The sequence below is a fragment of the Blastomonas sp. CCH1-A6 genome, assembly GCF_001556365.1.
Lineage (GTDB): Bacteria > Pseudomonadota > Alphaproteobacteria > Sphingomonadales > Sphingomonadaceae > Blastomonas > Blastomonas ursincola.
Genome location: NZ_LSIS01000532.1, coordinates 1 through 43,213, shown reverse-complemented (window position 1 = coordinate 43,213; position 43,213 = coordinate 1). Strand labels below are relative to the sequence as shown.

The 43,213-nt window shown below is 62.6% G+C and carries 30 protein-coding genes and 1 tRNA gene; 16 read left to right on the top strand and 15 right to left on the bottom strand.

What is annotated here, in order from left to right:
• Positions 1 to 323: 323 nt before the first annotated feature.
• Positions 324 to 950, top strand: a complete 627-nt coding sequence (locus AX735_RS22980; RefSeq protein ID WP_066284924.1) for a hypothetical protein — start codon at positions 324 to 326, stop codon at positions 948 to 950.
• Between the two features lie 33 nt (positions 951 to 983).
• On the opposite strand, the gene AX735_RS22975 is transcribed toward AX735_RS22980, so the two are convergent.
• Positions 984 to 2,987, bottom strand: a complete 2,004-nt coding sequence (locus AX735_RS22975; protein WP_066284914.1) for a UvrD-helicase domain-containing protein — start codon at positions 2,985 to 2,987, stop codon at positions 984 to 986.
• The gene (locus AX735_RS22970; RefSeq protein WP_066284910.1) at positions 2,984 to 4,957 is read right to left on the bottom strand and encodes an AAA family ATPase; all 1,974 of its coding nucleotides are present in this window, start codon (positions 4,955 to 4,957) and stop codon (positions 2,984 to 2,986) included. Before AX735_RS22970 ends, AX735_RS22975 begins: the two co-directional genes overlap by 4 nt.
• Before the next feature lie 257 nt (positions 4,958 to 5,214).
• Between AX735_RS22970 and AX735_RS22965 the strand changes: the two genes are divergently transcribed.
• Together AX735_RS22965 and AX735_RS22960 are read left to right on the top strand one after the other, a co-directional pair.
• A complete protein-coding gene (locus tag AX735_RS22965; protein ID WP_066284909.1) occupies positions 5,215 to 6,084 on the top strand; it encodes a hypothetical protein in 870 nt (289 codons plus the stop codon).
• Between the two features lie 293 nt (positions 6,085 to 6,377).
• Entirely contained in the window at positions 6,378 to 6,890 is a 513-nt protein-coding gene (locus AX735_RS22960; protein WP_066284908.1) for a DUF6933 domain-containing protein, read from the top strand.
• Between the two features lie 65 nt (positions 6,891 to 6,955).
• Here the strand turns inward: AX735_RS22960 and AX735_RS22955 are convergent, their stop codons facing one another.
• From AX735_RS22955 to AX735_RS22945, 3 genes are read right to left on the bottom strand one after another with little or no spacing between them, the layout of a single operon-like run.
• Positions 6,956 to 7,690, bottom strand: coding sequence for an RES family NAD+ phosphorylase (locus AX735_RS22955; RefSeq protein WP_066284907.1), 735 nt, complete (start codon positions 7,688 to 7,690; stop codon positions 6,956 to 6,958).
• A complete protein-coding gene (locus AX735_RS22950) occupies positions 7,687 to 8,100 on the bottom strand; it encodes an MbcA/ParS/Xre antitoxin family protein (RefSeq protein ID WP_066284906.1) in 414 nt (137 codons plus the stop codon). Before AX735_RS22950 ends, AX735_RS22955 begins: the two co-directional genes overlap by 4 nt.
• 53 nt (positions 8,101 to 8,153) lie before the next feature.
• The gene (locus AX735_RS22945) at positions 8,154 to 11,303 is read right to left on the bottom strand and encodes a strawberry notch C-terminal domain-containing protein (RefSeq protein ID WP_446471855.1); all 3,150 of its coding nucleotides are present in this window, start codon (positions 11,301 to 11,303) and stop codon (positions 8,154 to 8,156) included.
• A 124-nt stretch (positions 11,304 to 11,427) separates the two neighbouring features.
• Here AX735_RS22945 and AX735_RS22935 point away from each other — a divergent pair, with 124 nt between their 5' ends.
• A complete protein-coding gene (locus tag AX735_RS22935; protein WP_066284904.1) occupies positions 11,428 to 12,090 on the top strand; it encodes a lytic transglycosylase domain-containing protein in 663 nt (220 codons plus the stop codon).
• An 89-nt stretch (positions 12,091 to 12,179) separates the two neighbouring features.
• Here AX735_RS22935 and AX735_RS22930 read toward each other — a convergent pair whose 3' ends face one another.
• Complete coding sequence (locus AX735_RS22930; protein WP_066284903.1) at positions 12,180 to 13,451, bottom strand: tyrosine-type recombinase/integrase; 1,272 nt, start codon at positions 13,449 to 13,451, stop codon at positions 12,180 to 12,182.
• 94 nt (positions 13,452 to 13,545) lie between these two features.
• Between AX735_RS22930 and AX735_RS25450 the strand changes: the two genes are divergently transcribed.
• From AX735_RS25450 to AX735_RS26565, 4 genes are all read left to right on the top strand, one after another.
• A tRNA-Lys gene (locus tag AX735_RS25450) sits at positions 13,546 to 13,627 on the top strand.
• A gap of 610 nt (positions 13,628 to 14,237) precedes the next feature.
• Positions 14,238 to 16,850: a glycoside hydrolase family 2 TIM barrel-domain containing protein gene (locus AX735_RS22925; protein ID WP_171007750.1), complete on the top strand. Its 2,613-nt coding sequence runs from the start codon at positions 14,238 to 14,240 to the stop codon at positions 16,848 to 16,850.
• Between the two features lie 65 nt (positions 16,851 to 16,915).
• The gene (locus AX735_RS22920) at positions 16,916 to 17,782 is read left to right on the top strand and encodes an MFS transporter (RefSeq protein WP_231750235.1); all 867 of its coding nucleotides are present in this window, start codon (positions 16,916 to 16,918) and stop codon (positions 17,780 to 17,782) included.
• A complete protein-coding gene (locus AX735_RS26565) occupies positions 17,671 to 18,180 on the top strand; it encodes an MFS transporter (protein WP_446471856.1) in 510 nt (169 codons plus the stop codon). The genes AX735_RS22920 and AX735_RS26565 overlap by 112 nt, the downstream gene beginning before the upstream one ends.
• Before the next feature lie 10 nt (positions 18,181 to 18,190).
• Here AX735_RS26565 and manD read toward each other — a convergent pair whose 3' ends face one another.
• Positions 18,191 to 19,399, bottom strand: a complete 1,209-nt coding sequence (gene manD, locus AX735_RS22915) for a D-mannonate dehydratase ManD (protein ID WP_066284902.1) — start codon at positions 19,397 to 19,399, stop codon at positions 18,191 to 18,193.
• Between the two features lie 273 nt (positions 19,400 to 19,672).
• Here manD and AX735_RS22910 point away from each other — a divergent pair, with 273 nt between their 5' ends.
• The 3 genes from AX735_RS22910 to AX735_RS22900 are packed head-to-tail and all read left to right on the top strand — an operon-like array spanning position 19,673 to position 23,278.
• On the top strand, positions 19,673 to 20,458 hold the full coding sequence (locus AX735_RS22910) for a FadR/GntR family transcriptional regulator (RefSeq protein WP_066284901.1): 786 nt from the start codon (positions 19,673 to 19,675) through the stop codon (positions 20,456 to 20,458).
• Position 20,459: 1 nt separating this feature from the next.
• A complete protein-coding gene (gene uxaC / locus AX735_RS22905) occupies positions 20,460 to 21,881 on the top strand; it encodes a glucuronate isomerase (RefSeq protein WP_066284900.1) in 1,422 nt (473 codons plus the stop codon).
• On the top strand, positions 21,878 to 23,278 hold the full coding sequence (locus AX735_RS22900; RefSeq protein ID WP_066284899.1) for a mannitol dehydrogenase family protein: 1,401 nt from the start codon (positions 21,878 to 21,880) through the stop codon (positions 23,276 to 23,278). Before uxaC ends, AX735_RS22900 begins: the two co-directional genes overlap by 4 nt.
• A gap of 53 nt (positions 23,279 to 23,331) precedes the next feature.
• Here AX735_RS22900 and AX735_RS22895 read toward each other — a convergent pair whose 3' ends face one another.
• The 4 genes from AX735_RS22895 to AX735_RS22880 all read right to left on the bottom strand — a co-directional run bounded on the left by AX735_RS22895 (position 23,332) and on the right by AX735_RS22880 (position 33,215).
• On the bottom strand, positions 23,332 to 25,596 hold the full coding sequence (locus tag AX735_RS22895) for a TonB-dependent receptor (RefSeq protein ID WP_231750233.1): 2,265 nt from the start codon (positions 25,594 to 25,596) through the stop codon (positions 23,332 to 23,334).
• A 445-nt stretch (positions 25,597 to 26,041) separates the two neighbouring features.
• Positions 26,042 to 27,877 carry a methyl-accepting chemotaxis protein gene (locus AX735_RS22890; RefSeq protein WP_066284897.1) on the bottom strand — a complete coding sequence of 612 codons (1,836 nt, stop codon included), beginning with the start codon at positions 27,875 to 27,877 and terminating at the stop codon, positions 26,042 to 26,044.
• A 97-nt stretch (positions 27,878 to 27,974) separates the two neighbouring features.
• Positions 27,975 to 30,461, bottom strand: coding sequence for a TonB-dependent receptor domain-containing protein (locus AX735_RS22885; RefSeq protein ID WP_446471854.1), 2,487 nt, complete (start codon positions 30,459 to 30,461; stop codon positions 27,975 to 27,977).
• 267 nt (positions 30,462 to 30,728) lie between these two features.
• Entirely contained in the window at positions 30,729 to 33,215 is a 2,487-nt protein-coding gene (locus AX735_RS22880) for a TonB-dependent receptor domain-containing protein (RefSeq protein WP_231750232.1), read from the bottom strand.
• Positions 33,216 to 33,719: 504 nt separating this feature from the next.
• Between AX735_RS22880 and AX735_RS22875 the strand changes: the two genes are divergently transcribed.
• From AX735_RS22875 to sorB, 4 genes are all read left to right on the top strand, one after another.
• On the top strand, positions 33,720 to 34,835 hold the full coding sequence (locus tag AX735_RS22875) for a DUF2332 domain-containing protein (protein WP_082751277.1): 1,116 nt from the start codon (positions 33,720 to 33,722) through the stop codon (positions 34,833 to 34,835).
• Between the two features lie 48 nt (positions 34,836 to 34,883).
• On the top strand, positions 34,884 to 35,438 hold the full coding sequence (locus AX735_RS22870) for a YkgJ family cysteine cluster protein (protein ID WP_066284895.1): 555 nt from the start codon (positions 34,884 to 34,886) through the stop codon (positions 35,436 to 35,438).
• Positions 35,439 to 35,501: 63 nt separating this feature from the next.
• Positions 35,502 to 36,719: a SorA family sulfite dehydrogenase catalytic subunit gene (gene sorA, locus AX735_RS22865; RefSeq protein ID WP_066284894.1), complete on the top strand. Its 1,218-nt coding sequence runs from the start codon at positions 35,502 to 35,504 to the stop codon at positions 36,717 to 36,719.
• Positions 36,719 to 37,078, top strand: a complete 360-nt coding sequence (sorB, locus tag AX735_RS22860; RefSeq protein WP_066284893.1) for a SorB family sulfite dehydrogenase c-type cytochrome subunit — start codon at positions 36,719 to 36,721, stop codon at positions 37,076 to 37,078. Before sorA ends, sorB begins: the two co-directional genes overlap by 1 nt.
• Here the strand turns inward: sorB and AX735_RS22855 are convergent.
• The gene (locus AX735_RS22855; protein ID WP_066284892.1) at positions 37,075 to 38,166 is read right to left on the bottom strand and encodes a YeiH family protein; all 1,092 of its coding nucleotides are present in this window, start codon (positions 38,164 to 38,166) and stop codon (positions 37,075 to 37,077) included. The genes sorB and AX735_RS22855 overlap by 4 nt on opposite strands.
• Before the next feature lie 123 nt (positions 38,167 to 38,289).
• On the opposite strand from AX735_RS22855, the gene AX735_RS22850 reads away from it, so the two are divergent.
• Positions 38,290 to 39,540: an MFS transporter gene (locus AX735_RS22850; protein WP_066284891.1), complete on the top strand. Its 1,251-nt coding sequence runs from the start codon at positions 38,290 to 38,292 to the stop codon at positions 39,538 to 39,540.
• A gap of 3 nt (positions 39,541 to 39,543) precedes the next feature.
• On the opposite strand, the gene AX735_RS22845 is transcribed toward AX735_RS22850, so the two are convergent.
• The 3 genes from AX735_RS22845 to AX735_RS22835 form a co-directional block, all read right to left on the bottom strand.
• A complete protein-coding gene (locus tag AX735_RS22845) occupies positions 39,544 to 40,017 on the bottom strand; it encodes a DUF3237 domain-containing protein (protein WP_066284890.1) in 474 nt (157 codons plus the stop codon).
• A 334-nt stretch (positions 40,018 to 40,351) separates the two neighbouring features.
• Positions 40,352 to 40,765 carry a hypothetical protein gene (locus AX735_RS22840; protein ID WP_137775553.1) on the bottom strand — a complete coding sequence of 138 codons (414 nt, stop codon included), beginning with the start codon at positions 40,763 to 40,765 and terminating at the stop codon, positions 40,352 to 40,354.
• 188 nt (positions 40,766 to 40,953) lie between these two features.
• The coding region (locus AX735_RS22835) for a TonB-dependent receptor domain-containing protein (RefSeq protein ID WP_066284888.1) at positions 40,954 to 43,213 on the bottom strand (2,260 nt) is incomplete at its 5' end.

Sequence of the window (43,213 nt, the reverse complement as noted above, 5' to 3'; positions counted from 1 at the left end):
GCTCGCGTCAAGCTAACCCGCTGGCACCACTCAACTTAATTTCGGATCAGGCTCTAAGGAATGCAATTAGGTCACGTTTTGTTCTATCACGATCCGGAGGCGCTGTGAAGGCCCAGATTTTGCCGTTCGCCAGTCGCGTCGGTCAAGTTGAGCAGACAGACCGCTAGCGGGTAATCGCAGCCCGTGCCGGTATATCCGATGTTGGGGCGCCTTCCAGACGAAGTGATTCCTTCACAGCTTCTGTCAGGAGCAGACATTCATATATTCTGTGGCCTTGTCGATTTGCAGTTGTCTTCCCGCACAGGCTGGAGATGATGCCGAGCATGGATAACTTCCCGAGACGCGTAGCCGAGAATATCCTCCCATTGTCGGTCGCAGGGACTTTGCCTGCTGCCTTCCGGGAATGGCAGTTCACCGGCCAAACAGTTGATCACGAGATTCCGGAGGAGACCTGCCGCCTTTGCGACAAGGAGGGTCTTCGATACCATTTCGAGATCCGGAACGATCAAACGGGTCACCGCCTCGACGTCGGTTCCGAGTGCATCCTCAAATTCCAGGTCGCTGTCTTCGACGAGGGCCGCGAGCTGGGGCCGGACGAGGCGCGTAAAGCCCTGGCCGAACGAATGCGGCAGATGAGGCTCGAAAGCTGCCTGCGCGCACTGGAACGGCTTGCAGCGACCGAAGCGAACGACATCCTTTCGAATGCGCTCGCTTACTATCGGATCCACAAATCGCTGACGCCGAAATTCGCGAATGTGGTGTTCTGGCGATTGCAGGCCAACGCAATCGATCACGACCCGACGTTCTTCAAGGTGCGGCTAGATAAGGCGAGCTATGTCGCAGATCTTGGGGCAATGCCCCGGCGCAACGTCCATCGCATCTGGAAAGCGCTGACTTCAGCCCAGCGAAAAAAGGCGATCGAGCTCGGCCATTCCGCACCGCAGGAGTGAGGGTGCGGACAGGCAAAAGTCCGCGACGCAATTTCAGGGCCGCCAGACGATCTGATGGTTGGCGATGTCGCCAATGTTCCAGTTACGCGCGCGCAGCAGCACGAGTTCGGCATCCGTGAAGGCATCGCTCCGCATGGCCAGGCAAACCAAATGGGAAGGGCGAGTCACCGCAACATAATGCTGCTTCAGGCTCTTGCGTAGCTCGGGCTTGTTGGCGGTCAGTCCTGATCTCGCGCCCGTAAGCCAGTCCTTTATCCGAGTGAGGTGCGACCCTTTGTAGTGGGTATCAAAGACGAGCGTGGCGAGATGAGTCTCACCTTTGACAGAATGGATCGAGCCGACCTTGATCCGGACCGCAGGCTCCACGCTCGGGTAGGAGAAGATGTTGCCCGGCGTAGCCAGAGCACCGACCGCTCCCAGCTCGTCGTCCCACGCCATAAATTCATCCGCACTTCCCGCTGCGGCGCCCGCCAGCAAAGCGGTGGCAATATCTGTGATCGGCTTCTTCCAACTCTGCCACACCCGGGCGTTCGTAGGCAGTTCTCCGGCCGCAACCTTCAAGCACAAAAGATGAAACCGTCGGAGTGTCGCAGCATCGTGTTCGAGAAGCCGACCCAGCTGGCGGAAGCGGTTGGCCAGCTTCGGATGTCGAACGGACGGGTTGAGCATCGTCGCCAGCCGCAACACGGCGTCGGCGGCCTTCTCGGTTATGGGACGAACATCTCCTGTTCCGGCCGCGTCCCGGACACCGCGCCTGAGATAGCCGATCAGGGTGGCAGGTCGCCCTTCGATGTGGGCAAGCTCATGATCGTAACCCTCCCAATAATGGGCCACGCAATTTGGCGGGTCCGGTCGATTAGTATCGCGATGGATCGCACCGACAGCAGCGAAGATGCCAGTCGCGCGCTCTGCGGGACTGAACCGCGTCGTCAGGAGATGTGCAAACGCCGGTAGCACGGCCGTGGCATGCTGGGTGTCGAAGAGCAGAATTGCAGCGTGTCTGCCCTGTTCGGCTTCAGGATGCTCGCGCAGACCGATGAGGCCGGGAGGGGACAATGCGAGCCCGTCAGCCAGGGTCGCGATCTGGTTGCCGAAACGATGGCTGTTGGCCACCGGGATGGAAATTTCTGCGTTGGGAAATGCATCGCCGTTCGCGCCATCCACATCGGCTGCGGATGCACTCCCGTAAATCGCTTGGTTCATGTCGCCGAAACGCTGACGCACGACCGGTTGATCGTCGTCCATAAACAGACGGTGGAGGATTGAGGACTGGACGTCATCATTGTCCTGAACCTCGTCCAAGAACAGCATCGGGAATCGCCGACGGACCGCTTTTCGCAAGTCGGGATTGCGATCGAGGGCCTGTGCCGCCCAAATCATCATGTCATCGTGGCAGAAATATCCCTCCGTCGTCGTCGCCTGACATGCGGCAACGAGCGCCTGATAGGTCGCAGTGTGCTTGCCAAGCAGCCCGCCACCCCAAGGGATATCGCCAAGATCGTGGTCGGCGTCGATGATGCGAAGGAGATCTTCGCGGCGCTTGGTCTGCAAAACCCGAGAGCGCTGGGGCGGGGTCAGTTTGTGCAATCGCCTGCGGAGGCAAATGTCGTCGTCGATCGCGACCACATCGATCCCCTGCGACCTGAGCCAAGGAAGCGCGATGAACTGATTCACGAACCCGTGAATCGTACCGATGAAGTGCGGGTAAGCAAGAATCGAACGGCCGGCAGGGTCCGCGCCAAGCCTCTTCTCGATCTCCAGCCGGGCGACATTGGTGTGTGAGAGCACGCAAACGCCAGCGGCTGACGGGGTCCAGCGTTTCGCGAGGATCGCGAGCTTCGCGACAAGCAACGTCGTCTTTCCGCTACCGGGGCAAGCTGCGACGTCGATCGATTCGTTTGACCGCAAAACGGCAAGACGCGCATCGTCGCCGTCCGCTCCGTGAAACGCCAAGGGCGGCAAGCCCAGGCTGGCGCACGCAGCGGCAACGTCCTCGTCACTGACGGGCCGCGCCAGAAGTTCCAATACGCCGATCACGCCGGCGCATCGCCGACATTGCCCGTGGCATAGTCGATCGCCGCCCGTATATAGGCTGGCAGGCGCTCGCGAAGTGCGGCCGGAGTGAGACGGCCCTTCTCCGCTGCGCGATCGAGCAACGCCGCCAGATATTGGGCCGCAATCGCCTTGGAAGCGCCGCCTCGATACTTCGCATATACCTGCGTGCTGCGGCTCTCAGGGTCTAGTTCGGGCAGGTTGCGGAAGCTGCGCATCGAGGTACGCAGGACTTGGGCCACCGTCGCTCGACCCGCATGAATACGTTCGTCCGCGATCGCGAGATCCGCGGCAATCCAAACCTCTCGCGCAATGCCGAAATGCGCTAGATCATATTCGAGAGTCCATTCGTCGGCGACAAAAGTACGGACCGATTGGCCGTTGGCGCGGGAAGCAATCGAAGCGCGGTGGTTCTCAAGGCCGTCACCCTCGAAGTCGCCCTTCTTGCGCCACCGCCTGCTACTCTTCGCGGGCTCCGAACCGTCCGGTGCTGTGAGATCAAGTATAGCGACCGCACAATCAGGCATCACATCCATGTCGGTCATGCAGGCCACCGGGACGTCGAGGAGCCCCTGTTCGTTCACCGCGCGGCGCTGAAAAATTCGCCCATATCGGCCCAGGCCCGTACCTCCGACGTTGACGACCGACACGCCGTGGCGCGCCAAATCCCTTCCGATCAGCCGGGCGAGCGTCGGCAGGAGGATGTTCTCGGCATCGCCTTCTACGATGATGACACCCCGAGCGAAGAAGAGGTTCGCCTTCGTGGCATCGAGAAACCGCTCGAGAAACGCATAGTCGTCCGGCGCGAGCAGAGTGTGCTCGGGCCCCATCGGGAACGCTCGCCCGTGACGAACTAGAACGAGGTTTTCCAGTTTCAGCGACGAGGCAAGCGATGGACTGTGGGTCGTCATCAAGACTTGAAGCCCATGTTCGGCACCTCGATCCACGATCGCCTTCTGCTTCAGGAAGTCGATCAGCAGATGCTGGCGCTGAGGATGAAGATGGGCCTCGGGCTCCTCGATCAGCAATGCGGGATAGCCGTCCGTTTCTTGGCTGAGGAGAAGTAGTTCGGATGCCATGAACAACAGATTGTTGGAGCCAAGGCCGCGCCCCGGGGGCGGGTCGGCGACCCCGTCGTCACGCAGATCGAGCTCCAGCTTCTCCAACAGTTGCCGCAGCCGTGCGGATTTGTCGCCGCGAGCACCACTGACCGAGATCGCGCCTCTCAGCGTATCGCCCTCGAACGAAAGCTTGGCGAGATAATCGTCGTTCAAGCGTGCCCGCGCGTTGCCGATCCCGGCCTGACGTTCCAGCAACTCGTTGGCAAAGTCGCCGATGCCGAGTACGCTCAACGTCGCTGGATTTTCGGGGAACGCCGCGGGATTGAAGTCCTCGCCGACGCTCGCGATCTCTTCGGTCTGTTGGAGGATCTGTGCAAGCCTAGAGCCGCGGCCGGCTGAAAGGGCCTGATCGGCGTTGCGGAGTGGCCGCAGATAGGTCGCGCAAAGGAGAGCACGTGCCGAGGCCTCCAACGCAGGCCCACCGCCGGTGGCACCCGAACGGCACTCTACGGTCGTGAAGCGTCGAGTCGGGCCGCGGGAGCCCGCCACCGCTTGCCAGTGCAGAAACAGATGGGCCTTGCCGTCGAGGTGGGTGAGATGCTCCAGAAAGGCGCCGCAATCTTTCGCGCTGAGCGCGTCGAACCGCAGGAGAATGCGAATCTCGTTCCTGGCCACGCCGCCGCCCGGTGGCTGATGGAAATCCGCCTCGCCGACCCGGAAGTAATCCTGGCCTCGTGTACCCAGAACAAGCCGGATGGCATCAACGATGGCGGTTTTGCCGGAATCGTTCTCTCCCACCAGTGCCGCGATGCCGGTCGGCAAGGTCAGTTGAAACGCGGCGTCCCCTTCGCCAAAAGTTCTGAAGTTCTCGATCCGTATTTCGGCTAGCCGCACATGTCCTCCCCGGAAGGCTCGCTAAGATCCATTCCTCCCACGCAACCATAGCGTTCTTGCAGCTACAAAGCACCGATATTGGCGCGGCCAACCCTCATCCATTTTGGCGCAGATCACCGGCACCGCTCACCACCTATTATCCTAGCCGCCGCAATCTGTCTGCTGCATTGGAGGCGTTCATCAGTCTCGCGCATGATCATGTCGGCACTGTTTCTTAGAACCAGCTTACGTCGAAGGGGCCGCCCGTGATTCTTAACATGCCGACCAAATGGCGTTTTGGATCGCCAGGAAAACTGGATCGACCGGCGGTAAATGCTTTCAACTCGCTCATCCACGCTATCGCGGCGCAGGCCGAGTCCAGTTGGGAAATACTCGAACTCTTCAAGGCGAAGTTCAATGGCGGCACCAGTTGGAGCTCCAACGAAAGCTGGGCGATAGGCGATCTTCAGAATGCGATGAATACCTCCGCTGACAATGCGGCGACCTTCATCGCAGCTTTCTGGGACGGCTGCCAACAGGTCCATCGCGAACATCCCACCATCGGCCTGCCTGACGTCGACATCATCAACCAAATATTGTTCGACCACGGCGCCCCCTTTGAGGTGCGGCCGCCCGACCTCTTGCCCCGCAATCCTCAGACTCCGATCCCGGTCCAAACGCCGCAGCGATCGATCGGCGAGCAGGCCGTGGAATTGATCCACGCATCTCTCGATCAAGCCGACCGGCTGCTTCTCGAGCAGCGGCCGCGACCCGCGGTCCAAGAAATCCTCTGGCTGCTGGAGACGGTCGCCACCGCCTTCCAAGGACTGGATACCGGGACTGGCACGATCGAGGGCAAATATTTCAACGAGATCGTCCGAAATCTGCGCAATCATCACCGTGGCGGCGCGCTCGCCGAGGCTCTGGGCTGGATGACCAAGATGCACGGATTTCTCTCATCACCAACGGGCGGGGGTGTGCGTCATGGCACGCAGTTGGCTGCCGACGTGTCTCCGACGCTCAAAGAAGCGCATCTCTACTGCAACCTCACGCGAAGCTACATCAACTACCTGCTCGCCGAAGCAGCGGATGCCACACCAGTTGCGCTCGCGAGAAATCCGCCCTTCGGCACACCGACCCGTCAATGAAGTACGAATGTGCGCCGCTTGGGTTCTTGACAATGGCTCGATTGCAATTCCAATCGAGGTTTGCGCGCTGGCCGTCCTGCAATATGCTTGGGCCCGCACCATCAAAGGATCGATCTGTCCGCCTTTGCCCTCTCCGATGACTCCCTTATGTCCGCTTTGGGGGCTGAAGCTGCCATTTTCGTGAATACCCGGAACGGCGTGACTTGGTCGGTCCCTTCAATTCCAACTATTCCAGCGGCGTGGCCGGTAGCGTCAGTGGACGCGCTTGACAGCGAGCACTATCCTAAGCCGCCATGTTTCACCTCCACTGCACCAAGAAGCTGCTTGATCGGATCAAACCCGAGATCGCTGAGCCCGGACAAAGCGACACCGCCCTGGGCAACTGGTATGCCACAGTGCTGTTCTGGAAGCCGCAAGTCGCTTTGCTGGTTTCTGAGCGCACGCTGCTTCCCGTGCTTATGCCCCTGGCCCCAGCGGCTACGCTTGCTCTAAGATTCCCGGCACAATTGGCGCTGATTCTGAAGGAGCACGGCGTCTCATCTGAATTCATTGCCCAGGAAATCTGGCGGATGAACCAGGTCCGGTACGCAAAGACTGCGAACCGGAGCGTCGTCGGCATCCTCAATGAGTTCGTTAAGCAGGCCGAATTCAGGCTGGCCGCCTATGCCTATGAAAAGGGTGATGATGACGACCTCCTGGCGATTTCGGCCAAGCTAGCGGAGACGCCATGTAGCCCGCTGTACAAGGGCCCGGTTTCGCCGGACAAAGCCCTTCATGAACTCGTGAAGGCTGGTACGCAGACTTGAGTCTGCTGGCCGGACACTATGCTCCCAGATCCTACAGCACTCGGCCGGAAGGCCAACTCATGCGGTCAGACAGGATCGGGCGGCAAATCGACGATACGGAAAACAGCTCCCGAACCGGCATCGCGGACAAGGTCAACGCGCTGGCCATCCCAGTGATAATCGAAGTGGCGCCCCTGCAAAGGATTTGACGCGCAGTCCGGATAGAAGAGCGCGACGCATTCCCCGCCTGGATTTCGAATGCTCGGATAGACAAGGCCGTCCGATCCCGCGCCCCTGAGATTCGCAGCAAGAGCTTGAGATGCCGCGTAGCTGTCAGGGTCCAGCATCGGGGTCGGTTCTGCATCTGCAGCTCTAAGATCATGGAGGTCAGCATCGACTGACATGACGATCTCCCGGAATTGCGAGGTCCATCCAGGCGCTTCCCCGGTTCGCGCCATGAAGCGGGCATGGTGGTGAATTGTCTCGAACAGCGCGGTTTCAAACCGGTCGCCGACATAGAGCACACCATAGCTGCCATCGGTAAAGCGACTTGGCCTGTCGGTGCTGACATGGGTGAACGGTGCCATGAGGTAGGAAGCGCCATTGCCGCCAACGCGGCGATCGATCGGCACCAGCTCGAGATTGCCAATCGTCGCCATGATGCGCGGATTGGTCTTCTGCTCTGCCGAGATCAGCAGCGGCCAGTCGGCTGGATCAGCGATGTCTTCGAAAAGGTCGATCGGCGGAAATGCACTCCGGATGATCCTGACAGCGCCCTTCCACTCAACTCGAGAAACGGGGATGGCCGCCGTTCCGCTCACCAGCCACCACGCTCGGCGTCGAGGTAGCGACGCACCCGCATGATGTCGGTGAGTTCGCCTCCGAGCATCACTTCGAGCGCACTGGCTCCACCGAACGCGTTATTGGCTGCCCTGATCCAGGCATATCCCCGCGTCGCCTCCGAGAAGATGATGCGGAGCGCCTTGTGGATACCCATGAGGTTGGAGAGACGCGCACGCCCATCACGCGAAACGCGCCCAGGGCCTTCGGCCTTCCAGCGGCGATAGGAGCGCACCGGCATGTCGAGCAGGGTTGCAGCCTGGTCGTCTGTCAGCTCCCATTTGACGAACAGATTGAGGACTGCCCGGAACATGGCAGCTGCCTCGTCCTGGCTAATCGGATCGGGACGGAAAGCGGTAACGGCAGTATCAACGGGTTGCAGAGCCAGCATGGCATTTCTCCATATGGCAGCATATACGCTCAATAATGCCATTTGGCAACGGTCTATGCGGATGATGCCAATCTGGCAATCACGCTCGCCGCGCCCTCGATCGGCACGAACAGCCGGGTCTGGTAGCGGATGATTTCCGTGAAGCAGCCTTGGGCCTTGTACCAGTCGAGCCGCGGAGCGCCCCACCCGGTAAGCTCAATTCGCTGTGAGCCATTGACCAGACTGCGCTTGACCATGATCTGCTCACGGCCGGCAAATTCCATGGCTCGGCCGGTCGCCAGGACGGTCTGGACGATGTCATCGGCGGAGAGCGTCTGCTCGCGTTCCAGACCCAGCGCCTGGCACAGTTCCGGAACACAATGGAGAGGAACCTCCCGGCCAAGGAGCGACCGGCCGTCCGCCGCCGAGATGCGGCTCACCCTCACGAAATCCGAAGGGAGCTTATCCCAGACCGGCAGCAGGAGGCCCGTCGCAAGATAGAGGCGCTCGCGCTTGAGGCTGGACCGCGCTTCTTCAACCTCGGCCGCCCAGGCTTCGCGGAAAGCGTCAACGGAGATACCCTCCCAACTGCTTTCAGCCAGCTGATCATCAGTGATGTGACTGCGCTTCAGCGGGCGCAGCAGCTCGAAGCGGGACACGCGCGTGCCGTCATCGGCAAGAATGCTGCGGGCGGGCACAAGCAAGGCAACTCGTCCTGATCGGGCGTTCCGAACGTGCCGCTGGCTTTGCCCAGTGAGGCCATAAAGCTCCTCAAGGCGCTTCAACGTGATCGGCTTCACGGCCCGGGCGATTTCCAGTTCCAACAGATGGGTGGTAGCGCCCGAGGCCGGATCGGTTCGCAGCAATGTGTCCGAGATGACCGTGAAGTCCTCGACTGCGATGGTCTCAAGGCCCAGATCGAGTGTGCCGGCCTGACGGGCGGCATCGATACGCGCCTCGACGAGCCCCATGAACTCGTCAAAGATCGCGTTCTGCAAAGCGATGGGAAGTGCGAGGATGCGGTTGAGCCAGCGCTGGATCGACGGCAGGTCATCGACCATAGACCCGTCAGGAGCTTCGATTCTGAGGCCCGTCAGCTTCTGGAAGCGCCCGAGGCTGACTGCTTCGAGCTTGCCGGTGAACAAGAGGCCGAACCAGCGGTGGAGCGCTTCCTTGGCGTAGATGCTTTCGAGGTTATCAGACGGATCGAACAGGTTCTGTCCGCCGGTCTGGCGCTGCCCGCGTGTCAGAGCTCCGAGGCTGTCGAGCCGCCGAGCAATCGTCGAGATGAACCGGCGCTCACCGCGCACATCGGTCGTCACTGGCATGAACAGCGGGGCTGATGCCTGATTGGTACGATTGGTCCGCCCTAACCCCTGGATGGCGGCGTCAGCCCGCCAACCCGGTTCGAGCAGGAAGTGAACGCGGCGAGCCTGGTTCTTCGCAGCTAGATCTGCATGGTAGCTGCGTCCGGTCCCTCCGGCGTCGGAGAAGACCAGGATGTGTTTGGTCCCGTCCATGAAGGCCTCGGTTTCAGCGACGTTGGCGCGCGGCGACCGGGATTGCAGCTTCTGACGACCATCACGGCCGACGATGAGCCGTCGCGTGCGACCAGTGACTTCCGCCACTTGGTCGACCTCGAAGCGTTCGATAATGGCATCAAGTGGAGTGGCGATTGGGGGCAAGGCGCAGAGCTGTTCGATCATCCGGTCGCGCGCGGCGAGTGCCGATCGGCACAATATCGGCGCGCCGTGCTCGTCGCTCATCGGCTCGGAGCGAGGATTGCCATTTTCATCGGTGAAGACGGCCATCAGCCGGACAGGAAAGCTCTTGGCGAGATAGTCGATCACATATTCCCGCGGGGACAGATCGATCTCCAGAGCTTCGCGTTCCTCGTCCGACAGGTCGGCAAGCCGACGATTGAGCATGGCTTCTGCGGTCGAGACGAGCTGGACGACAACGGCGTTCCCCTCGGCAATCGCGGCGTCGATGGCTGGCAACAGGCTGGGCAGCTTCAACGAAAGAAGCAGCTGCGCGAAGAAGCGCTGTTTGGTTCCTTCGAAGATCGACATTGCTGCGGACTTGGCCCCCGAGTTTAGCGTCCCCCCGGTTTCGCTATCGACGATCCGCGTGGCCTCCAGCGCTTCGCGCAGGTTGGCGTGAATGATCGCCCAGGCCTCAGCGTAGGCATCATAGACCGCGATCTGATCCTCGCTAAGGCGGTGCTCGAGGATCTCGTATTCGACGCCGGCGAAGGACAATGCGCGCGCGGTGTAGAGGCCGAGCGACTTGAGGTCCCGGGCGACCAGCTCCATCGCTGCGATTCCACCGTCACGAATGTCGGCGACGAAGGCCTCGCGATTGGCGAAGGCGGTCTCCGGCCCCCACAGCCCAAGGCGGATCGCATAGGCCAAATTGTTGACGTCGGACGCGCCGGTTGCCGAAGCGTAAAGCACCCGCGCGCGGGGCAGGAGGTTCTGGAGGCGAACGCCAGCGATACCCTGCTCCGAGCCCTTGACCTTGCCCCGCGAGCCTTCTCCGCCAGCAGCATTGGCCATCCCGAAGAGCTGCATTGCTGACAGGGCGCTCTCGATACCTTCGGCAAGACCCAGACGCCCCTGCACTGCCGGCGCAAGTCTGACGGCACCACAGCCAAGGGTGCCAAGCGCACGCTTGGGCCGCTCGAAACCGGCCAGCTTGCCTCTCGCCACGTCGAGAAATGTCCTGTGTACTGCGATAATGCCCATGTCAGTCGTGACTGCCGCCAACATCGCAGGGATAAATTGAACTGCCCCGCGTGGTCCGAGCGGCGTACGTTCCAGGTAACGGAACTGGTCAGATGCGCGCTGGAGACCGCGCTGTGAGAGATATCGTTCGACGGGACTGTCGGAGATCGCCGAAGCCGATTGCCACAAGCGTCGCGCATTGGGGCTGAAGTCACCATGATTGTGCCGATCGGCGGTAAAGGCGCCAGAACCGTCAAAGAGCTCGCGGCTGCGAACGCCCTGGCGATCCAATGCTGCAATGACGTCCTCATTCGAACATCCGGCGAAGCAATGGAACAGGATGGCCTTTCGCCCCAAGGTCACGCTGAGCGACGGTGTGCGGTCGTCGTGGGCGGGACAGCAGCACATGCCCTTGCCCTGGCGCCATGTTCCGTTGAGGCGTTCGACAATCGTGCGGGCGCGGCGTTCGAGTTGATGACTGTTCTTTAGCTGGGGCATCGACCTTCTCCGGTTGAGGTGCCCTCCCCGTGCAGCCTCCGCTCTGCACCAGCGCCAAAACATTTTCCTACGCCCTATGTTCTTTATATGTTCTCTCTCGATTCGGCTATAGAAGGATCGAGAAATGCCACTGAAAACCCTGATGATCGGCAGCATTGGCATCGCCATCGCGTTTGCCACTCCTGCCAGCGCGCAAGACCTGCCGGCTCCCCACATGCCCGAAGAAAGTGACAGCCGCTCCGATGGCATCCGGATTGCAGAGGCATCGAACGGGTTCCAGTTGGTCGAGCATGGGCTCTGGCAATCGGCGCAAGCCGCCCCAGCACCAAGTTCGAGCGTTGCAGAACATGGACGGGTCAACCTGCCGTACAGATACGAGCCCAAGGCCAAAACTGCCCCATCCGGGTTTCGGCGGGCGAGCTACCTGCCCCACGTCTATGCGGCGGAAGCGAAGTATTCATTGCCTACCGGCCTGCTCGACGCGCTCGTCTGGACGGAATCCCGCTATAACCCCCTTGCTGTCAGCCCGGCAGGAGCTGCGGGCCTTGGCCAGCTGATGCCAGCAACGGCAAAGGAACTCGGCGTCTTCAATCGCTTTGACCCCATGGCCAATATCTTCGGCGCGGCGCGGTATCTGAGGCAGATGCTCGACAGGTTCGGCGTGGTTCACCTCGCTGTCGCGGCCTACAATGCCGGTCCAGGTGCAGTCGAACGCGCGGGCGGTATACCGCGGAATGGCGAGACGCCCGGATATGTCCGCGACGTCCTTCGCCATTGGCGCTTTTAGCGGTCTATCCGCAAGTTAGCCGAAACAGAGGCAATCGACGGATTGTTGCCGGGCTGGACCATTTTGCAAGCAAGCGACTGCACGGGAGTTTAGCCGCTTTTGGCCTCGGCTGGGTACTTGGCTACAATCTGCATTACCTCCTTACCCCACAACGCCAACGCCTCGCGCTTCTCGTTGGTATACTGGTGTCGGTGATAGACCCCCGCCACACCGGCCATAGCTGATCCTGACTGGTGATTGAGGACCGCTTCAGAAACCACCAGAGGTATGCCGAGACGCTGGAGGCCAGTTGCCACCGTCCGCCGAATGTCATGCATTGTGAAGTGACCGGCTTCGTAGCCGAGCTTCTCGTCCACGCTTGCTCTGATCCGCTTCCATGCTTTCGAGAGGCCGCTAACGCTGTTCGTGCTGGTGACCTTCGATGCCAACAGAATCTGGGATTGCTTGTGAGCGTCGTCAGGGTCGATCCCTGCGGCCATGAATACCTCTGTGACGACTGCAAGAGCCTGCGCGGACAGCGGCACCACATTCGCTTTGCCATTTTTCGCTCGGTCGCCTGGGACGGTCCAGACCTTCGCCTTGAAATCGAACTCGTCACAAGCTGCATCGAGCACTTCTCCCCGGCGTTGAGCCGTAAGGACAAGCATCTGCACAAGGTGACCGAACGGATAGCCATCCTCGACCGCAGATTGCCATAGCGCCGCGAGTTCTCGGTCGCTGAGTACGCGATCACGAGGTTCATTCCGCTTCGGACGCCACGCGTCCCGGCAGGGATTAGCAGGCATATGCTCGAGTCTGGTGAGTGCCCACGTGTAGAAGGTCGAAAGATGGCGATAGACGATCCGCGCCATCGTCAGGGTTTCCTTGCCCCGCTCGAATGCGATCTTCTCAACAAAGCGGCTCACGTCACCTCGGGTAATGGAGTCCGCGAGGCGGTCTCCCAGCTCGGGCTCAATGTACTTTCGGAAGACCCGATCGAACTCCCTCGCGCTGCGCTTTTTGCCCTCGATCTGCTGGGACAGATACGTCTCGTAGAGCTCGGCGACCGTACCGACGCCCTTTGACCCCTTCCTCTTAGCACCCGGCTTCCTGGCAATGCTCTTGCCCTGCTCGACATCGACAAGCAGATCGCGCGCCTTCTTACGCGCATGGGCGAGGGTAAAACTCGGACCATGGCGTCCGATGGTCACATTCAACCACTTGCCCTGAACCCGCTTGCGCAGAATGTATGTCTTGATACCACTGGCACCCATGCGGAGCCTCAGGCCGGGGACGATACCATCGGCCAGCTCAATCTGACCAGCCGCCGGCGCCTTGAGCCCTGCGATCTTGGCGTCCGTCAAACCTACTTTGTTCGCCATATGTACCTGCTACCTTAGGTAGCTTTTTGTAGTGGATACTGGCGAACATTTCAAGAACAATGCGGACTATAAATCGCAGATTTCCGACATTCTTGGACACATGCGGACGCGCTAGGACCCTCTGATCATGGCTCTTAATCAGCGGGTCCTAGGTTCGAGCCCTAGTGCGTCCACCAAACCTTCCCAAGCTTCAGAAGCAGATTCCCCCGGCTACGGGCTCGTGAGCCGCGCTGCTATCCTATCGCTCCACAATTAGCGGGTCCCCGCCTTCCCGGTCGTGCGCCTTTGGCGGCATGGCGCGCCGCGATGCTGGTCTCCGCAAGGCCCAGCCCGATCTTCTGAACTTTCTGCACCGGACCGGACAAAGTCACCATCAGGAGGAACAGGAATTCCGTGCCTGGTGACTGATGTGACCTGACCAATTCCGAAGCGAGCAAGGGCTTGCCACTCCCGACATTATCGCCGGCTTGCTTCACGCAACGATTATAAGCTCATCCCGCAAAATCGGCTAATTCGGCGCTTCGCTTCGATAATCCTGTGTATCGAACGGGTTCGTGGCTGCCAGTATGATCGCACGGCTGCGATCGCCTGCGCATCCGCTTTTCAGGTTGACACCCTCGTAGCGATCGTATTTGGTCTAACCAATAATCAGGGAGTGGTGCTATGACTAGGGAACACCGCATGGGGCCGTGCGCGATGCATCGCTTGGCTGGCGCAGCACTGGGTGTGGCGGCAATGTGCATGTCCGCCCCTTCTCTCGCACAAGGCTCAGCCCCTACTGGCGCCATGCCCCATCCTGTTCGCGCGGCTGCGAGTACCGCCCGATCGGTGACGCCGCTCAGTGATGGCTGGCGCTTCCTGTTCGGCGAGGCACCAGATGGCGTGACCGGCGCGGACTTCGATGACCGTGAGTGGCAGCCCGTGAGCCTTCCGCACAGCTGGAACCGCATGGGCAATTACACTGCCCACCGCGCCGAGAGCACGGACGTGCGTCAAGGCACCGGCTGGTATCGGCTACAGCTCGACAAGCCTGTGCCTGCCAAGGGCAAGCGCGCGATCCTGCAGTTTGACGGCGTCGGGGCAATCGCGGATCTCTGGGTCAATGGCCAGCATGTCGGCCAGCACAAGGGCGCGTTCTCGCGCTTCCGGTTCGATATCACGGATTTCCTCAAGCCGGGCCAGTCGAGCATCATCGTCGTGCGTGCGGACAACAGCAAGCCCGAGCCAGGCAGCACTACCGAGCATGTCATCCCGCTGGGCGGCGACTTCTTCATCCATGGCGGGCTGTACCGCGGCGTGTCGCTGATCGAGACCGATGCCGCTTCGATCGACCTGATGGATCATGGCGGACCCGGCATCTATGTCTCGACGCCCTCGGTCACTGCCGAACGAGCCGAAGTTTCCGTGCTGACCCGACTGCGCAATTCCGGGGCCAAGCCGCGCAAGCTCGCCGTGATCGCGCACATCGCCGATGCCGATGGCCGGACTGTCGCCAACGCGACCGTGCCCGCCCGGCAGCTTGGCGCAGGCGAGACGCACGAATTGACCACGTCGCTCGTCCTCACCAATCCAAGGCTGTGGCAGGGCCGCGCCGACCCCTATCTCTATTCGGTCACGGTCGAGCTTCGCGAGGGTGCCCGCGTGATCGACAGCGTCACCGAACCGCTTGGTGTGCGCAGCTTCGCCTGGGATGCCGACAAGGGCTTCATCCTCAACGACAAGCCGATGCGGCTGCACGGCGCTTCGCGGCATCAGGACTGGCAAGGCAAAGGCTGGGCACTGAGCCCGGAGGATCATGCCACCGACATGGCGATCATGGCCGAAATGGGCGTCAACACAGTGCGCCACGCGCATTACCAGCACGCCCAGGAATGGAGCGACCTTGCCGATCAGAGCGGCATGGTGGTGAAGGCCGAACTGCCTTTCGTCCACCAGTCTGCGTTCGACGAATCGCTGCCCGCCCCCGAGCTCGTCGCCAATGCGCGCGCGCAGCTCACCGAGCTGATCCGGCAGAATTACAACCATCCCTCGATCATGCTGTGGTCGGTGGGCAACGAGATCGATATCGGCGCGGCGATCATGGCGCTGATGAAGGGCGGCAAGGGCGCCCCCGCCAAGTCGCGCGACATGCTGGTCGAACTCAATGCGCTGGCGAAGCGCGAAGATCCGAGCCGCCCGACGCTCTATGCCGATTGCTGCGAAGGCATACCATCGCCCCTGTCGCGTCCGGGCGCGCAGGTGCTGAACGATGTCACCGATGTGGTCGGGCTCAACCGCTATTTCGGTTGGTATTACGGCCAGCCGCAAGATCTATCGCGCGCGCTCGACGCCTTGCACGCGCGCTATCCGGGCCGGGCAATGACCGTCACCGAATATGGCGCAGGCGGGGCCTTCACCCAGCATACCGACAATCCATTGGGCGGACCGGTCAATGCCAATGGCCGTCCGCATCCCGAGGAGTTTCAGGCCTGGGTGCACGAGGAAAACTGGAAGGCCCTGCAAAAGGCCCCGTTCCTCTCGGCAAGCTGGATCTGGAACATGTTCGACTTCGCCTCGACCGCGCGGGAGGAAGGCGAGGCCTATGACCTCAACGACAAGGGCCTGGTCAGCCATGACCGCAAGACGCGCAAGGACGCCTTCTATTTCTACAAGGCGCAATGGTCCGACGAGCCGGTGCTGTATCTGACCGGCAGGCGTTATATCGACCGCGCCTATCCGGTGGTCGATGTGCGCGCCTATAGCAACGCGCCGCGCGCCAGCCTGACGGTGAACGGCCAGGCCATCGGCACGGTGGACTGCCCCGATCGCATCTGCGTCTGGCCCGGCGTGCGGTTGCGCGCAGGGAATAATCAGGTCGCCGCCTCGGCCGAGCGCGACGGCAAGGTGCTGGCCGACAGCGTCAGCTGGACCGCGCCCGATGCCACGAAGGGGCTGCATGTGCGTGCCGGGCATCTCACCGGCCTGACGACGTCGGCTGGGCTCCGCTTCGGGTCGGACAATTTCTTCACCGGCGGCCAGGCATCCGAATTGCGCATGGCAGGCCGCACCAGGGTCGCACCCAGCAACGTCACCGGGACCGGCGACCCCGAGCTTTACGCCTCCTATCGCCAGGGCGCGTTCAGTTACGACCTGCCACTGCCCGACGGCCGCTGGACGGTGACCTTGCACATGTTCGAACCCGAAGCCGATACCGCCAAGGCGGCTGCGCGCAGCATCACCGTGCTCGCCAATGGCAAGCCCGTGCTGACCGGCTTCAACCCTGCCAAGGCTGCTGGCGGATCGCTCAAGGCGGTAACGCGCAGCTTCGACCTGGCATCGCGCGGCGGGCTGAAGCTCGATTTCAACGGTGGCGACAGCGGTGCGGTGGTCTCGGCCATCTCGGTAATCCCGGCGCGCTGAGAGGCAGTTTCTACTCCCCTTGGCCGGGCCATGCGCCCGGTCCCTTTTTCCGTGAAGGCAGACCGATGAACGCAATTCGGACCGGGCGCTTGCGCTGGTGGATCATCGGTCTGGTGACCCTGGGGACGATCCTGAACTATCTCGCGCGCTCGACGCTCTCGGTCGCCGCCCCCACGCTGAAGACCGAATTCGCGATGACGACCGAGCAATATAGCTGGGTCGTGCTCGCGTTTCAGGCGAGCTATACGGTGATGCAGACCGTCGCAGGCACGGTGCTCGATGCGCTGGGCACGCGGCTCGGCTTCTTCCTGTTCGCGATCGGCTGGGCACTTTCGAACATGGCGCACGCCTTTGCCACCGGATGGGCCAGCCTGGCCTTTTTCCGCACATTGCTCGGCGCGACTGAGGCGGCGGCGATCCCAGCCGGGGCCAAGACCGTCGCGACCTGGTTCCCGCCGCGCGAACGCTCGCTCGCCACCAGCCTGTTCCAGATGGGCACCAGCGTGGGCAACATGATCGCGCCGCCTTTGGTCGCCTTCTGCATTCTCGCCTGGAACTGGGAGGCGGCGTTCGTCGTCACCGGGGTGCTCAGCCTGGTCTGGGCAGGGCTGTGGTGGTTCGGCTATCGCGATCCAGCCGAGCATCCCCGGCTCTCGCAACGGGAGCGCGACCTGATCGAGGCGGGGCGCGCCGAGGTGTCACCGCCAAGCCGGCGACCAAGCGCGACGTGCTGCGCAGCCGTTCGTTCTGGGCGATCGCGACACCGCGTTTCCTGTCCGAACCGGCGTGGCAGACGTTCAATTTTTTCATCCCGCTCTATCTGGTCTCGGCGTGGAATCTCGATCTCAAGGCGATCGCGCTCTGGGCCTGGCTGCCCTTTCTCGCGGCCGATTTCGGCAGTCTGGCCGCAGGGGTGCTGCCCGGCTGGCTGATGAAACGCGGGACGGGGCTGATCGCCAGCCGCAAGATCACGATGACGATCGGCGCGCTGTGCATGGCCGGCCCAGCCTGCATCGGGCTTGCGACCTCGCCCGGCATGGCCATTGCGCTGTTCTGCATCGGCGGCTTTGCGCACCAGATGCTCAATGGCGCGCTGATCACCTTGTGCGCCGATGTGTTCGACAAGAAGACCGTCGGCACCGCGAGCGGCATGGCGGGGACATCGGCCTGGATCGGCGGCATGCTGTTCACGCTGCTGATCGGGCAGAGCGCGGACACGTTCGGCTATGATCCGCTGTTCGCCGCGCTCGCCGGGCTCGATCTGGTCGCGGCCGTGGTGCTGTGGACGCTGCTGAAGGACTCCGGTCAGAAAGTGCCTTCAGCAGCGTGAGTAGCAGCGCTCACCAGTTCCACATCGTCCCGTCCTCGAGCCGCGCAACGGGCAGATAGGCGGGCTTGTAGGGATATTTCGTCGCCAGCGCCTCATCGATGTCGACGCCATGGCCAGGCGTCTCGCCGCAATACATCAATCCCGCCTCGAACCGGTAATCGTGCGGGAAGACGGCGTCAGTGGCTTCGGTGTGCCGCATATATTCCTGGATGCCGAAATTGGGCACCCAGCTGTCGAAATGCAGTGCGCAGCCCATGGTGACCGGCGACAGGTCGGTCGCCCCGTGGCAACCGGTGCGCACCTGGTACAGGCTGGCGAGATCTGCAATCCGGCGCAGATGCGTGAGCCCCCCTGCCCCCACGACGGTGGCGCGGATATAGTCGATCAACTGGTTCTGGATCAGGTCCTTGCAATCCCAGATGGTGTTGAAGATCTCGCCCACCGCCAGCGGGGTGACCGTGTGCTGGCGCACCAGCCGGAACGCCTCTTGGTTCTCCGCGGGAGTGCAATCCTCGAGCCAAAACAGCTGATAGGGCTCGAGCATCTTACCGAGATTCGCCGCTTCCTGCGGGGTGTAACGATGATGCCCATCGTGCAGCAGATGTTGGTCGAAACCATAGGTCTTGCGCAGCTCCTCGAACAGCTTCGGCACATAGTTCAGCGCCTTGCGCGTGTCCCAGCCGGTGACAGAGGGCAGGCTGGCATCCGCCGGCTCGTAATAGAGCTTGCCGCGGCCTACCCCATAGGCGTCCTTGATACCGGGAACGCCGGTCTGCGCGCGGATCGCCTTGTAGCCCATGTCGATATAATGGCCGACCGCCTCGACCGTCTCGGCAATGTCGCTGCCATTGGCATGGCCATAGACCAGCACGCCGTCGCGGCTGCGTCCGCCGAGCAGCTGGTAAAGCGGCATGCCCGCCATCTTCGCCTTGATGTCCCACAGCGCCATGTCGACCGCCGCGATCGCGCGCATCGTCACCGGGCCGCGCCGCCAATAGGCACCGCGATAGAGATACTGCCAGATATCCTCGATCCGCTGCGGGTCCATGCCGATCAGGCAGGGGATGACATGATCCTCGAGATAGGAGACGACGGACAGCTCTCGCCCGTTCAGCGTCGCATCGCCAATGCCGTACACGCCCTGATCGGTCTCGATCTTGAGCGTCACGAAATTGCGTCCGGGACACGTCACGATCACTTTGGCCGATTGTATCTTCATGAGATACGCCTCTCCCCTGCTGAAACTCGTCTGCCGCCATTGGTAACGCCCGACGCATCAAATGCAACAAAATTGGTAATACCTATTTTCCAGAATGTGTCTGAAACCGGCCCGACCCCGGCGCATATCGCGCCGAAACGCTGCCTATCGGGGGAGATGATGCGAGCGCCGGACCATGCTTTAGGCCTTGTCGTGGGCTTGGCGGCTGTGGCATGGGAATTCCGTGGCCGATTGCATCCAATTGGTCAGGCCTTTCATCAGGAGCTGCTACACATGGCGCGACCCAGGAAGAACGCCCCCGCGATCGAGGCGGTGCCGCCGCCCGAGCGGCTCTACCAGAAGCTGGCCAAGGATCTCTTTTCCGATCTGGTCGCGGGCCGCTATGCCGTGGGTGACCGACTGCCCGCCGAGCGCGAGCTTTCGGTCCAGTACAATGTCTCGCGTCCCGCTGTTCGGGAAGCAATGATCGCGCTCGAAGTCCAGGGGCTGATCGAAGTGCGCATCGGTTCGGGCGCCTATGTGCGCAAGCTGCCGGGCGAAACCGACGCACCGGGCTTTACCGTGACCGCATTCGAGCTGATGGAGGCGCGGCTGCTGATCGAGGGCGAAGCGGCGGCGCTTGCCGCGGTGCACATTCGCGAAGACGAACTGGACGAGCTCGAACGCCTGGTCGCCGAGATCGAGCGCGAGAACCTTATGCCCGGCGGCAGCACGTATGCCGACCAGGCCTTTCACATGCTGATCGCCACCGCGACGCGCAATGCGGTGATCCGCAACCAGATCGAGGAAATGTGGCGGTTGCGTTCGACCTCGCCCAATTGCGCGCTGCTGCTCGAAAAGGCACGCACCGCCAATGTCCAGCCGGTGGTCGAAGAGCACAAGGCGGTGTTGGATGCCCTGCGCGCGCGCGATCCTGCAGCGGCGCGGGCGGCAATGCGCGGCCATATGTCCGCCGTTATCAATCACCTGCTGTTCGCGACCGAGGAAGAGGCTATTGAGGCCGCGCGGCGCAATGTCGCCTCGACCCGCGAACGCTATGCAAGGGCAGCGCAACTCTGACATGACACAACGACCGTTACAGCTTCACCCCGACCGCCTCTTTCCCGTCGATCCTGATGTCCGCAGCATCACCCGGCGGCTTTACGAAAGCGTGCGCGATCTGCCGATCATCAGCCCGCACGGCCATACCGACCCGGCCTGGTTCGCCAGCGACGCGCCGTTCGAGAACGCGACCGCGCTGCTGCTGCAGCCCGACCATTATGTCTTCCGCATGCTTTACAGCCAGGGGATCGCTTTGGAGTCTCTTGGGCTGACACCGGTGTCTAAACCCGATGCCCCTGCAGTCGATCCGCGCGAGGCATGGCGCATCCTTGCCAGCCACTATCACCTGTTCCGCGGCACGCCTTCACGCATGTGGCTCGACTGGGTGTTTGCCGAGGCCTTCGGCCTGGATGTCCAGCTCGATGCCGAAACGGCGGATCACTATTACGACCATATTACCGGGCAGCTCGCCACCCCGGCCTTTCGCCCGCGCGCGCTGTTCGAGCGGTACCGGATCGAGGTGATCACGACGACCGAATCGCCGATCGACACGCTCGAGCATCACCAGGCCATTGCAGCGAGCGGTTGGCAGGGCCGAGTACTCACTGCCTATCGTCCCGACCCGGTGGTCGATCCCGAGTTCGAGGGCTTTGCGGACAATCTGGCACGCTTCGGCGAACTGACCGGCGAGGACGTGTTCAGCTGGTCGGGCTATCTCGCCGCGCACCGCAAGCGCCGCGCGTTCTTCGCGCAGCATGGCGCGACCTCGACCGACCACGGCCACCCGACCGCACAGACGGCGGACCTGCCGCGCGACGAGGCCGAGGCGCTGTTCGCACGCGTGATCCGCCCGGATGTGACCCCCGGCGAAGCCGAGCTGTTCCGCGCGCAGATGCTCACCGAAATGGCGACGATGAGCGCTGAGGATGGCCTCGTGATGCAGATCCATCCCGGCGCCTTCCGCAACCACAATCCGGCGGTGTTCGCGCGCTTCGGGCGCGACAAGGGGGCGGACATGCCCAGCCGCACCGATTACGTGAACGCGCTGCGCCCGTTGCTGGCGCGGCACGGCAACAATCCGGACCTGACCATCATTCTCTTCACGCTCGACGAATCGGTCTATGCACGCGAGCTGGCACCGCTGGCGGGCCATTATCCGGCGCTCAAGCTGGGCCCGGCCTGGTGGTTCCACGACAGCCCCGAGGGCATGCGCCGTTTCCGCCATGCGATGACCGAGACCGCCGGCTTCTACAACACTGTCGGTTTCAACGACGATACCCGCGCGTTCCTCTCGATCCCGGCGCGGCACGATGTCGCGCGGCGGATCGATTGCGGCTTCCTGGCACAGCTGGTCGCGGAGCACCGCATCGAGGAATGGGAGGCGGCGGAGCTGGCCCAGGAGCTCAGCTACAATCTCGCCAAAAAGGCCTACAAGCTGTGAGGCTGGGCCGCGAGACGGCGGCGCAGCTGGCCGCGAGTGTCGAGCGCCCCGGCTATGACCCGGCAGCGCAGAAATGCGGCATCGTCCATTTCGGAATCGGCGCATTCCACCGGGCGCATCAGGCCGCCTATACCGACGCGGCGATGGCGGCAGGCGATCGCGACTGGCGCATTATCGGCGTGTCGCTGCGCTCGGGCGATGTGGCAGCACAGCTCAACCCGCAGGACGGGCTTTACACGCTGGTCGAGCGGTCATCCGATGCGGTGACGATGCGGCTGATCGGCTCGGTCGCCCGGGTCATCGTCGCACCCGAAGCGCCGAATGACGTCATCGCCGCGATCGCGAGCCGGGACACGCATATCGTCAGCTTCACCGTGACCGAGAAAGGCTATGTCCGCCGCGCCGACGGGTCGCTCGATACCGACAATTCCGCTCTGGCATCCGATCTGTCCGGCGCCGTGCCACGCACGATCTACGGCTTTCTCGCCGCAGGTCTTGCCCGGCGCAGGGCAGCGGGCCTTCCGGGGCTGACGCTGCTCAGCTGCGACAATCTCGCCGACAATGGCCGCCAGCTCAGGCTGTTGATGCGCGCCTATCTCGAGGCGACCGATCCAACGCTGGCCGACTGGTTCAACGCACATTGCCGCTGCCCCGCGACGATGATCGACCGGATCGTGCCCGCGATGACGATGGAGGACCGCGCCTGGGTCGCCGCGCAGATCGGTCTCGAGGACGAGGGCGCGATCATCACCGAGCCGTTCACCCAATGGGTGATCGAGGACGATTTCGCCGGCCCGCGCCCGCGCTGGGAGGCTGTCGGCGCGCAGCTGGTCGATGACGTTCGTCCCTATGAGGCGGCGAAGCTGCGCATGCTCAACGGCGCGCATTCGGCGCTCGCCTATCTGGGGCTCGATGCGGGGCATGAATTCGTCCACCAGGCCGTCGCCGATCCGGCGATCCGCCCGGTGATCGAGACGATCATGCGCGAAGAAGCAGCCGCGACGCTCGAACCGGCGAGCGGCATCGACACGGTCGCCTATGCGGGCAGCCTGCTAGACCGTTTCGCCAACAGCGCACTCCAGCACAGGCTGATGCAGATCGCGATGGATGGCTCGCAGAAGATTCCGCAGCGCTGGCTCGAACCGCTGGCGACCAGCCAGGCGGCGGGACGTTCGAGCCCGGCCACGTTGCAGGCGCTCGCAGCCTGGATATGCCATGTGCGCGGCGATCGACGCGCGGTGGACGATCCGCAGGCACAGGCTCTGGCGGCGCTGTGGCAGACGCATGGCAGGGAAGGCATTGCCGAGGCGCTGTTCGGCGCGAATGGGATGTTCACTGCGACCTGGCAAGCGGCGGCTACGGATCTGGAATATCTCAGCCAGCAACTGCGCCAATAGACAGAGAGGGCCGCCAGCCGTTCAACGGTTGGCGGCCCTTTTCCTCTGGCCGATCAGAAGCCGAAGCGGGCGCGGATGCCGAAGAAACGGCTGGCGTTGCGCGGAATCTGCTGCAGCAGGATGAATGGATCGACGCGCGTCGAGGTATCGTCGATGATCTGCGTCACGTAATCCTGATCGAACAGATTGTTGACGAACAGGCTGACCTGCCAGTTCTTGTCATCGCCCTGCAGACCGATCGAGGCATTGGCGAGACCATAAGCCGGCTGCTTCGTCCGCGGATTGTTGCCGATGTCGAAATTGACACCGCTCTGCCAGGTGTAATTGCCGTTGAGCACCAGCTCGACATCCCCGAAAATCGGCTTTTCGTAGATCAGGCCGACATTGAACTTGAAGTCGGGCGAATTGTTGAGCTGCTTGCCCGCCAGGTCCTGCGAGAACAGGCCGCTTGCCGGATTGCGGACGCATCCTTGTGCCACGGTCTGGCCAAAATAGCAGTTCGCGCCGGAAAATTCCTTGATCTGCGCATCGACATAGGCGCCCGAGGCAAAGACGGTGAGGCCATCGGTCGGCCGAATCGAGCTTTCCAGCTCGATACCCCGGGTGCGCAGCTTGCCGACATTGACCAGCTCGAACTGCGGAACGATCAGCTCGTTGTTGATGCCCTGCGCCTGAAAATCATCGTAATCGACCCAGAAGCCAACCAGCTGAAACTGCGCCTTGCCGTCAAGCGCATCGCCCTTGAGGCCGATTTCATAGGCGACGCTGCTTTCCGACCGGATCGGATTGTCGGCACGGCGCTGGTTGAAGCCCGAAGAAATGTCATAGGCCTGCCCCTTGTATCCGGTCGCGACCGAAGTGAAGGCCATGATCCCGCTGTCGAAAAAGTGCTGGAGCGACAGCTTTCCGGTAAAGGCCGTGTCCGAATCCGATCCCCGGAAGATGCCTGGTATCGCCGTCCGATTGTCCTGGAAGAAGACGTCGATCTTCTCGTAGTTCAGGCGCGCGCCCAGCGACACCAAAGTCTTGGGCGAGATGTCATAGCCCAGCTGGGCAAAGGCAGCATAGTTGCGGACCGACGCGTTGGAATCCCAATTCTGACGCAGCGGCGGGGTATTCGGGGCAAGGCGGACAAAGCTCCTGTCGGTATCACCATCCGCAATATAGACCCCCAGAATATAGTCGAAATCGCCATCGGTCGGCGAGGTCAGCCGCAGCTCCTGCGTGACGGTGCGGGTATCGTAGACGGAATCCTGGAAACTGTCCCGGATCGGCTGAAGATCCTGGTCATTCTGCGCCCGATATTTCCAGGACTGATAGCTGGTTATCGAGGTGAGCGTGGCAAAGTCGAGATCGAGGCTGAACCGGCTCGACAGAAGCAACTGCTTGGAATCGTTGACCGCCTCGTCGTTGATGCGAAGCCTGCGATTGGTCGGACCAGGCGTGATGCCGGTAAGGTCCAGCTGGCGGTTCGCCGGTGTTCCATCGGCGCGCGTCCGGGTAACCTGACGAAAGGTATTGTCGCCACCATTGTCGAAGAATTCACTGTAATCCGCAGTGAGCTGAATCTGGGCCCGGCCGACCTCGTAATCGAACCGACCGCGCAGCCCCCAGGATTCCTCCTGCCCGATCATGTTGCCGGTGAAGGTGTTGCGCAGAAAGCCTTCGAAATTGTTATAGAAGCTGGAAATACGGAAGCCGCCATTTTCATCAACCGGCCCCGAGATGACGCCTTGGACACGGAACTCCTCATCATCGGTGAGCGAGGCCTCGACAAAGCCGGTCAGTTCATTCGCAGGCGCCTGCGAGACGATGCTGATCACGCCGGCCGATGCACTCTTGCCGAACAGGGTGCCCTGCGGACCGCGCAGCACCTCGATCCGCGCAACATCGGCAAAGTTGCTGAGCGCCTGTCCGGGCAGCAGCAGCGGAACATCGTCGATCATGACCAGCACGGCAGGTTCGGCAGCGGTCGAAAAGCTGAACGTGCCGATGCCGCGCAGGAAGATCGGGTTCTGGTTGCGATTGCCGCTGGTGGTGATGGTCAATGACGGAGAGATCGCGGTCAATTCGGTAAACCGGTCGACCTGGGCCGCCTGAAGAACGTCCTGCCCGACAGCGGAAATGGCCGCCGGCACATCAAGGATATTCTGATCGCGTTTCTGCGCGCTGACGATGATGACATTGTCATCGCTACTCGCTTCTTCGGTCGCGTCGGCGTCCTGCGCGTAGCTGCTCGAGGAAAAGGCAATCGCCACGGACATGAGAGCGATGGCGGCGCGCGATGCGTGGATGCCAAACGGCCTTGCTGCAGACATCAGAAATCCTCCCTGTTTTTCATTGGTATTGCCAATTTGCATAGCTGGCCAGGCCATGCAAATCCAAATGTTGCATCGAATTCCATCAATCCACTTGATGGATTTCTGCACCACACCGGTTGAGTGAAGAGCCGGGACAGGACTTTTTTGCCCGCATTTGTGCCATGCTCGCTATCGGGACCGCCTGAACCGCGCCACCCCATCCTGGCTTGATCGATCAGGATCGATCAGGCGTTTCCTCCGGAATCAGGTCGCTGTGATAGGACCGATCTCGGCGCGGTTTCACCCGCTCGTAGCCACCCGATGTTGCAGACCAGGCACTGCGGTCATGATCATTGGTCAAGCCACTTACCGGCGTCACGGATTGATATGCCTACGCAAAAAAGGGGCCGGACTTTTGCAAGCCCGGCCCCTCCTCGCGTTTCATGCGCATATCAGCGGTTCGTCAGAACTCGCTCCAGTCGTCGTCATCGACCGCAGGGCTGAGCGCCAGATTGCCGCTCGTGCGCGGAATCGGGCGCGGCTTGGCGACCGGGCGGCTGAAGCCACCCGAGCTTGCCGGCGCCGCCGCACGGCCGTGCGTGGTCTTCAGGCGGAAGCGGCCGACCAGCGAGGCGAGCTCGTCGGCTTCCGATGCCAGCGTACGCGCAGCTGCGGTGGTTTCCTCCACCATCGCGGCGTTCTGCTGCGTCATCTTGTCCATGTCGCCGACCGACGTGTTGACGCTGCGCAGGTTCGACGACTGGGTTTCCGCGCCTTCGGCAATTTCTGCGACCATGCGGCTTACATCGCCGATGCGGCCCATGATGCGGTCGAACATCTTGCCGGTCTCCGCGACCAGGCTGACGCCTTCCTGCACCTGCTCGCTCGACGCGGTGATCAGCGCCTTGATGTCTTTGGCGGCATCGGCGGAGCGCTGGGCGAGGCTGCGAACCTCGTTGGCGACGACCGCAAAGCCCTTGCCCGATTCACCCGCACGCGCAGCCTCGACCCCGGCATTGAGCGCCAGCAGATTGGTCTGGAAAGCGATGCTGTCGATGACGTTGATGATCTGGCCGATCTCCTGCGAGCTGCGCTCGATCGCGTCCATCGCGCTCACCGCCTTGTCGACGACCTGGCCGCCTTCATTGGCATCCTTGTGCACGGTGTCGATCTCGATCCGTGCCGTCTTGGCGCTGCTGGCGGACTCGCTGACCATGCCGGTCACCTTGTCCATCGCGCTGGCCGCACCTTCGAGGCTGGCCGCCTGCTGCTCGGTGCGCTGCGACAGATCCTCGGACGCCGCACGGATTTCGCCGGCGCCGTTGTGCACGCTCTGCGCCGAGCTGGCGACGCTCGACAGGCTGGTTTCCAGCCCCTCGACCGTGCGGTTGAAGGTCATGCGCAGACCGTCATAATTGGCCGCAAAAGGCTCGGTGATCTGATAGGTCATGTCGCCCGAAGCGAGCGCCTCCAGGCCCTTGCCGAGCGCGGTGACGACATTGGCCTGATCCTGGTCGGCGCGCGCCTTGGCGACGGCGGCATCGCGGAACACCACGACGGCACGGGCCATGTCGCCCAGCTCGTCCGAACGGTTCACGTCGACATCGATGGCGTTCTTGCCCGCCGCCAGGCTCGCCATGGCGTCGGTAAGACGGGTGATCGGCAGCGCGATGGCGCGGCTCAGCGCAACCGCAAGACCAATAGCGATACCGATCAGCGCGATACCCCCGATGACCAGCGCGACGGTTGCTGAGGTCAGCGCCGAATCCTGCCGCGCGGAGTTCCGCTCGATCGAAGCCCGCTCGGCGTCGCGAATGTCGCGCAGCGGCAGCACCGCCTTGCTCACCAGCACGGCCTTGCCGGCGTTGCGCACCGCTTCGACCGCAGCCTCGCCGCGGCCCTGCTGGGTCCACTTGATGAGCTTGTCGCCCCAGTTCTTGCGCCAGGCCAGCGTTTCGCTGCGCGCCTCTTCCAGCAGCTTCAGATGCGCCGGGTTGACGATCAGCGTTTCCAGTTCCTTGGCGGCGGCGTCATACTCGTCGCGGCCCTCGTAATAGGATTTCAGATAGCTCTCGTCACCCGTCACCAGATAGCCGCGAAACTGGCTGTTCTGCCGGAGCAGCGAGGTCTCAAGCACCTGGACCTTGCCGTAGATGAGCTGCGAATGATTGTTCTGCTCCGTCGATGACTGGATCATCCACAGATTGACGGCGAAGACGATCATCATCAGCGCAGCCGAGCTGCAGATCATCAGGAAGGACAGGCTGAGCTTCCGTGGAATGTTCAGTTTGTTCAGCATGATCAAGCCTTTGTGGTCCAGGTGGTATGGGCGCCCGCCCCGGGGCGCCGGAACAGCCGGAATGCGGCTGGTGCGATGTCCCGAGGCAGGCCGCGCATCAGAAGAAGAACCTTGCAGATGCCGACACGGTGCGGCCGTACATGGTGCGTCCCATCACGACCCCCGCTGCCGGAATGGCGCCTTCGGACACGCCGGTAATCGCGCGCTCGTTCAACAGGTTGCTGGCGTTCACGCTGAATTCCAGCCGCTCCATCGGACGGAACTGGGCAAACGCGCCTACCGTGGTGAAGGCAGGCAGACGGAGCAGGTTGACGTCCTGCGCAAAGCTGCCGGTCTGTCCGATCACGTTGAATCCGACCGAGAACATGTCGCTGTCGAATTGCGGACGGATTCCGTAGAGCAGCTTGGGCTGACCGCGCGGAATGTTACCGACGATCGTCGGGGTTTCTGCAGCATCGATCTCCGCCTCGGTATAGGTGGCGTGCGCCGTAACGCTGAACGGACCGCGGCGGATGCCGCCCTCGAACTCCAGACCATAGGCCTTGTACGAACGCGCGACCGTGGCGAGTTCAGCCAGACCGGTCGTGGCATTGGTGCGCAGCTGCGAGTTGGTCTCGTCGGTCAGCGCATAGAAGCCGGTCAGGTTGAGGAAGATGCCGTCCTTGCGGTATTTCAGGCCCAATTCTGCCTGGCGCAGCACGTCATGTCCCGCAACGCTGTTGACGAGCGCGCCCGTCACGGTGCTGACCGCCGGCGTGAACAGGATCTTGTCCGCCCCTGCGCGACCGCCGCGGCTGTAGCGCGCGAAGATCGAGAACGGCTCGGACACGCGATAGTTGGTGCTCAGCGAGTACGAGACATAATCATGGTTGTAGTTGACCGGGAAGGTCACGTTGTTGGGGATGAACGCAACGCGGCTTTCCGGCACGGAAATCACGCCATTGCCGTTCATGTCGAACGGACGCGTTCCGGTATCGTTGATGATGTTGCCGCGGACGCGGACATTGTCCCAGCGGATCGAACCGCCGATGGCAATCTTGCCCTTGGCGAAGTTGAACGAACCGAACGGCGCGGTCACCTGATAGGTGAGATCGGTGTTCTTCGAATTGCCGGCGCCGCCCGCGCTGCCATAGACCAGAATGCCGCCGTCGGTGACGGGGATGCCGGTGGCGGTGCGCAGGTTGACCGCGACCGACCGACCGCCGCCCACAATGTCCTGCAGGAAGGTGGTGAAGCCGATTTCCGAGACATATTCCTGGCTCGATCGGTACAGGCCCGCCGTCGTGGTCAGATCACCGCCGCCGACATTCCACACCCGGCTGACGCGCAGGTCGTTGGTCATGTTGCTGACATCGGGAACATCGGAGTCGACGATGAACGAGACGTTGAGCAGGCCGTTGCCCGACGGGTCGAAGGGCTGGCCGGCGCGCGGACCCGCCGCATAGGTGGCGGTCGCACCCGGGCCGGCGAAACGGGTGGCAAATGCTGCCGCCGGTGCTGCTGCCGAGGGGAACAGGATCAGGCTGCGCAGCGACTGGTCGGCATAGCGGAAGCGGTTGGTGACGGACCATTCGCCCAGGCTGAACTGCGCATCGAAGCCCAGCGACTTGGACTTGGAGTGCGTGCCTTCTGCCAGGGTCTGGCGCGTCGGCGTGCCCGAGGTGCCCAGACGCAGCGAGTTGGGCAGCAACGGCGAGACCAGCGAGTCGGTGCGGGTGTCGAGACCGGGAACGTCCGAATAGGACGGATCGGCATTGGTGCCGGTCACGCGCAGCGGCGTGTTGATGAAGCTGGGTGCCCGATCGTCGAGCAGCTTGGCATAGACGCGGATATAGCCGCCATCGAACTGCTTGGTGACGTTGAACTTGACCTGGCCGCCGCGCATCGAGTTCATGCCGGTTTCGCGCGGACCTTCACCTTCGCGATAGAAACCGCCGACATGGAAGCGCCAGCCATCGCCAAGACGCGCGCCATAATCGAAATCGGTGCGATAGCTTTCGAAATCGATGCCGACCGTGCCCATCACCGATCCGCCTTCGACCTCTCCGGTCTTGGAGATCAGGTTGATCACGCCACCCGGAGCATTCGAGGCGAAGGTCGATGCCGATCCGCCACGGATCGATTCCACCTGCGCGACATTGAGGTCGGCGCGGATGAAGATGTCCGGCGTGAGGGTGAGCAGGTCACCGAATTCGAGGACCGGCAGGCCGTCTTCCTGCAGCTGGATGTACTTGGCGCCATCGTTGACGAGCGGCAGGCCGCGCACGGTATAGCTGTTTCCGCCCTCGCCCGTCGCAGCGTTGACGCGGATGCCGGGAATGTTGCGGAACAGTTCGGCCAGCGATCGCGGCGCGATGGAGATGATGTCGTTTTCCTTGATCGCGCTGGTCGAGGTCGCGCTGTTCAGACGGTCACGGCCACGTGCCACGCCGGTAGTGACCATATCGCCTTCATCGACGGTGCGGCTCGCCTCCCAGGCCGTCATCGGCTTGTCTTCCTGGGCCAGGGCCGGCGTGGCCATGGCGACCATCGCGATGGCGACGGCGGCCGTGCAAGTCGAACCGTGATATTTGAAGAAATTCATGAATTGCCCCTGCTGTAAAACACTTTCCCAACCGGCCTATTTGATTCCAATTAAAGCGTGGTTAACGCCGATTGACCAAGTTGCCGGGAAATGTTGTCTGACGCGAAACGCCCGAAGATCAGGGGTTTCCGCGAGCCCCTTGAGCGCCTGACACAGCGCGGCGCCCGCGACGCTGAACAGCCCCGCGAGCGCCACAAACTTGTCGCCGGCTGCCCCCTGCCGCTGGCGACTTGCCAGCAGACAAGGGACGAGCCGTCAGCGCACCGATCAGAAGAAGAAGCGCGCCGATGCGGAGATCGAACGGCCGAACAGCGGCCGCGCCATCACCACGCCGGATGCCGGGATCGCTCCTTCGGAAATTCCGGTGATCGCGCGCTCGTTCAGCACGTTGTTGGCGTTGATGCTGAGCTCCAGCCGCTCCATCGGACGGACCTGTGCGAACAGGCCAACCGTGGTGTAGCCCGGCATGCGCAGCTGGTTGACGTCCTGGCTGAAGCTGTCGGTCACCCCGATGATATTGGCACCGACAGTGAACAGGTCGGTGTCGAATTGCGGCGTAACCCCGAACAGCAGCTTGGGCTGGTTGCGCGGGATGTTGCCCACCAGGGCCGGATTCTCGGCGCTCTTGATTTCCGCTTCGGTATAGGTCGCGTGCGCCGTGATGCTGAACGGACCGCGGCGGAAACCGCCCTCGAATTCGAGACCATAGGCCTCGTAGCCGCGCGTGACCGAGAGCAGCTCGAGCTGGCCCGTGGCGGGATTGGTCAGGATCTGCGAGTTGGTATCGTCGGTCTTGGCGTGGAAGCCCGTCAGATTGAGGACCAGGCCATCCTTGCGGTATTTCAGCCCGATCTCCGCCTGACGCACGCTGTCATCGCCTGCCGCCGGGTTCAACAACGCGCCCGTGGTCGGGCTGATTGCCGAGGTAAACAGGATCTTGTCCGCAGCCGCGCGGCCACCCAGGCTGTAACGGGCAAACATCGCAAAGGGCTCGGCGATGCGATAGTTCACGCTGACCGAATAGGACAGATAGTCGTGGCTGTAACGGACCGGCTGGGTCACGCCAACAGGGACGAAAGACACCAGGCGCTCGGGTGCCGAAATGACACCGTTGCCGTTCATGTCGAAGGTGCGGACACCGCTGTCGTTCATCGCATTGCCCCGCGCCCGGCTGTTATCCCAGCGCACCGAGGCACCAATAGCGATCTTGCCCTTGGCAAAGTTGACCGAGGCAAAGGGTGCAGTGGTCTGATAGGTCACGGCATTGTCGCGGATGTTGCCAGCAGCGCCCGGGCCACCGAAATTGCGATAGCCGCCATCGGTGACCAGAGCGCCTGCCGCAGTGACGAGGTCGAGCGGCACCGCCTGGCCTCCCCCCACAACGTCCTGGAAGAACGTGGCAAAGCCGATTTCGGAGATGAACTTCTGGTTCGAACGATACAGGCCTGCGGTGGTCGTCAGATCGCCACCGGCGACGGGCCAGACCCGGCTGATTCGCAGATCGTTGGTCATGTTGCTCACATCGGGCGCGTCATTGTCCGAGAAGAACGACAGGGCGACCAGGCCATTGCCGCCCGCAGCGCTGAACGGCTGCCCGGCACGCGGTCCGGATGCATAGCGGAACGCTCCGCCAGCGCCGCCAAAGCGCGAGGCAAACTGCGCAGCCGGCGCTGCCGAAGAGACGACCAGCGTGGTGTTGCGCGTCGATTGATCGGCGTAACGGAAGCGGTTGGTGACGGTCCAGTCACCCAGGCTGAACTGCGCCTCGAAGCCGAGCGTCTTGGCATTCGCTTCGACACCGTTGGTGAAATTGCGGCGACGGACCTGACCCGACGAGCCGAGCGTCAGCACGACCGGCAGCGTCGGCGAAAGCAGCGAATCGGTGCGGCTGCTGACTCCGGCAGGATCGCGGAACGAAGGATCGGCATTGGTGCCGGTCACCAGCAGCGGGGTGCCGGTAAAGGTCGGCACGCGGTCGTCGAGCAGCTTGCCATAAACGCGGATATAGCCGCCATCGAACTGCTTGGTGACGTTGAACTTCACCTGACCGCCGCGCGCGGCGTTGAAACCGGTTTCACGGATTCCTTCGCCCTCGCGGTAGAAGCCGCCGACATGGAAGCGCCAGCCATCACCCAGCTGGCCGCCATAGTCGAAATCGGTGCGATAGCTTTCGAAGTCGACACCCACCGTCGCCATCACCGATCCGCCTTCGACCTCTCCGGTCTTCGAGATGAGGTTGATGACGCCGCCCGGCGCGTTCGAGGCGAAGGTCGAGGCCGATCCGCCGCGGATCGATTCGACCTGGCCGACATTGAAATCGGCGCGGACGAAGATATCGGGCGTCAGGCGCATCAGATCGCCGAATTCCATCACCGGAAGGCCATCTTCCTGGATCTGGATGTACTTGCTGGCGCCATTGACCATCGGCAGCCCTCGGACGGTATAGTTGTTCTGCGCCTCACCGGCAGCAGCCTCGACGCGGATTCCCGGAATGTTGCGGAAAAGCTCGGCCAGCGACCGCGGCGCCAGGCGAACGATGTCGTTCTCCTTGATCGCGCTGGTCGACGTCGCGCTGTTCAGACGGTCGCGGCCGCGCGCCACGCCAGTGGTAACGACATCGCCTTCATCGACCGTGCGGCTTGCCTCCCAGGCAGTTTGCGGCTTGTCTTCCTGCGCCGCCACCGGCGCTGCAAACGCAGCAACGATCGCGACAGTCGATGCACAGCTATAGATTGCAGTAGTAAGAGATTTCACTTTGAGCCCCCCAAAACTATTGGATGGGCCAGCGGTTAGGTTTGCATGCTTAAAGCAAAGTTAAACGCACTGGGCTCAGCGAATACTTAGCTCCCCCCTCTTTTTAAGCTTGAAACATAGCCCAGAAATGGGGGGAAAGTGGCTCAAATCCAACGGTTCGCTCGATACTGACACTCCGATCGCTCGCCCCGCAATGTTTGTATGCGAACCTTTGCATAAAATATAACGTGTTGATTTTTCGATATTTGCAATTATTGCGATCATGATTGCAAAATTAGCAAGAATGGGCAATTTGGCGCCGCCTTATCGGTCTCGATGCCCTTGCCCTGCTGACCGCGCTCCGATTCGCCGGGCCTCGACCAGCCAATCAACGATTCGCATTATGCCGAACAGGTCAAGTCGTGACGCGCCATCCCGACTTTGTTAACCACTTGTTTACGCTGATTACCTAGCCAGTCGGACGGGGGTCGGGAGTGTTTGCCGACTTGTTCGTTGGCGAGAATCATGTCTGCACTCATTTCCAAAGAGAATATCGCCGGAACGACGCACCCGCCGCGGGCCAAGGCATCTCCGATAACACCGATCGCGCCCTTGGCACTGGCACCCGTACATGCAGAGCTGTCGCGTCAGGCTGCCGTCTGCCGGAGCCTAGGGTCGGACTTCGTCGCCCGCGTGCTCGAGGCCGCCGAACGCCAGCTTTCCCATGCCCCGATGACCGAAGCGGTCATCGCGACCTGGCCGGGCGACCGCGCCGCAGCGGCGCTTGCCATGCGGCTGAACGGCGCACTCCACGCTGTGGCCCGACGCGGCACTGTCCCCGAACTCAGCGCATTGTACCGGGGCGAACATGCCGATTTCGATCGCGCCCTGGCGATTGGGCTGGCGCATTCCGACGCATTCATTCTGCAATGGCTGCGCGATCCGACCCAGACCAACGAAGTCGGCCGCTCCGCCGCCCTCATGGCAGCGCTGATGGTGGCCGCAGACCGTTATGGCCTGCCGTTCGAATTGCTCGAATTGGGGACCAGTTGCGGCCTCAACCTCAATCTTGGCCGTTATGGCTTTGATCTGGGCGGAGTGAAGGCGGGCGACCCTGCGTCGGCGCTACAAATCGCCCCCGAGTGGCGCGGCCCGCAACCGGTCGCCGCGCCGGTCAGCATCCTGTCGGCCAGCGGGGCCGATCTGCACCCGCTCAACGCCCGCGATGCGGATAGCTGCGAAAGGCTGCTGGCGTTCATCTGGGCGGACCAACACCACCGCATCGCGCGGCTCGAGCATGCGCTCGATATCGCCCGCGCGCACCCGCCCCAAATCGAGGAAGCCGAGGCTCTCGACTGGATCGCGCAGAAGCTGGCGGCACCGCAATCGGCCGACACCTGCCGTGTCGTCTTCCATTCGATGTTCCGCCAATATCTTCCCGAGCCGCAGCGCGCACGCCTCGCGGAGATCATCGTGCAGTCGGGCCAGTTCGCGACCGAGCGTAAGCCGCTAGCGTGGATCAGCCTCGAATGGACGCCCGATCGCAGCGAGGTGCGGCTGTCGCTGACGTGCTGGCCAAGCGGTGAGCAGCGGTTCCTCGCGACCTGCCATCCCTATGGCGAGTGGATTCACTGGCGCTGATCGCCGGGCCGCTTGCAATCATCCCCGCCGACCGTCACAGCTTTGCATATGGCGGACCCCACGGATCTTGAGACCCTGTTGCTGGGCCCGGTGCTGGCAAACCGCGAATGCGGTGGCTGCACTGCCTGCTGCGTGACGCTCAAGGTCGACACGCCCGACCTGGCAAAGCCTGCCGGCACGCCCTGCCCGCAGCTGACCGCCAACGGGTGCAGCATTCATGCGGTGCGACCGACGATCTGCCGGACCTGGTTCTGCGCCTGGCGCAGGCTCGCCGCCTTGCCCGATGAAGCACGCCCCGATCGCTCGGGCCTGCTCGTTTCGGTCAGCTTTCACCGCGAGGCGCGCCATCCATTCGAAGCCATTGCCCTCACCGTGCTGGCATTGCCCGGCAGCGATGCGATCGCCAGCGGCATGGCGGCACGGGTGCTCGACGCCATTTGCGATCGGCCGGTGGCGGTCTGGTTCAGCGACGGCAAGCGCAAGATGCTGATGCACCCCGAAGCCGATGTGGCAAAGCTGGTTCTGTCGGGCGATGAGCCACCACCCGAGCTTGCAGCAGAAGTGGCGGCCTGGCGGACCCAATATGCTGCCTTTCTTGCGTGATCACAGGTTTCTGACTAACGGTGGACATAGAGACACGATGGCGCGGCGATAGGCGCTGGCGCCATGGATCGGGGAGCGGAGATGAGCGGCATCGACCGGAGGTTTTTCGTGGCAGGTGCAGGCGCGGCCCTGCTGGGCGCGGTGGGCAAGTCTTCGGGTGGAACGCTCACCCTGCCCTTCGCCAATGGCAAGCGTCCGCTGGTGACGCTGCCCGGCAAGCGCGAGATGATCCTTTTGACCAGCCGCCCGCCGCAGCTGGAAACGCCGTTTTCCGTTTTCAACCAAGGCCTGCTCACGCCCAATGACGCGTTTTTCGTGCGCTATCACCTGTCCGGCCTTCCCACCGAAATCGATCCACGCAGCTTCCGCCTCGCCATCGGCGGGCATGTCGAAACGCCGCTGCAACTGACGCTCGATTCGCTGCGTCGCGATTTTCCGGTGAGCGAGACCGTTGCGGTCAACCAGTGTTCGGGCAATAGCCGCGGCTTCGTGACGCCGCGTGTCGCGGGCGGCCAGCTGGGCAATGGCGCGATGGGCAATGCGCGCTGGCAGGGCGTGGCGCTGAAGCATCTGCTCGCCAAGGCCGGGGTGCGTACGGGCGCTGCCCAGGTCACCTTCAACGGACTCGACAATTCGCCAGCCGATGGCGTGGCGGATTTCGTCAAGGCGCTCGACATCGATCATGCGCTCGATGGCGAGGTGATGGTCGCGTTCGCGATGAACGGCGAGGAACTGCCTTTCCTCAACGGCTATCCGCTGCGGTTGGTCGTGCCGGGACATTTCGGCACCTATTGGGTCAAGCATCTCAGCGAAATCAACGTGTTGGACGCCGAGTTCGACGGTTACTGGATGAAAACCGCCTATCGCATTCCCGACAATGACTGCCGCTGCGTCGAGCCGGGCACCAAGCCCGACAAGACCGTACCGATCTCCCGGTTCAGCGTCCGTTCGTTCCTGACCAGCCATCAGGATGGCGCGAAGGTCAGTGCAGGCCAGACGACCGAGCTGCGCGGTATCGCCTTCAGCGGCGGCGATCCGATCAAGCGCGTGCTCGTTTCGCCCGATAACGGCAGGAACTGGCAGGAGGCAAAACTGGGTGAGGATCTGGGCCGCTATTCGTTCCGCGAATGGAAGCTGGGGCTGAAGCTTGCGTCAGGGCGGCATGCCCTGCGCGTTCGCGCCGAGACGGCGGGCGGCGAGACCCAGCCGATGGAGGCGCGCTGGCAGCCTGCGGGCTATATGCGCAATGTCGTCGAGACGACCAACGTGGAGGCCGTGTGATGAAAGCCAAGGGAGTGATCATTGGAATTGGCCTGCTTGCGGTAGCCGCTGGCGGCGCAACCTGGGCGCTGATAGATCGCGACGCAGGGCCGGAAATCGTCGCCGCGCGGATGGAGCCGGTCAGCTTTCAGCTGCCCGAAGAGGCGATTCCCGCCGAGCTGTCCGACGCCGGTGCCGAGATCGTGGTCAACAACTGTACCGCGTGCCACAGCCTTGAATATGTCACCACCCAGCCGCGCGGCATGGGCGAGAAATTCTGGCACGACGAGGTGACCAAGATGGTCAAGGTCTATGGCGCGCCGGTCGCGCCCGCCGATGCCGAGACGATCGCCAGGCTGCTCGCCGAGCGATTTGGCTAGAAGAGCAGGATCACGACCGCGAACGAGGCGGCCAGGCTGGTCAATGTCGCGATCAGCACCGGGATGGCAGGGCGGATTCCGGTTTCCATCAACAGGTCCATGCGGCTGCGCATCGCGGTCGCGATCACCGCGATCAGCAGCAGCCCCTTGGACAGGCTGAGCGCCGAATCGCGCACCGGATCGGGCATGGCCACCAGCGAATTGACCAGCACCACGCCGAAGAACGCGACGATGAACCAGGGCAGCGCCAGCCGCTTCCACAAGGGGCTGCCCTCGGCCTGATCGGCATTGCCGATGGCAAGGCCGGTGATGATGACGACGGGGGCGAGCATCGCGACGCGCGAAAGCTTGACGATCGCGGCATAGCTTCCTGCGCTTTCGGAAAACGCATAGCCGCCGCCGATCGCCTGCGCGACGTCATGGATCGACGCGCCGATCAGGAACCCGGCCTGCTGGTCGGTCAGCTGCAGATATTCGGCAAGGATTGGATAGAGCGACATGGCCAGCGCGCTGAAGAGCGAGACGACGACCAGGGTGATCGCGAATTGCGACTGGTTCAATCGCTCGCGCCCGATAATGCCGTAGAGCGCCATCGCCGCGCTCGCGCCGCAGATCGCGGTCGCTCCGCCCGCCAGGATGCCGGTATAGTTGGACTGGCCCACCAGCCGCGCGCCGAGGATACCTGCCAGGAACGTGACGGTCATGATCGCCGCGAGCGCAGCGAAAGGCTGCACGCCCAGCGAACCGATCTGCTCGAACGTCACCTGCAGGCCGAGCAGCACCACGCCGAAGCGCAGGCAGGTGCGCGAGGCGAAATCGAGCCCCTTGTGACTGCGCGGATCGCGCGCGACGAAGCTGAGCGACAGCCCGATCAGCAGGCCGAGCAGGATGATCGGGAAATTATAATGTTCGGACAGCCAGGCCGCCGCCCCGGCGGCAATCGCGCAGATCGCGAGGCCCTGAAAGATCGTGTCGCGCGGTTTCGCGGCATCGGGCTTGGGCGCGGCTTCGGCCAGATACATCTCGCCGAACAGGTCGCCCGCTGCGGGAAGCGAGTCCCAGTCGATTTCCTGCCGCTTGCCGTTCATCGCCTTGCCCCTCGTCCCCGATATATGTCCTTCGGTGTCATATTGCGCTTTCCTTACGCGCGCGAGCGGCTATCGTGCAAGCACGAAGCGTCGTAGACAGGCGCGAGCTTGGGAGGATCGGCAATGGAAGAGGCACGGCATCAGGGCATGGCACGCGGCGCAGCGATCGCGCTCGTCGTCCTGCTCTTCCTGGGCAATGCGCTCAATTATGTCGATCGCCAGGTGCTGGCGCTGCTGAAACCCACGCTGGAGGCCGAATTCGGCTGGTCCGACGCCGATTATGCGCATCTCGGCTCCTCCTTCCAGATCGCGGCCGCCGGCACTTTGCTGTTCGTCGGCTGGTTCGTCGACCGGCTGGGCGTGCGCGTCGCCTATGCCATCGCGGTGACCGTGTGGAGCGCCGCCGGCATGGCGCATGCGCTGGCGCAGACGGTGCAGCAGTTCGTCGCCGCGCGCGTCATTCTGGCTGCGGGCGAATCGGTCAGCACGCCTGCGGGGCTCAAGGCGGCGGCGACCTATCTGCCGGTGAAGCAGCGCAGCATCGCCATCGGCCTGATCAATACCGCGCCCAATATCGGCGCCATCCTCACCCCGCTGCTGATTCCGCCCTTCGCTCTCGCCTTCGGCTGGCAGGCGGCTTTCTGGGTGACGGGTGCGCTCGGCTTCGTCTGGCTCGCCGGATGGTGGTGGGGCACCCGCAATCTGAAGCCGCTGGGCGACATTCCCGAGCGCGCGCGTGTGCCCTGGGGCACGCTGCTGGCCGACCGCAAGACCTGGACCGTGATCGGCGCGAAATTCTGCATCGATGCGGTCTGGTGGTTCGTGCTGTTCTGGATGCCCGATTTCTTCAACCGCCAGTTCGGCCTTTCGCAGGGCGAGCTCGGCTGGCCGATCGCGATCATCTTCACCCTCGCCGCCCTGGGCGCGATCACCTCTGGCGGGCTCTATCCGATCCTGCTCAGCCGGGGCATGAGCGTGAACGGCGCGCGCAAGACGTCGATGCTGTTCTATGCCCTTGTCGTGCTGGCGATGCCGCTCTCGCTGCAGACCGGAAACCCCTGGATCGCGGCGGTGCTGATCGGCCTCGGCCTGTTCGCGCATCAGGGCTTTTCGACCAATGTCTTCGGCATGACCGCCGACATCATCCCCGCCACCCGCGTCGCGAGCGTGATCGCGCTGGGCGCGGTCGCGGGCAATCTCTCGGGCACCGCGATCATCGAATTTGCCGGCTATTCGCTCGGCAGCGGCATGGGCTATGTGCCGCTCTTCGCGATCTGCGGCAGCGCCTATCTGGTCGCGCTCGCGTTCATCCACCTGATGATCCCGCGGCTCAGGCTCGCGGAGGACACGGATGCCGGTGTGACCGCAGGCTGACGCTCAACCCAGAGGCTGGCCGATCTCGAAAATCTCGTAGATCGGCCCGGACAGCGTCTGCGTCCCGGTGCCGACCAGGTTCAGCGCGTTGAGCCAGGCATAGCGTGCATCGCCGCTTTCCAGCCGCGCGTTGACGACGATGCTGTACTCGGCCGGGTCGAGCAGCGCCCCCTTGGCAAAGCGTGCCATGGCATCGCCCCTGCCCCGCATCGATCCCTGATAAGTCAGATAGATCGGAACGCCATCCTCGCTGGTCAGGTTCAGCCGGACGTCGATGAGCAGCGTGCCGTCGGGCTGGATGACATACCAGTCTGCGCCCGATTCGACCGTGCCGCTGAGCCGCTCGCCGGTGAACGACCCGCCGATCACCTGCGCGATGCCCCGATAGCCGGAAGCAAGGGCACCGATGCGCCGGGTGCGGCCGAAATCCACTTCAAGCTGGAGCGTCATCAGATGGCGGTGAACAAGGGTCTTCATTGAAGCAGGGCTAGCATCTAGCCTTCGCTCGGAAAACATCGAAAAAGGCGGCGAGGAAAAGATGCAACGCTCCCGTTCCTTGCTTCGTCAGCGCCCGCCCCCTCTCTCCGGCTCGCCAGCAAGCGGCTGGGCCTGCGCCTTACTCCTCAGAGTGACACGCGAGCGAAGCGCAACGGACAGAGGAAGGTCGCTTACACTGAACTCCCTCCTGCATTCACCGAGCCGATTAAACCAACGTTCCGCTAATCTGAGGACTTTGAACAAGGTCAGCGGCCCACGCCATCTCATCAGACTGCGAGTTTCAAGATAGGGACCATAGTCGGGCGCCGCTTGGTTAGGCGTCACCGTTGCAATAAACCGATACAACAGTCTTGGTAGAGATCTTATATTTAATGTTGACGACCGAACATCCACCATCCTCGACAACGATACCTTCATCGTCCTTTGGCCAGTAAGATCTTCCGACACGCCAATGTTCTGGCAAATCGTCAAAGAACGCAGAGAAGTAGACTCCATCTACACTATCTTCATCTTCTCGATAATATAGTCTGATATACCGATTTAACTTAAATTCGGGATGCTTGGTTGACACCTGCGCCTCGATGTCTTGCGCAATCAGCGCCTTCTCTCGCTCAGCAGTATCGCCGCAGCTCGATAATCCCAAAAATATCAAGGTCGACATCAGGAAAGGCAATCGAATCATGTGGACGAATGTGCCACGGCCTTTGAACAGAAACAACGCAGCCAATTTTTCTCAGTGTGAGACGATTGTTTCGAGCCAGTGCCCCAACGCGCGATAAATGTGCGGATACACGCTTATACCTCCCACCCCGTGATCCGCAGGCTGTCTCCCTGCTGTTATCGGAGAGAAACGTAGGTGACAAAAAAGGCCGCGGACTTGCGTCCGAGGCCCCATTTTATTCGCCCAAGCCTGCCTCAGCGCAGGCGGGCTCGCAGGCTGATGCCGAAATAGCGGTCCGCGTCGCGCGGGATTTGCAGGCGCTGGCCGGCGCTCACGTTGAGCAGCGCATAGGCTTTGTCGGTGATGTTGCGCGCCAGGAAGCTCACGCGATAATTGTCGTCCGGATCGGAGAAGCCGATGCTGCCGTTCCAGATGCCATAGGCCGCGATCGGGCCCTGTTCGCCGAGATCGGAGAACTGGCGGCTGACATGGCGGAAATCGGTATCCAGATACATCTTGAAGCCGCCCAGATCGCGTTCGTAGCTGGTGCCGATGGTCCAGGTGAACTTGGGCGCCAGCGGCAGCTGGGTGCCGTTGCGGGCGTCCGGAGCGTTGGTCGCGGGATTCGGGTTGAACCGCTTGACCGTAGCATCGGCATAGGCGCCGCTCGCGCGCAGCGTCCAGCCGTCGACTGGCACCGCGAGCAGATCGACTTCGAAGCCTTCGCTCTTCACCGAACCGGCGTTGGTCAGGTTCGAGACAACCGCGCCGTTGAGCAGCACGAAATTGTTCGCCTGGAAGCCGTCATAGGTGACCGTGAAGGCGGACAGGTTGAACTGCACGCGGTTGTCGAGGAACTGCGATTTCAGGCCGATTTCGAACGCGTCGGAGGTTTCCTCGTCGATCGGGATCGCGTTGGTCGGCGCGGTGTGGTTGAAGAACACGTTGAACGCCGGGCCCTTGTAGCCGCGGGTATAGCTGCCATAGAGCATCACGTCCTCGCTGGGCGTGAACTGCAGCACCGCGCGGCCCGAAAGGTTGCCGTTCGAGCTGTCGCCGCGCGAGGTGTTGGTGCCGTTGCCGCCCGAGGCGATCGTGCCCCCCGCAGGCGCGCCCGAGACGCCGGGTCCGGTCGCCGGAAGGCCGGTCGTGGCATTCACGCCCGGCGCGCGGGTGTGGATGAAGCTCAGGTCATCCCAGGTGTAGCGCAGGCCGCCGGTCAGCGCGAACATGTCGCTCAGGCGATAGGTTGCCTGGCCGAAGATCGCATAGTTGCGCGATTCCACCGCGCTGAACGAGGTCGCGGTCGGGAACAGCGTGTTGGTGCGATCGTTCACGTTGCACGGACGGCCGCCGGTGATCGGATCGATCGGCAGGGTCGAGGTGCCGCAGGTGATGTTACGGCGGGTGAAGTCCTGCTCGTTGTCGGAGCCCCAGATAAAGCCACCGACCTGGTAGAAGAAGGGCTTGCTCTGGTCCGACGCGAGCCGCACCTCGAGCGACAGCTGCTCGGTACGCACCTGACCATTGTCGTGCAGTTCGCCGGTACCGACGATCGCGCGCGGCAGGAAGTCGCCTTCGCGGATTTCGGTATTTTCCCAGTTGCGATAGCCGACGATCGCGCTCAGCACATGGTCGGTCAGCACGTCGAAATCGGCGCTCGCGGTCAGGCTCCACTGCTTGTCGAGCGTGCGCGTGACCAGGTTGTGGTTGACGAAGCGCTGGTTGACGCCGCGCGCCACGCCGCCGGGCAGCCCCAGTTCGGCATCGAGCACAGCGCCGCGGCTGACGCCGGTGACATCGGCGCAGCAATCGTCATCGGCTTCGAAATAATCGGCGATAAAGCGGAAGCGCGTGCCGCCGTTGTTGTAATCGAGAATGCCGCGCGCGCCGTAATGCTCGTAACCATTGATGCGGTTGCGCCGCCCGCCGTTGATATTGGTGATGTTGCCGTCATAGCTGCCGTAGAAGGCGGTGATGCGGCCGGTCAGGTTTTCGGCGAGCGGTCCGGAGATTGCGCCGCGCAGGCGATATTCGTCATCGTCGAACGCTTCGAGCCGCGCTTCGGCTTGCAGCGTATCGGTGCCGCCCTTTGAGACGATGTTGACCAGACCGGCGGATGCGTTCTTGCCGAACAGCGTGCCCTGGGGCCCACGCAGCACTTCGAGACGCTCGGCATCGACCAGGTCCATGAACGCCTGGCCCGAGCGGCTGAGCACGACGCCGTCGACCACGGTCGAGACACTGGGTTCGGCTGCGATCGAGAAGGTGATGGTGCCGACGCCGCGCATCACGATGGCGCTGTTGGCGCTGGTCGTGCCCTTGCGGAACGAGACCGACGGGACGAGCTGGGTCAGGCCTTCGAGGCTGGTGACGCCGGTGGTCTCGAGCCGCTCGGAGGTGATCGCGGTGATCGCGATCGGAACATCCTGCACGTTCTCGGCGACCTTCTGCGCGGTCACGACGATTTCGGCGATGCCGCCCTGATCGTCATCGGCGGCAGCGTCCTGCGCG

Coding starts and splice junctions, on each gene's coding strand:
- AX735_RS22890 (WP_066284897.1), bottom strand. CDS start 27,877: ATGCTGAACAAACTGAACATTCCACGGAAGCTCAGCCTGTCCTTCCTG.
- AX735_RS22855 (WP_066284892.1), bottom strand. CDS start 38,166: ATGAACGGCAAGCGGCAGGAAATCGACTGGGACTCGCTTCCCGCAGCG.
- AX735_RS22925 (WP_171007750.1), top strand. CDS start 14,238: ATGCCCCATCCTGTTCGCGCGGCTGCGAGTACCGCCCGATCGGTGACG.
- uxaC (WP_066284900.1), top strand. CDS start 20,460: ATGACACAACGACCGTTACAGCTTCACCCCGACCGCCTCTTTCCCGTC.
- AX735_RS22850 (WP_066284891.1), top strand. CDS start 38,290: ATGGAAGAGGCACGGCATCAGGGCATGGCACGCGGCGCAGCGATCGCG.
- AX735_RS22930 (WP_066284903.1), bottom strand. CDS start 13,451: ATGGCGAACAAAGTAGGTTTGACGGACGCCAAGATCGCAGGGCTCAAG.
- AX735_RS22980 (WP_066284924.1), top strand. CDS start 324: ATGGATAACTTCCCGAGACGCGTAGCCGAGAATATCCTCCCATTGTCG.
- AX735_RS22965 (WP_066284909.1), top strand. CDS start 5,215: ATGCCGACCAAATGGCGTTTTGGATCGCCAGGAAAACTGGATCGACCG.
- AX735_RS22895 (WP_231750233.1), bottom strand. CDS start 25,596: ATGTCTGCAGCAAGGCCGTTTGGCATCCACGCATCGCGCGCCGCCATC.
- AX735_RS22920 (WP_231750235.1), top strand. CDS start 16,916: ATGAACGCAATTCGGACCGGGCGCTTGCGCTGGTGGATCATCGGTCTG.
- AX735_RS22845 (WP_066284890.1), bottom strand. CDS start 40,017: ATGAAGACCCTTGTTCACCGCCATCTGATGACGCTCCAGCTTGAAGTG.
- AX735_RS22960 (WP_066284908.1), top strand. CDS start 6,378: ATGTTTCACCTCCACTGCACCAAGAAGCTGCTTGATCGGATCAAACCC.
- AX735_RS22950 (WP_066284906.1), bottom strand. CDS start 8,100: ATGCTGGCTCTGCAACCCGTTGATACTGCCGTTACCGCTTTCCGTCCC.
- AX735_RS22945 (WP_446471855.1), bottom strand. CDS start 11,303: ATGCCCCAGCTAAAGAACAGTCATCAACTCGAACGCCGCGCCCGCACG.
- manD (WP_066284902.1), bottom strand. CDS start 19,399: ATGAAGATACAATCGGCCAAAGTGATCGTGACGTGTCCCGGACGCAAT.
- AX735_RS22935 (WP_066284904.1), top strand. CDS start 11,428: ATGCCACTGAAAACCCTGATGATCGGCAGCATTGGCATCGCCATCGCG.
- AX735_RS22870 (WP_066284895.1), top strand. CDS start 34,884: ATGGCGGACCCCACGGATCTTGAGACCCTGTTGCTGGGCCCGGTGCTG.
- AX735_RS22885 (WP_446471854.1), bottom strand. CDS start 30,461: ATGAATTTCTTCAAATATCACGGTTCGACTTGCACGGCCGCCGTCGCC.
- sorB (WP_066284893.1), top strand. CDS start 36,719: ATGAAAGCCAAGGGAGTGATCATTGGAATTGGCCTGCTTGCGGTAGCC.
- AX735_RS22875 (WP_082751277.1), top strand. CDS start 33,720: ATGTCTGCACTCATTTCCAAAGAGAATATCGCCGGAACGACGCACCCG.
- sorA (WP_066284894.1), top strand. CDS start 35,502: ATGGATCGGGGAGCGGAGATGAGCGGCATCGACCGGAGGTTTTTCGTG.
- AX735_RS22910 (WP_066284901.1), top strand. CDS start 19,673: ATGGCGCGACCCAGGAAGAACGCCCCCGCGATCGAGGCGGTGCCGCCG.